The sequence below is a fragment of the Streptomyces sp. Y1 genome (genome assembly GCF_041053115.1).
GTDB lineage: Bacteria > Actinomycetota > Actinomycetes > Streptomycetales > Streptomycetaceae > Kitasatospora > Kitasatospora rubellomurina.
Window position 1 is genome coordinate 1,994,092 of record NZ_CP163445.1, and the last position, 56,151, is coordinate 2,050,242.

At 74.2% G+C, this 56,151-nt stretch carries 50 protein-coding genes and 1 riboswitch (2 of these 51 cut by a window edge); of the genes, 19 read left to right on the forward strand and 31 right to left on the reverse strand.

The window, feature by feature from the left end; all coding sequences use genetic code 11:
• The 4 genes from moaA to AB2U05_RS08265 all read right to left on the reverse strand — a co-directional run.
• Positions 1-587, reverse strand: the 5' portion of a protein-coding gene (gene moaA, locus AB2U05_RS08250) for a GTP 3',8-cyclase MoaA (RefSeq protein ID WP_369182895.1). Its footprint begins 403 nt before the window's first position; 587 of the gene's 990 nt are visible here — the first part of the coding sequence; the start codon lies at positions 585-587; its stop codon lies beyond the left edge, outside the window.
• A gap of 80 nt (positions 588-667) precedes the next feature.
• Positions 668-2,278 carry a cation acetate symporter gene (locus tag AB2U05_RS08255; protein WP_045699433.1) on the reverse strand — a complete coding sequence of 537 codons (1,611 nt, stop codon included), beginning with the start codon at positions 2,276-2,278 and terminating at the stop codon, positions 668-670.
• Entirely contained in the window at positions 2,275-2,631 is a 357-nt protein-coding gene (locus tag AB2U05_RS08260) for a DUF485 domain-containing protein (RefSeq protein ID WP_045699431.1), read from the reverse strand. Before AB2U05_RS08260 ends, AB2U05_RS08255 begins: the two co-directional genes overlap by 4 nt.
• Positions 2,632-2,911: 280 nt before the next feature.
• On the reverse strand, positions 2,912-3,955 hold the full coding sequence (locus AB2U05_RS08265) for a zinc-dependent alcohol dehydrogenase family protein (RefSeq protein WP_045699429.1): 1,044 nt from the start codon (positions 3,953-3,955) through the stop codon (positions 2,912-2,914).
• A gap of 156 nt (positions 3,956-4,111) precedes the next feature.
• On the opposite strand from AB2U05_RS08265, the gene AB2U05_RS08270 reads away from it, so the two are divergent.
• Together AB2U05_RS08270 and AB2U05_RS08275 are read left to right on the forward strand one after the other, a co-directional pair.
• Positions 4,112-5,107, forward strand: coding sequence for a DEDDh family exonuclease (locus tag AB2U05_RS08270; RefSeq protein ID WP_369182896.1), 996 nt, complete (start codon positions 4,112-4,114; stop codon positions 5,105-5,107).
• 31 nt (positions 5,108-5,138) lie between these two features.
• Positions 5,139-5,948, forward strand: coding sequence for an SURF1 family protein (locus AB2U05_RS08275; RefSeq protein ID WP_369182897.1), 810 nt, complete (start codon positions 5,139-5,141; stop codon positions 5,946-5,948).
• Between the two features lie 22 nt (positions 5,949-5,970).
• On the opposite strand, the gene trxA is transcribed toward AB2U05_RS08275, so the two are convergent.
• Both trxA and AB2U05_RS08285 read right to left on the reverse strand, forming a co-directional pair.
• A complete protein-coding gene (trxA, locus tag AB2U05_RS08280; RefSeq protein ID WP_045699421.1) occupies positions 5,971-6,303 on the reverse strand; it encodes a thioredoxin in 333 nt (110 codons plus the stop codon).
• Positions 6,304-6,306: 3 nt separating this feature from the next.
• Positions 6,307-6,723 (reverse strand): MerR family transcriptional regulator, encoded by a 417-nt coding sequence (locus AB2U05_RS08285; protein WP_045699419.1) that lies wholly within the window; start codon positions 6,721-6,723, stop codon positions 6,307-6,309.
• Positions 6,724-6,806: 83 nt separating this feature from the next.
• Between AB2U05_RS08285 and AB2U05_RS08290 the strand changes: the two genes are divergently transcribed.
• Positions 6,807-7,568, forward strand: coding sequence for an SDR family oxidoreductase (locus AB2U05_RS08290; RefSeq protein ID WP_045699417.1), 762 nt, complete (start codon positions 6,807-6,809; stop codon positions 7,566-7,568).
• Between the two features lie 6 nt (positions 7,569-7,574).
• Here the strand turns inward: AB2U05_RS08290 and AB2U05_RS08295 are convergent, their stop codons facing one another.
• From AB2U05_RS08295 to AB2U05_RS08335, 9 genes are all read right to left on the reverse strand, one after another.
• On the reverse strand, positions 7,575-8,222 hold the full coding sequence (locus AB2U05_RS08295; protein ID WP_045708884.1) for a hypothetical protein: 648 nt from the start codon (positions 8,220-8,222) through the stop codon (positions 7,575-7,577).
• Positions 8,219-8,809, reverse strand: coding sequence for a DUF6286 domain-containing protein (locus AB2U05_RS08300; protein WP_369182898.1), 591 nt, complete (start codon positions 8,807-8,809; stop codon positions 8,219-8,221). Before AB2U05_RS08300 ends, AB2U05_RS08295 begins: the two co-directional genes overlap by 4 nt.
• On the reverse strand, positions 8,806-9,153 hold the full coding sequence (locus AB2U05_RS08305; RefSeq protein ID WP_045699412.1) for a hypothetical protein: 348 nt from the start codon (positions 9,151-9,153) through the stop codon (positions 8,806-8,808). Before AB2U05_RS08305 ends, AB2U05_RS08300 begins: the two co-directional genes overlap by 4 nt.
• The gene (locus AB2U05_RS08310; protein ID WP_045699408.1) at positions 9,150-9,341 is read right to left on the reverse strand and encodes a hypothetical protein; all 192 of its coding nucleotides are present in this window, start codon (positions 9,339-9,341) and stop codon (positions 9,150-9,152) included. The genes AB2U05_RS08305 and AB2U05_RS08310 overlap by 4 nt, the downstream gene beginning before the upstream one ends.
• A gap of 45 nt (positions 9,342-9,386) precedes the next feature.
• A complete protein-coding gene (locus tag AB2U05_RS08315) occupies positions 9,387-9,923 on the reverse strand; it encodes an Asp23/Gls24 family envelope stress response protein (RefSeq protein WP_078860316.1) in 537 nt (178 codons plus the stop codon).
• A 163-nt stretch (positions 9,924-10,086) separates the two neighbouring features.
• Positions 10,087-10,893: an enoyl-CoA hydratase/isomerase family protein gene (locus AB2U05_RS08320; RefSeq protein ID WP_369182899.1), complete on the reverse strand. Its 807-nt coding sequence runs from the start codon at positions 10,891-10,893 to the stop codon at positions 10,087-10,089.
• A gap of 237 nt (positions 10,894-11,130) precedes the next feature.
• Positions 11,131-11,364: a helix-turn-helix domain-containing protein gene (locus AB2U05_RS08325; RefSeq protein WP_045708886.1), complete on the reverse strand. Its 234-nt coding sequence runs from the start codon at positions 11,362-11,364 to the stop codon at positions 11,131-11,133.
• 328 nt (positions 11,365-11,692) lie between these two features.
• A complete protein-coding gene (gene abc-f, locus AB2U05_RS08330; RefSeq protein ID WP_045699401.1) occupies positions 11,693-13,291 on the reverse strand; it encodes a ribosomal protection-like ABC-F family protein in 1,599 nt (532 codons plus the stop codon).
• A gap of 208 nt (positions 13,292-13,499) precedes the next feature.
• The gene (locus tag AB2U05_RS08335) at positions 13,500-14,480 is read right to left on the reverse strand and encodes a hypothetical protein (RefSeq protein WP_045699399.1); all 981 of its coding nucleotides are present in this window, start codon (positions 14,478-14,480) and stop codon (positions 13,500-13,502) included.
• A gap of 387 nt (positions 14,481-14,867) precedes the next feature.
• On the opposite strand from AB2U05_RS08335, the gene AB2U05_RS08340 reads away from it, so the two are divergent.
• On the forward strand, positions 14,868-16,067 hold the full coding sequence (locus AB2U05_RS08340) for a glycoside hydrolase family 26 protein (RefSeq protein WP_369182900.1): 1,200 nt from the start codon (positions 14,868-14,870) through the stop codon (positions 16,065-16,067).
• Positions 16,068-16,075: 8 nt separating this feature from the next.
• On the opposite strand, the gene AB2U05_RS08345 is transcribed toward AB2U05_RS08340, so the two are convergent.
• From AB2U05_RS08345 to AB2U05_RS08385, 9 genes are all read right to left on the reverse strand, one after another.
• Positions 16,076-17,248, reverse strand: coding sequence for a GNAT family N-acetyltransferase (locus AB2U05_RS08345; protein ID WP_369182901.1), 1,173 nt, complete (start codon positions 17,246-17,248; stop codon positions 16,076-16,078).
• Complete coding sequence (locus tag AB2U05_RS08350; RefSeq protein WP_369182902.1) at positions 17,245-18,045, reverse strand: Wzz/FepE/Etk N-terminal domain-containing protein; 801 nt, start codon at positions 18,043-18,045, stop codon at positions 17,245-17,247. Before AB2U05_RS08350 ends, AB2U05_RS08345 begins: the two co-directional genes overlap by 4 nt.
• Before the next feature lie 46 nt (positions 18,046-18,091).
• Entirely contained in the window at positions 18,092-19,207 is a 1,116-nt protein-coding gene (locus tag AB2U05_RS08355; protein ID WP_045699397.1) for a glycosyltransferase, read from the reverse strand.
• The gene (locus AB2U05_RS08360) at positions 19,204-20,046 is read right to left on the reverse strand and encodes a polysaccharide deacetylase family protein (protein ID WP_078860310.1); all 843 of its coding nucleotides are present in this window, start codon (positions 20,044-20,046) and stop codon (positions 19,204-19,206) included. The genes AB2U05_RS08355 and AB2U05_RS08360 overlap by 4 nt, the downstream gene beginning before the upstream one ends.
• Complete coding sequence (locus tag AB2U05_RS08365; protein ID WP_369182903.1) at positions 20,036-21,811, reverse strand: lipid II flippase MurJ; 1,776 nt, start codon at positions 21,809-21,811, stop codon at positions 20,036-20,038. Before AB2U05_RS08365 ends, AB2U05_RS08360 begins: the two co-directional genes overlap by 11 nt.
• Complete coding sequence (locus AB2U05_RS08370) at positions 21,808-23,139, reverse strand: O-antigen ligase family protein (protein ID WP_369182904.1); 1,332 nt, start codon at positions 23,137-23,139, stop codon at positions 21,808-21,810. The genes AB2U05_RS08365 and AB2U05_RS08370 overlap by 4 nt, the downstream gene beginning before the upstream one ends.
• Positions 23,140-23,144: 5 nt before the next feature.
• The gene (locus tag AB2U05_RS08375; RefSeq protein WP_045699395.1) at positions 23,145-24,668 is read right to left on the reverse strand and encodes an exopolysaccharide biosynthesis polyprenyl glycosylphosphotransferase; all 1,524 of its coding nucleotides are present in this window, start codon (positions 24,666-24,668) and stop codon (positions 23,145-23,147) included.
• A gap of 380 nt (positions 24,669-25,048) precedes the next feature.
• Positions 25,049-26,203, reverse strand: a complete 1,155-nt coding sequence (locus AB2U05_RS08380) for a glycosyltransferase (RefSeq protein WP_045708889.1) — start codon at positions 26,201-26,203, stop codon at positions 25,049-25,051.
• Between the two features lie 165 nt (positions 26,204-26,368).
• Positions 26,369-26,809 (reverse strand): SRPBCC family protein, encoded by a 441-nt coding sequence (locus AB2U05_RS08385; RefSeq protein WP_369182905.1) that lies wholly within the window; start codon positions 26,807-26,809, stop codon positions 26,369-26,371.
• 100 nt (positions 26,810-26,909) lie between these two features.
• Here AB2U05_RS08385 and AB2U05_RS08390 point away from each other — a divergent pair, with 100 nt between their 5' ends.
• A complete protein-coding gene (locus AB2U05_RS08390; RefSeq protein ID WP_369182906.1) occupies positions 26,910-27,803 on the forward strand; it encodes a HipA family kinase in 894 nt (297 codons plus the stop codon).
• 6 nt (positions 27,804-27,809) lie between these two features.
• Here the strand turns inward: AB2U05_RS08390 and AB2U05_RS08395 are convergent, their stop codons facing one another.
• The 4 genes from AB2U05_RS08395 to AB2U05_RS08410 all read right to left on the reverse strand — a co-directional run bounded on the left by AB2U05_RS08395 (position 27,810) and on the right by AB2U05_RS08410 (position 32,652).
• Positions 27,810-28,130, reverse strand: a complete 321-nt coding sequence (locus AB2U05_RS08395; protein ID WP_045699388.1) for a hypothetical protein — start codon at positions 28,128-28,130, stop codon at positions 27,810-27,812.
• Positions 28,131-28,322: 192 nt separating this feature from the next.
• Positions 28,323-29,819, reverse strand: a complete 1,497-nt coding sequence (locus AB2U05_RS08400) for a S8 family serine peptidase (RefSeq protein ID WP_045699386.1) — start codon at positions 29,817-29,819, stop codon at positions 28,323-28,325.
• Positions 29,820-30,057: 238 nt separating this feature from the next.
• A complete protein-coding gene (locus AB2U05_RS08405; RefSeq protein WP_369182907.1) occupies positions 30,058-31,191 on the reverse strand; it encodes an amidohydrolase family protein in 1,134 nt (377 codons plus the stop codon).
• A gap of 3 nt (positions 31,192-31,194) precedes the next feature.
• Positions 31,195-32,652 (reverse strand): glutamine synthetase, encoded by a 1,458-nt coding sequence (locus AB2U05_RS08410; RefSeq protein ID WP_369182908.1) that lies wholly within the window; start codon positions 32,650-32,652, stop codon positions 31,195-31,197.
• 518 nt (positions 32,653-33,170) lie between these two features.
• Between AB2U05_RS08410 and AB2U05_RS08415 the strand changes: the two genes are divergently transcribed.
• The 9 genes from AB2U05_RS08415 (at position 33,171) to AB2U05_RS08455 (ending at position 44,912) form a co-directional block, all read left to right on the forward strand.
• The gene (locus AB2U05_RS08415) at positions 33,171-34,946 is read left to right on the forward strand and encodes a 3-hydroxyacyl-CoA dehydrogenase family protein (protein ID WP_369182909.1); all 1,776 of its coding nucleotides are present in this window, start codon (positions 33,171-33,173) and stop codon (positions 34,944-34,946) included.
• A 224-nt stretch (positions 34,947-35,170) separates the two neighbouring features.
• On the forward strand, positions 35,171-36,091 hold the full coding sequence (locus AB2U05_RS08420; protein WP_045699380.1) for a TetR family transcriptional regulator: 921 nt from the start codon (positions 35,171-35,173) through the stop codon (positions 36,089-36,091).
• Positions 36,092-36,474: 383 nt separating this feature from the next.
• Positions 36,475-37,812, forward strand: a complete 1,338-nt coding sequence (ccrA, locus tag AB2U05_RS08425; RefSeq protein WP_045708892.1) for a crotonyl-CoA carboxylase/reductase — start codon at positions 36,475-36,477, stop codon at positions 37,810-37,812.
• 10 nt (positions 37,813-37,822) lie between these two features.
• Positions 37,823-39,853, forward strand: a complete 2,031-nt coding sequence (locus tag AB2U05_RS08430; RefSeq protein ID WP_369182910.1) for a protein meaA — start codon at positions 37,823-37,825, stop codon at positions 39,851-39,853.
• A gap of 26 nt (positions 39,854-39,879) precedes the next feature.
• The gene (locus tag AB2U05_RS08435; RefSeq protein WP_045704035.1) at positions 39,880-40,842 is read left to right on the forward strand and encodes a CoA ester lyase; all 963 of its coding nucleotides are present in this window, start codon (positions 39,880-39,882) and stop codon (positions 40,840-40,842) included.
• Positions 40,843-40,844: 2 nt separating this feature from the next.
• Positions 40,845-41,348 (forward strand): MaoC family dehydratase, encoded by a 504-nt coding sequence (locus tag AB2U05_RS08440; RefSeq protein ID WP_045704019.1) that lies wholly within the window; start codon positions 40,845-40,847, stop codon positions 41,346-41,348.
• Positions 41,349-41,511: 163 nt separating this feature from the next.
• Positions 41,512-42,714: an acyl-CoA dehydrogenase family protein gene (locus AB2U05_RS08445; protein ID WP_045704018.1), complete on the forward strand. Its 1,203-nt coding sequence runs from the start codon at positions 41,512-41,514 to the stop codon at positions 42,712-42,714.
• A 637-nt stretch (positions 42,715-43,351) separates the two neighbouring features.
• Positions 43,352-44,044: a phosphatidylserine decarboxylase gene (locus tag AB2U05_RS08450; protein WP_045704017.1), complete on the forward strand. Its 693-nt coding sequence runs from the start codon at positions 43,352-43,354 to the stop codon at positions 44,042-44,044.
• A 40-nt stretch (positions 44,045-44,084) separates the two neighbouring features.
• The gene (locus AB2U05_RS08455) at positions 44,085-44,912 is read left to right on the forward strand and encodes a phosphatidylcholine/phosphatidylserine synthase (protein ID WP_045704033.1); all 828 of its coding nucleotides are present in this window, start codon (positions 44,085-44,087) and stop codon (positions 44,910-44,912) included.
• Positions 44,913-44,994: 82 nt separating this feature from the next.
• On the opposite strand, the gene AB2U05_RS08460 is transcribed toward AB2U05_RS08455, so the two are convergent.
• The 3 genes from AB2U05_RS08460 to AB2U05_RS08470 form a co-directional block, all read right to left on the reverse strand.
• Positions 44,995-46,266, reverse strand: a complete 1,272-nt coding sequence (locus AB2U05_RS08460; protein WP_045704015.1) for a hypothetical protein — start codon at positions 46,264-46,266, stop codon at positions 44,995-44,997.
• A gap of 788 nt (positions 46,267-47,054) precedes the next feature.
• Positions 47,055-48,161 (reverse strand): alpha/beta hydrolase family protein, encoded by a 1,107-nt coding sequence (locus tag AB2U05_RS08465; protein ID WP_369182911.1) that lies wholly within the window; start codon positions 48,159-48,161, stop codon positions 47,055-47,057.
• A 109-nt stretch (positions 48,162-48,270) separates the two neighbouring features.
• The gene (locus AB2U05_RS08470; protein WP_369182912.1) at positions 48,271-48,963 is read right to left on the reverse strand and encodes a helix-turn-helix domain-containing protein; all 693 of its coding nucleotides are present in this window, start codon (positions 48,961-48,963) and stop codon (positions 48,271-48,273) included.
• 191 nt (positions 48,964-49,154) lie between these two features.
• A riboswitch (cobalamin riboswitch) is annotated at positions 49,155-49,296 on the forward strand.
• A 98-nt stretch (positions 49,297-49,394) separates the two neighbouring features.
• Between AB2U05_RS08470 and AB2U05_RS08475 the strand changes: the two genes are divergently transcribed.
• The 5 genes from AB2U05_RS08475 to AB2U05_RS08495 form a co-directional block, all read left to right on the forward strand.
• The gene (locus tag AB2U05_RS08475) at positions 49,395-50,411 is read left to right on the forward strand and encodes a cobalamin biosynthesis protein (protein WP_369182913.1); all 1,017 of its coding nucleotides are present in this window, start codon (positions 49,395-49,397) and stop codon (positions 50,409-50,411) included.
• 100 nt (positions 50,412-50,511) lie between these two features.
• Positions 50,512-52,056, forward strand: a complete 1,545-nt coding sequence (locus AB2U05_RS08480) for a cobyric acid synthase (protein WP_045708895.1) — start codon at positions 50,512-50,514, stop codon at positions 52,054-52,056.
• A complete protein-coding gene (locus AB2U05_RS08485; protein ID WP_369182914.1) occupies positions 52,049-54,241 on the forward strand; it encodes a putative cobaltochelatase in 2,193 nt (730 codons plus the stop codon). Before AB2U05_RS08480 ends, AB2U05_RS08485 begins: the two co-directional genes overlap by 8 nt.
• A gap of 6 nt (positions 54,242-54,247) precedes the next feature.
• Positions 54,248-54,853, forward strand: a complete 606-nt coding sequence (cobO, locus tag AB2U05_RS08490; protein WP_045704009.1) for a cob(I)yrinic acid a,c-diamide adenosyltransferase — start codon at positions 54,248-54,250, stop codon at positions 54,851-54,853.
• Positions 54,854-54,857: 4 nt separating this feature from the next.
• Positions 54,858-56,151 carry the 5' portion of a cobyrinate a,c-diamide synthase gene (locus AB2U05_RS08495; protein WP_045704007.1) on the forward strand. 74 nt of this gene lie beyond the right edge of the window, so the window shows 1,294 of its 1,368 coding nt (coding positions 1-1,294); its start codon is at positions 54,858-54,860; its stop codon lies beyond the right edge, outside the window.

The window sequence follows — 56,151 nt, forward strand, 5'->3', positions numbered from 1 at the left end:
TGGGCGTCCAGCGGCATCTGCTCGATGAAGCGCAGCTCGTAGCCGTGCTCCAGGCACCAGGCCAGCAGGTCGGCCGCCTCGTGGTCGTTGACCCCGCGCATCAGCACCGCGTTCAGCTTGACCGGCGCCAGCTCGGCCGCCTCGGCCGCGGCGAGCCCGTCCAGTACGTCCTGGTGGCGCCGGCGGCGGGTGAGGGTGTGGAAGACGTCCGGGTCGAGGGTGTCCAGCGACACGTTGACCCGGTCGAGCCCGGCCGCGCGCAGCGCCGCGGCCGTCCGGGCCAGGCCTATGCCGTTGGTGGTGAGCGACAGCTCGGGGCGCGGCTCCAGCCGCGCGCAGGCCTCGACGATGCCGACCAGACCGGGCCGCAGCAGCGGCTCGCCGCCGGTGAAGCGCACCTCCCGCACGCCCAGCTCGCGCACCGCGAGGGAGACCAGCCGGACGATCTCCTCGTCGGTCAGCAGCTCGGGCTTGGCCAGCCACTGCAGGCCCTCCTCCGGCATGCAGTAGGTGCACCGCAGGTTGCACCGGTCGGTCAGGGAGACCCGAAGATCGACGGCCTGCCGACCGAACGTGTCCAGCAGCACGTAGACCCCTTCCCGAGAAATGCGACCGGCCCGGCCACCGTCGACGGCGGGGCCGGGCCAGCATAGTCATCGCGGAACGATCAGTGGGCGCCCAGTCCGGTCAGCGAGCGGACCTCCAGTTCAGCGTACTTCGCCGGGTCGGGCTGCTGGCGGGACAGCAGGGTGCCGATCCACCCGGCGAGGAAGCCGACCGGGATGGAGACCAGGCCGGGGTTCTCCAGCGGGAACCAGTGGAAGTCGCTGTCCGGGAAGAGCGAGGTCTTGGCGCCGGAGACGACCGGGGAGAAGACCACCAGCACCACCGAGGTGATCAGGCCGGCGTAGACCGAGCTGACCGCGCCGGCGGTGGTGAACCGCTTCCAGAACAGCGAGTAGAGCAGGGTCGGCAGGTTGGCCGAGGCGGCCACCGCGAAGGCCAGGGCGACCAGCGCGGCGGCGTTGAGCTTGTCGGCGTAGAGGCTGAGCACGATGGCGACGGCGCCGATCACCACGGCGGCCCACTTCGCCGAGCGCACCTCCTCCTTCTCGGTGGCCCGCCCGCGCCGGATCACGTTGGCGTAGATGTCGTGCGCGAAGGAGGCCGAGGAGGCCAGGGTGAGCCCGGCGACCACGGCGAGGATGGTGGCGAAGGCGACGGCCGAGATCACCGCGAGCATGATCGCGCCGCCGGTCGTCCCGGCGCCGCCGCCGAGCACCTCGGCGAGCTGCGGGGCCGCGGTGTTGCCGGAGGCGCTGGCGGCCTTGATCTCCTTGGAGCCGACCAGCGCCGCCGCGCCGAAGCCGAGCGCCAGGGTCATCAGGTAGAAGACGCCGATGATGCCGATCGCCCAGAGCACCGACTTCCGGGCCGCCTTGGCGGTGGGGACGGTGTAGAAGCGGACCAGGATGTGCGGCAGGCCGGCGGTGCCGAGCACCAGCGCGATGCCGAGGCTGATGAAGTCGAGCTTGGAGGTGTTGGTGGCCCCGTACTTCAGTCCGGGTTCCAGGAAGGCCTCGCCCTTGCCGCTCGCGGAGGCGGCCGCGCCGAGCAGCTCCGAGGGGTTGAAGTGGTACTTGGCGAGCACCAGGACGGTCATCAGCCCGGCGCCGGCGATCAGCAGCACGGCCTTGACGATCTGCACCCAGGTGGTGCCCTTCATGCCCCCTATCACCACGTAGACGACCATCAGCGCGCCGACCGCGACGACCGTCCAGCGCCTGGCGGCGTCTCCGCTGACCCCGAGCAGCAGGGTGACCAGCGTCCCGGCGCCGACCATCTGGGCGAGCAGGTAGAAGATCGACACCACGATGGTGGAGACGCCCGCCGCGGTGCGCACCGGGCGCTGGCGCATCCGGAAGGCCAGCACGTCCGCCATGGTGAAGCGGCCGGAGTTGCGCAGCGGCTCGGCGATCAGCAGCAGCGCGACCAGCCAGGCGACCAGGAAGCCGATCGAGTAGAGGAAGCCGTCGTAGCCGGACAGCGCGATGGCCCCGGCGATGCCGAGGAAGGACGCGGCGGACATGTAGTCGCCCGAGATGGCCAGGCCGTTCTGGAAGCCGGTGAAGCCGCGGCCGCCGGCGTAGAAGTCGGCGGCGCTGCGGTTCTGCCGCCCGGCCCAGACGGTGATGACCAGGGTGGCCAGGACGAAGACCCCGAACAGGGCCATGGTCAGGCCGCGGTGCTCCGTGGCGGAGCTGGCGAGCTCGGTCATTCGGCGGACTCCCGGGGGGCGTGGACGACGGCTCCGTGCGCCTCGCGGATCGCGGTGGCGGTCGGGTCGATCCGCCGGTCCGCGTAGCGGGCGTACCAGGCGGCGATGGCGAAGGTGGTGGCGAACTGCAGCAGCCCGAGCACCAGGGCCACGTTGACGTGCCCGACGACCTTGGCGCCCATCAGCCCGGGGGCGTAGCAGGAGAGCAGGACGTACAGCAGGTACCAGAGCACGAATCCGATGGTGACGGGGAAGGCGAAGCTCCGGAACGAGCGCCGCAGTGTGCGGAACTCCTCGCTCCTGTCGATGAGTTGGACGTCCGTGGGGGTCGTGGTGATCGGCGGCGAATCCACTCTTACTCCTCACCTCTTCGGCGTAGCGGTCACACGTGGGGAACGATCGAACGTGAGGGGCGTCACATTTCTCGTGCGCGCCGCGCAATGCTAGGAGCGTCGTGCCCAACCCGGAAGGGGTTGATCGCGATCGGCCAGTCGTTCACCCCCTCGCACCATCCAATTGGCCGAAAACCGCCACGACCTCCACAAGCGGAAGGGCCACACGCCGAAGGGGCGGCACCGCCCAGCGGTGCCGCCCCTTCGGGTCTTTGACGAATCGTCAGCCATCGACCTCCGGTCAGAAGGCGATCCGGACCTTCAGCGCCGAGCGGTCGTCCATCGCCCGGTAGCCGTCCGGGACGCCGTCCAGGTCCACGGTCCGGTCGAAGACCAGGCCCGGCTCGATGGCGCCCGAGAGGACGTCCGGCAGCAGCTCGGGGATGTACGCGCGGGCCGGCGCGACGCCACCGTTCAGCGAAACGTTCCGCCCGAACATCTGGCCGATATCCACCCCGGCGCTGCCACCGTGCGGCACCCCGACGTAGCCGACCGCGCCGCCGTCCCGGGCGATCGAGATCGCCGTGCGCATCGACTCCTCGGTGCCGACCGCCTCCAGCACCGCGTGCGCGCCCTGCCCGCCGGTCAGCTCCTTCACCGCCTCGACCGCGGCCTCGCCGCGCTCGGCCACCACGTCCGTCGCCCCGAAGCGCCGGGCCAGCTCGGTCCGGGCCGGGTGCCGGCCCAGCGCGATGATCCGGCCCGCGCCCAGCCGCCGCGCCGCCAGCACCCCGCACAGGCCCACCGCTCCGTCGCCGACCACCGCGACCGTGGCGCCCTCGCGCACCCCGGCCGAGACCGCCGCGTGGTGCCCGGTGGCCATCACGTCGGACAGCGCCAGCAGCCCGGGCAGCAGCTTCGCGTCGCCCGCCGCCTCCTTCGGCAGCTTCACCAGCGTGCCGTCCGCGAACGGCACCCGGACCGCCTCGCCCTGCCCGCCGTCCGAGCCGACCTGCCCCCAGAACCCGCCGTGCGGGCAGGAGGTGTGCAGGCCCTCGCGACAGAACTCGCACGTCCCGTCCGACCAGACGAACGGCGCGACCACCAGGTCGCCCTTCGCGAAGCCGCGCACCTCGGCGCCGACCTCCTCGACCGTCCCCAGGAACTCGTGGCCGATCCGCTGCCCGGCCACCCGCTGCGCCACCCCGCGGTACGCCCACAGGTCGCTGCCGCAGATGCAGGCGTTCAGCACCCGGACCACCACGTCGGTCGGATGCTGGATCACCGGGTCCGGGACCTCTTCGATCCGGATGTCGTTGGGGCCGTGGATCACGGTGGCGCGCATGGAATCTCGTCCTCACGGGAGCTGAGCAGAAACGGACCGGCTGCCGGAAAGCAGTCGGAACAGCAGTCCGAATTCCCCCGTCGACCACTCTATTCCCGGCGCTCGGCCCGAACACTTCGACCGGGCCCGCCGCCCCGCCCCTTATCCTGTTGGACCATGCAACCGATCCAGCCCGAGACGTACGGCGCGCCGCGGACCGCCCCGGTCCCCGCCCAGCGCTCCGCCGCCCCCGCCGAGGGCTTCGCGGTGGTCGACGTCGAGACCACCGGTCTCGGCCGCTCGGACCGCGTCATCTCCGCGGGCGTCTACCAGCTGGACCACGACGGCGAGGTCATCGACCACTGGTACACCCTGGTCAACCCCGAGCGGGACCCGGGCCCGGTCTGGATCCACGGCCTCACCGCCGAGCTGCTCGCCACCGCCCCGACCTTCCCGCAGGTCGCCGACGAGTTCGCCGAGCGGCTGCGCGGCCGCGTCCTGGTCGCCCACAACGCGCTCTTCGACTGGAACATGATCTCCCGCGAGTTCTCCCGGGCCGGCCTGCGCGCCCCGGTCGAGCAGCGGCTGTGCACCATGGTCCTCTCCCGCGACCTGCGCCTGCCGCTGCCCAACGGCAAGCTCTCCTCGCTCGCCGCCCACTTCGGCGTCCAGCAGCGCCACGCCCACAACGCCCTGGACGACGCCCGGGTGCTCGCCGAGGCCTTCCGCCCCAGCCTGCACCTGGCCCGCTCGGGCGGCGTCCCGCTGCCGCTGCAGAACTGCGTCGCGGTCACCGACCTCGGCGAGGACGAGCCCGCCGCCCCCGGCCGCGCCTCCTGGACCGGGTCCCAGTACCGCCAGTCCAAGAAGCGCCCGCCGTGCCCGTACCCCAACCCGGGCCGCTGGGAGGACGGCAAGCCGCTCGTCCAGGGCATGCGGGTGGCCTTCACCGGCGACACCGCCACCGACCGCGAACTGCTGGAGGACCGCGCCGTCGAGGCCGGCCTGCACATCGCCACCTCGGTGAGCCGGCTCACCAGCCTGCTGGTCACCAACGAGCCGAACAGCTGGAGCGGCAAGGCCCGCAAGGCCCGCGAGCTGAGCACCCCGGTGGTCGGCGAGGACGCCTTCCTGCAGCTGCTGCGCGAGGTCGCCCCGCACCCCGGTGCGTGAGCCGGTTGTGAGGTCGGCGTACCGTTCCGGTGTGTACCGTTTCCTGCTGACCCGCCAGTGGCTGATCACCATCCTGATCGCGCTGCTGCTGATCCCCGCGACGATCGAGCTGGGTTTCTGGCAGCTGCACCGCCACCAGGCGCGGGTGGCCAGGAACGAGCTGATCGGCCAGGCCCTCACCGCCGCACCCGTCCCCTACGACACCCTGTCGTCGGCCCCGGGCAGGGCCGTCCCCAAGGACCTCGTCTGGCGCGCGGTGACGGCCACCGGCCAGTACGACCCGGCGCACGAGTTCGTGGTCCGCAAGCGGACCGACTCCAGCGGCACCATCGGCTACTTCGTCGTGACCCCGCTGAAGCTCTCGGACGGCAAGGGCACCGTCCTGGTCAACCGCGGCTGGGTCGCCTCCGCCGCGACCGCCACCGAGTACCCGGCCGTCCCGGCCGCCCCCACCGGCGAGGTCACCCTCACCGGCCGGCTGCGCCCCGACGAGACCACCGGCGGCAGCGAGGGCTTCGTCAAGGACCGGGCCGGCCTGCCCGACCGCCAGTTCAACCTGATCAACACCGCGCAGCAGACCAAGGAGACCGGCACCGACCTGCTCGGCGGCTACCTCGAACTCACCGGCACCAACCCGGCGCCGGCCGACCAGCCGCAGCTGGTCCCCGAGCCCAACCACTCGGACATCGGCCCGCACATGGCCTACGCCGTCCAGTGGTGGCTGTTCACCGGGATGATCCCGGTCGGCGTCTGGGTCCTCGCCCGCCGCGAGGCCAAGGACCGCGCCAAGCAGGCCGCCGAGGCCGAGCCCGAGACGGACGCCGAGCCCGTCACCGTCTGAGACCGGTCCCCGGGACCCGTCCCTACAGGACGTCCGCCAGCTCCCGCAGCAGCCGCGCCTTCGCCCGGGCGCCCACCACCGACCGCACCGGCTGCCCGTCCCGGAACACCATCAGCGTCGGCATCGACAGCACCCCGTACGCCGCCTGGGTCCGCGGGTTGCGGTCCACGTCCACGCTCACCACCCGCAGCCGGTGCGCCTCCTCCTTCGCGATGTCCGCCAGCACCGGCGCCATCATCCGGCACGGCGGGCACCAGTCCGCCGTGAAGTCCACCAGCACCGGCCCGTCCGCCGAGAGCACCTCCGCCGCGAACGTGTCGTCCGTCACCGCCGGCACTCCTGCGATCTCCACCATCGCCTACTCCTCCTCCGTGGTCAGCTCGCACAGCGGCGCCCGATCGGCCTCCGCCGCCAACGCGTCCCGCGCCCGCACCGCCCGCTCGAACTGCCCGGCGACCTGCTGCCGGACGGCCTCCAGCCGCGCGAGGCACGCGTCCAGCTCGGCCAGCTTGCGTCGGTACACCTCCAGCGACGCCGGGCACGAGTCCCCCTCCGGATGCCCCGCCCGCAGGCACTCCACGAACGGCCGGGTCTCCTCCAGCTCGAAGCCGAAGTCCTGCAGCATCCGGATCTCCCGGAGCAGCCGCAGGTCCGCCTCGTCGTACGCCCGGTACCCGTTGCCCGCCCGCCGGGCCGGGAGCAGACCCAGCTGCTCGTAGTACCGCAGCGCCCGCGGGGTGGTCCCCGCCCGCTCCGCCAGTTCCCCGATCCGCATTGCCGCCTCCCGTGCTTCCGGACACCGACCGTAAACCTTGCCCCGGACGTCAACGCCAGTCGCCGGACGGCAGGATGGTCCCCATGGATCTCGGACTCAAGAACAAGGCCTACATCGTCACCGGCGCGACCCGCGGCCTCGGCCTCGCCACCGCCCGCGAACTCGCCGCCGACGGCGCCCACGTCCTGGTGACCGGCCGCACCCAGGCCGCCGTCGACGCCGCCGTGGCCGAGCTGAACACCCTCGGCACCGCCCACGGCGTGGTCGCCGACAACGCCGACCCGGCCACCGCCGCGCGCCTCGTCACCGAGGCCCGCAACCGCTTCGGCCGCTTCGACGGCATCCTGATCAGCGTCGGCGGCCCGCAGGCCGGCACCGTCCAGGACACCCCCGAGTCCGCCTGGCGCGACGCCTTCGAGTCCGTCTTCCTCGGCGCCCTCCGGCTCGCCCGCACCGCCGCCGCCGAGCTCACCGAGGGCGGCGTGATCGGCTTCGTGCTCTCCAGCTCCGTCCGCCAGCCCGTCCCCGGCCTCGCCGTCTCCAACGGCCTGCGCCCCGGCCTGGCGATGGCCGCCAAGGCGCTCGCCGACGAGCTCGGCCCGCGCGGCATCCGGGTGCTCGGCCTGCTCCCCGCCCGGATCGACACCGACCGGGTCCGCGAGCTCGACGGCCTCGCCCCCGACCCGGCGGCAGCCCGCGCCGCCGCCAGCGCCGGCATCCCGCTGGGCCGCTACGGCACGCCCGAGGAGTTCGGCAAGGTCGCCGCCTTCCTGCTCTCCCCCGCCGCCTCCTACCTGACCGGCCTCATGGTCCCGGTCGACGGCGGCGCCCTGCGCACCCCGTAGCGGACGCTAGATCACGCGCGGATGCCTCCGTCGACGCCGGTGCCGCCGGTGCCGGTGCTCGACGGGCGCCGCCTGCAGCACCCTGATCCGCAGCTCGGCCGGCAGCTCCGCCAGCCCCAGGCTCGCCCGGGCGTCCGCCCGCGGCCCGTCCTCGAAGTGCTCGACCAGGCCGACCGGATCCCCGCCCGGCGTCAGCCGGACGGCCCCGCGCAGCCGCGGGTGCCGGGGCGCCCGCACCAGCCGCACCCCCGCCCGTTCCACCTCCGGCAGCACCGCCGTCCCCCGCTCCAGCGCGTCCTCCAGCGCCCGCGCCGTCACCCGCAGCCGCAGCCCGCCGGCCCCCGGCGTCGGGACGGCGATGCTCGACAGCCCGGTGCGCCGCAGCTGCGCCACCAGCCACCAGGCCATCCCGACCACCAGCACCGACAGCCCGCCGATCACCGCGGGCCACCACCAGTCCCGCGCCACCCACCGCATCCGCGACCGCTCGCTGAGCAGCGGCCGGTCCGGCGAGACGAGCGGCCACCGGCTCGGCGGCTGGACCCCGAGGTGCCGGTACAGGTTCAGCCCGCCCGCCAGCACCAACGCCCCCACCCCGAGCAGCAGCACGCCCACCGCCCCGAGCAGCACCCGGTTCACCACCGCCCGCCTCACCCGGCCACCTCGCTCCGCCCGTCCCCGCCCACCGCACCGCCCGCCCCGCGCGCGGCCCGCACGTCCAGCCGCAGCGGCCGCGCCACCCCCACCCGGGCCAGCTCCTCCCGCAACTGCCGCTGCACCGACGCCGGATCGGCCGCCCCGACCAGCCGCACCCGCACCCGCCGCCGCCCGACCCGGATCCGCAGCTCCTCGATGCCGGTCAGCCCGGCCGCCCGGTCGGCCAGCAGGTGCGCGATCCCGCCCTTGTCGATCGCCGCGGTCGTCTCCCCGTACGGCCGCAGCGGGAGCCAGCGCCGCAGCCCGGGCGCCAGCGCCAGCCACAGCAGGCACCCCCCGAGCACCACGGCCACCCCGGCGCCGGTCAGCACCCACACGTCGTCGAGGCGACGGGTGGCCAGCTCGTCCGCCAGCTGCGCCCGCCACCGCCGGGCCGGCTGCCCGGCCCGCACCGCCACCACGTCGTACAGCAGCGCCCCGGCCGCCACCAGCACGGCGGTGGCGACCAGCGCCGCCGCGGCCGTCCGCGGCGCCCGCAGCCGCGGCACCTTCCCGTGCGGCGCCTCCTCCTCCGCGCCGCTCACGAGGCTCCCCCGCCGATCAACTTCTCGACCACGACGACCACGTCCGACACCCTGGTCCCGGTCAGCCCGAGGACCTGCGCCGCCACCCGCTCACGCACGCCCCGGGCGAGCGCCCCGAGGTCGGCGGGGAACGGCAGCTCCACCTCGACCCGGACGGTCACCGTGCTGCCCGGCACGCTCACCGACACGCGCGGCGGCGCCCCGCGGACCGACCGCCCCGCCCAGACGCCGGCCAGCGCCTCCCGGGCGGCCGCCCGGGCGATCCGGGCGTAGACCCGCTCCGCGATCCGCAGCCGCCCCGGGCCGCCGCCCGTACGCGCGGCGGCCGCGGTGTGCCCCGTCAACGACGCCGGTCCCGCCCGCGCAGCAGGTCACCGAGGTCCCCCAGCTCGATGTCCCCCTCCGCCAGCCGCCCGAGCACGAACCCCACCAGTCCGAGCGCCGCCACCAGCAGGAACGCCGCGAACCCGCCGAAGTACCCGGCGAAACCGAGGGCCATGCCCACCACCAGGCCGACGATGGCCAGGTTCATCCGCTCCTCCTCGTGCTCGACTGCCGAACCGTCCACCGCCGCGCGCTACTTGAGCCTGGGCCGCTGCCCCGGGGCGAGCAGCTGCTCTTCCTCCTCCTCGACCTCCGGCTCGTCGGGGAGGTGGACGTCGTTGACGGCGATGTTCACCTCGACGACCTCCAGGCCGGTCATCCGCTCCACCGCGTCGATGATGTTCTCCCGCACCTGGCGGGCGAGATCGGGGATGACCACGCCGTACTCGACGACCAGCGCGATGTCGATGGCGGTCTGCTTCTCGCCGACCTCCGCCTTGATCCCCCGCCCGACGCTGGACTTCCCGCCGGGCACCCGGTCCCGCATCGCGCCGAAGGTGCGGGCCAGCCCGGAGCCGAGCGCGTGGATGCCGGCGACCTCGCGGGCGGCCATCCCGGCGATCTTCTCGACCACGCCCACGGCCAGCGCCGTCCGCCCCCGCTCGGCGACCGGCCGCCCGCCGTCGCCGGTGCCGCCGGCCGGGCCGGTCCTCCCGGCGGGCGGCGCGCCAGGGGTCGGGGCGTTGCCGGCGTGCTTGTGCAGGGTCGCGGGCGTCGGAGTGTCAGGCATGGGGCGGGTCTCCCGTCGTACGGCTCCAGCTATATCGCAAACCACCCCAACTCTGACATCGCGCCACGTCCCCCGCCCGCCGGGAGCGTCCACCCATGCAACGACGAAGGCCCGGCCCCGGGGAGTGGTCCCCCGGGGCCGGGCCCGAAACGTACGACCTCGGTCAGTCGCCGATGCCGGCGAGCTCCCGCAGCCGGCGCGCCTGCGCCGCCCGTTCGGCGGAGCGCTGCTCGTCGAAGGAGCGCCCGGCGGCGCCCTGGAGCAGCGCCTTGGTCTCGATCACGGCCCCGCGCGGGGCGGCCAGCAGGGCGGCCGCGAGGTCCCGCGCGGCGGCGTCCAGGTCGGCCGCCGGGACGGCCAGGTTGGCCAGCCCGATCGCGGCGGCCTCGTCGGCGCCGACCCAGCGCCCGGTCGCGCAGATCTCCAGCGCCCGGGCGTAGCCGACGAGGTCGACCAGCGGCTTGGTCCCGGCGAGGTCCGGGACGAGCCCGAGCGAGGTCTCCTTCATCGCGAACTGCACGTCCTCGGCGACGACCCGCAGGTCGCACCCCAGGGCGAGCTGGAAGCCCGCGCCCACGGCGTGCCCCTGCACGGCGGCGATGGAGACCAGGTCGGCCCGGCGCCACCAGGTGAAGGCCTCCTGATAGGCGGCGATGGCGGCGTCCAGCTCCTGGTCGCCCTGGGCGGCGAGCTCCAGGAAGGTGGGCTCGCCCGGGATGCCCTCGGGGGTGAACATCGCCCGGTCCAGCCCGGCGGAGAAGGAGACGCCCTCCGCGCGCAGCAGCACCACCCGGACGCTGCCCGGCAGTTCGCGGCCGGCCGCGACGAGGGCGCGCCACAGGGCGGGCGACTGGGCGTTGCGCCGCTTGGGCTGACAGAGGGTGACGACGGCGAGGTCGCCCTCGATCTCCAGGCGGACGCCGTCCCGCTCCCAGCTCGGGGCCTGCGGGTCGGTGGCGGGGGCGGTCATGCGGGAACCTCCGGTGGCGAGGGATACGGCTACCGGAGAGTAACAAACCCGGACGCGCGGCGGCAGGGCCTCGCGCCGGTGAAGTGAGGACGAAGGGACGGACCGATCCCGCCGCCCCGGACATGACGATCGGCGGCCGGTCCACTCGGCCCGGGGGTGGACGCACGGTCGACGACGACCTCGCCGCACCCTCGGCCGGCGCCCTGCCGCCGCGCCATCGCTAGAGCTGACGGACCGTCAGGAACCGGCCGCGGCAGCCGCCTTGCTCTTGCCCCGCGTGGCACCTCCGCGGCCCCGGAGGATCACTCCGGACTCGCTCAGCATCCGGTGCACGAAGCCGTAGGAACGACCGGTCTCGTCCGCGAGAGCGCGAATGCTCGCCCCGGCGTCGTACTTCCTCTTGAGATCGGCCGCGAGCTTCTCACGCGCGGCACCGGTCACCCGGCTGCCCTTTTTCAGAGTCTCGGCCACCCGTGCCTCCTCATTTGCGTTGCTCGGTCAGATTCCCATGATCACCCATACACCGCGTCCTGGCCACCCATTCGACAAGGTCGATGTCGGGATTGCCCCGACCTACGGTGGTGATCCGAGCGCACCAGGGCGCTCACACAGAGTGCACGCCCCCGGGCGGATGCCGCCATCCGCCGGGAAAGGGCTGATCAGCAACGTCGGCCCGACCACGATCGAGTGGCGGGCCGACGGGAAGTCCTCAAACGGAATACCGGGCTACTTCATTCCCGGACACGCCGTGAGTACCAGTTTTTCTGGTCCGAATAGCGGAGAGGGCGTCTACGTCCGGTCAGGCCAGGTTGACCAGATCGGCGTAGGCCGGGCTCCAGAGGTCCTCCACGCCGTCCGGCAGCAGGATGATCCGCTCCGGCTGGAGCGCGTCGACCGCGCCCTCGTCGTGGGTGACGAGCACGACGGCGCCGGTGAACTCGCGCAGCGCGCCCAGGATCTCCTCGCGGCTGGCCGGGTCGAGGTTGTTCGTGGGCTCGTCGAGCAGCAGCACGTTGGCCGAGGAGACCACCAGGGAGGCCAGCGCCAGACGGGTCTTCTCACCGCCGGAGAGCACCCCGGCCGGCTTGTCGACGTCGTCCCCGGAGAACAGGAACGAGCCGAGGATCTTGCGGATCTGCACCAGGTCGGTGTCCGGCGCGGAGGAGCGCATGTTCTCCAGGACGGTGCGCTCCGGGTCCAGCGTCTCGTGCTCCTGGGCGTAGTAGCCGATCTTCAGGCCGTGGCCCGGAGTCACCTCGCCGGTGTCCGGCTTCTCCACCCCGGCCAGCATCCGCAGCAGGGTGGTCTTGCCCGCGCCGTTGAGGCCGAGCACGACGACCCGGGAGCCGCGGTCGATCGCCAGGTCCACGCCGGTGAAGATCTCCAGCGAGCCGTAGGACTTGGACAGGTCCGCGGCGGTCAGCGGGGTCTTGCCGCACGGGGCCGGGTCCGGGAAGCGCAGCTTGGCGACCTTGTCGCTCTGGCGCACCTGCTCCAGCCCGGAGAGCAGCTTCTCGGCGCGGCGGGCCATGTTCTGCGCGGCCACCGTCTTGGTCGCCTTGGCGCGCATCTTGTCGGCCTGCGCGTTCAGCGTCGCGGCCTTCTTCTCGGCGTTGGCCCGCTCGCGCTTGCGGCGCTTCTCGTCGTCCTCGCGCTGCTGCTGGTACTGCTTCCAGCCCATGTTGTAGACGTCGATCGCGGAGCGGTTGGCGTCCAGGTAGAAGACCTTGTTGACGACCGTCTCGACCAGGTCGACGTCGTGCGAGATGACGATGAAGCCGCCCTTGTAGGTCTTCAGGAAGTCCCGCAGCCAGGCGATCGAGTCGGCGTCCAGGTGGTTAGTGGGCTCGTCGAGCAGCAGCACGTCGGAGTCCGAGAACAGGATCCGGGCCAGCTCGACGCGGCGGCGCTGACCGCCCGAGAGGGTGTGCAGCTGCTGGCCGAGGATGCGGTCCGGCAGGCCGAGCGCGGCGGCGATGGTGGCGGCCTCGGCCTCGGCGGCGTAGCCGCCCTTGGTGAGGAACTCGGTCTCCAGCCGGGCGTACTTCTTCATCGCGTTGTCGCGGGTGGCGCCCTTGCCGTTCGCCATCCGGTCCTCGTTCTCGCGCATCTTCTTCAGCACGGTGTCGAGGCCGCGGGCGGAGAGGATGCGGTCCTTGGCGAGGACGTCGAGGTCGCCGGTGCGCGGGTCCTGCGGGAGGTAGCCGACCTCGCCCGAGCGGGTCACCGTGCCGGACGCGGGCAGGCCCTCGCCGGCCAGCACCTTGGTGAGCGTGGTCTTGCCGGCGCCGTTGCGCCCGACCAGGCCGATCCGGTCGCCGGCGGCGACCTTGAAGCTCGCGGACTCGATCAGGATCCGGGCACCGGCGCGCAGTTCGAGGGCGTTGGCGGAAATCATGACGGGGAACTTCTCCTGGGGCGTGGGCGGGCGGCCGGGAAGGTCCCGGGGCCGGGCGAGCGGAACGAGGGGCTTCGACGGCGGTCGGCGCGGCGGCAGGGGGCCGCCGCCCGCTATTGCCCGGAGAAGTTAGGCATGCCGGCAAGTCTACCGGGCCGCGCCGGAAGCCCCCGGGGCGGTACCACCCGGGGGTAACCGGCTGCCGGGGTTACGGCTGCGGCTGCGGCGTGCCCGGGGCGGGGGCGGGGGCGGTCTCCGGAGCGGCGGGAGCGGCCGGGCTCGCGCAGCCGGTCTGCGGGCGGACGGCGGCGAACGGCGCGGCGGCGCTGCCGCAGCCCGTCTCGGGCGCGGCCGCCCTGGTGTCGAACACCCGCGGCGGGACGACCGGGCCGTCCGAGATCTCCACCCGGCTGGCGTCCAGCACCTTGACGGTCGCCGCCGGCCCGGTGCTCATCGCCCAGCCGCTGCTGTCCAGCCGGTAGCCGGTGATCGCGCCGGAGACGGCCAGGCCGGCGCTGTTGGTGCAGGTGCGCGGGACGAGCACGGCGTAGCCGGTGTGCACGGTGCGCAGCGGGTCGTAGACGCAGCCGTTGGCGGGCTTGTCGTTGTAGCGCAGGTCGCCGTCCGCGTCGCGCAGGCCCATGGTCAGGCTCGGCGTCACCACGGCCAGCCAGGGCGAGCCGGCCCGCTGGACGGTGTGCAGCGCGGCCTTCGCCCGCTGCTTGGCGAGCTCCTTGCGCTGGTCGTCGGTCCGCTTGTCGGCGCCGGGCTCGCCGGAGCCGCGCAGCCAGTCCGCGAGGCCGGGCACCGCGCGGTGCCAGCGCACCTCGTGGTCGCCGGGGCGCACCGAGGTGAGCAGGCCGTCGTCCCAGACCACGATCGCGTTGTCGCCGGCCATCGCCAGGTACAGCGCCTCGGCGCCCTCCCGGCGGTAGGACCAGGCCTGCGCACCGGTCTGCAGGTGGAAGGCCTCCAGGCCACCGCCGACCACCCGCAGGTCGAGGTCCGCGGCGGTGAGGGACTGCGAGCTGACGGGCGTGGCCTCCGCGTCGCCCGGCCCGGCCACCTTGTCGCCGAACGGCTCCGGCTTGTTGGCGTGCGCCGCCGCTCCGGCCGCAAGGACCAGCATCACCGCCAGGGCAGGCAGGATCGAGCGGGGGGTCAGTACACGCAGCGGCTTCCGGGACACAGCCGGAGCGTATCCAACGGCGGCCGGGCGAGTCAGCCGGGATTCGGCCGCCGCCCGGGCCGGCCACGGCGCGCGCGGCCGCGTGCGCCCTCCCCGCGCGCCCGCCCGCCCACCTGGGCGGTCGGGCCCCGACCGGTCGGCAGGGCCTCGGGGCCCGGGGCGGGAGCGGGGCACCGGACCGTTACAGAGCTGATACACGACCCCCGTGGCAGGGACACGCCGAGCGACGCGGCCGCCGTTGCGGCAGACGGCGTTCGAATACCGCCCACTTTGGAGTGACATTCGGCTTTTCCGACGCCCGCCGGCCCTACTGTCGGCGAACGGGTCACCACGGTCCGTCCGCACCGTCACCCGTCCGCCCGCCCCGCGCCGTCCGGAGGAGAGACCATGCGAATCGGCCGCCTGACGATGGCCGCCGCCGCCCTGCTGCTGATGGCCACGGCCAGCGTCCCGAGTGGTACGCCACTCAGCCAGTCCGAGCGGCACAGCCTCTCCTCGGACGCCTTCGAGCCGCGCGGCGCCGCCCCCCGGCCACCCGTGCAGCGGCCGAAGCACGAGCCGCCGTTCGGCGCGTTCGTCGGGTCCTGGGACAACTACATCCCGCAGATCGGCCAGTACGCGCGCTGGCTGGGCGACGCCAACCTGCAGGTCGGCCACACCTACCTGGCGGGCAACGGCTGGGCCGACATCGAGGGCGAGCCGGTGGTGCTCGGCATGTGGTCGCAGTGGCGGCTGGCCGACCCGTCCCGGCTGCTCGTGCTCGGCGTGCCGATGCTGGTGCCCAACGAGGCGAACGTGCCGGACGGCGAGGTCGCCAAGCTGCTCGGCCAGGGCGCCCGCGGGGACTTCGACGTGCACTTCCTGCGGCTCGCCCGCCGGCTGGTCGCGCTCGGCGGCGCGGACACGGTGCTCACCCTCGGCTGGGAGATGAACGGCGTCACCTACACCCACCGCTGCAAACCCGACCCGGCCGCCTGGAAGGCGTACTGGCGGCGGATCGTGGGGGTGATGCGCTCGGTGCCCGGGCAGCGGTTCCGCTTCGACTTCGCCCCCAACCGGGGCCTGGACGCGATCCCGTGGACCAAGTGCTACCCCGGGGACGACGTGGTCGACATCATCGGCATGGACAGCTACGACCAGCCCGCCGGGGCCGGCTTCGACGACTACGTGCGCGAGCCGTACGGCCTGCAGGACCAGGTGGAGTTCGCCGCCAGGCGCGGCAAGCCGGTCTCGTACCCGGAGTGGGGGCTGTTCCGCAACGGCGACAACCCCGAGTTCGTGCAGCGGATGGTCGACTGGATGCGCACCCACGACACCGCGTACCAGACCATCACCGACTACTGCCCGCACGGCTTCTTCCAGTGCGACCGCAACCCGCGCTCGGCGGCGCGGTTCCGGCAGCTGATGTCCGGCTCGAAGGGGGCGCCGGCGGCGGTGCCGACGGCGCCCCCGACCGCACCGCCGACCGCACCGGCCACCCCGACCGCACCGGTCACCCCGGCCCCGACCGCGCCGTCACCGTCGCCGTCGTCATCGCCCTCACCGTCACCGTCGCCGTCGAGCACCGCCAAGCCGGCCCGGCGCTGATGGCCGGATCAGCGCAGGCGGCGCGCCAGCAGGGCCTGCTTGAGCCGGGGGAAGCGGGTCCGCAGCAGGTGCGCCGCCGCCTGCCGGCCGCGCACCAGGCCGGCCCGGACGGCGGCCGCCGGCGCCACCCCCGTGGGGCCCAACAGCAGCCACTGGTTGCGCAGTTGGTCCGGCCGCCAGCGCTGCTTGTACGGCTCCTGACCGCGCAGCAGGCCGAACACCGGGATGCCCGCGCCGACCGTCTCGTCCTGCGCCGCGCTGAACAACAGCCCGGCGATGTCCAGCCGCTCGCGCAGCACCGGGTGCGCGCCGTACAGGTAGAGCCCGCTGGTCGCCGGGCAGAGCAGCAGCAGGCTCACCGCGACCAGCTGGCCGTCCAGGTGGAACTGGTGGACGGCGGCCCGGCCGGTGGCGACCAGGCCGGCGGTGGACTCGTTCAGGTGCCGGGCGAAGCGCTCGGTGCGGTGCTCGGGGGTGACACCGCGGTCCTGCCACTGCAGGAAGTGCAGCCGCAGCAGGCCCTCCAGGGCCTCCGGCACCTCCTCGACCGGCGTCGGGCGGACCCTCACCCCGGCCTCGGCGATCTTGCGCAGCTTCACCCGGCTGCGCTGCGCGGACTTGCCGGACAGCCGCTTCAGCAGCCGGTCCATCGGGACGGCCGGGAGGTGCTGGCAGAGTGAGTCCTGGAAGCGGCGGCGACTGCCGCGCCAGTGCTCGTACACCTTCTGCACGGCCGCCTCCGGGTGCACCTCGCGCAGTTCCAGGAACTGCCAGGGGCGGGTGACCGGGAGGGCGGCGGCGAGTTCGGCGGCGGCCCGGTCGGCGCACTCGTCGTCGAGCAGCACGTCGGTGTAGTCGATCAGCCCGGCGCCGAGGCCGGTCAGGCCGCCGAGCCGGCCGCGCCGCCGGAAGGCGCCCGCGCCGACCAGCCGGCCGTCCCGGCGGACCAGCACCACCAGCAGCGCGCCCGGGTGGCCGTAGTGGCGCCACCAGGAGCGCTGCCAGGCCGAGGCCTGGAAGAAGGTGGCGGTGCGGCAGCGGGCGGCCAGGGCGTCCCACTCCTCGGCGAGGGTGTCCAGGGCGTCGTCCTCGCGGCGCAGCTCGGTGGTCCAGACGGCGGGCTCGGCCGAACCGGAGGTCTGCCGGGCGGGCAGGCCCGCGCGGCGGGTCTCGGTGCTCATCGTCCGCTCCCGGCCGTGGTCTTCTCCTTGGCCGGGGTCTTCGGCCCGGCCTTGGGGGCGTCCTTCGCGGCGGGCTCCGCCGCCTGCTTCGCCGTCTGCTCCTCCGCCTGCTTCTTCGCCGGCTGCTCGGCGGGCTCCGCCTCGGCCGCGGCCTTCGCGGGCCGCGCCTCGCCGCGCGGGCGCGGCGTGATCGGTGCCTCGGGCGTCTCGGGCACGTCGACGGCCTCGGCCGCCTCGGTGCCGGCGCGGCGGCGGGTCATCATCACCAGCGCGCCGAGCAGCAGCCCGGCCGCGCCGCCGACCGCGACGTCCAGCTTGCCCGAGGGGGTGGTCGGCTTGTCCGGCTCGGCGGCCGGGGCCAGCGTCACCAGCCGGACGTTGGTGTCCCGGCTGCTGGTGTTGGCGAAGGAGACCAGCGCCCGGGCCACCGCGTCGGCGGTCTGGGCGGCCTCCTGCGGGCGGGTGCCGGTGCCGGTGATCTCGATCATCGGCGCGTCCGGCGAGGTCGTGCCGTGCACCAGGGCTTCGAGGTCGGCGCGGCTGTGGCCGGTCTCGGCGGCCGCCACCGCCAGCACCTGCGGCTGGCCCGCCAGCCGGCCGTACGCCTGCGCGAAGTTGGTCGCCGTGGCGGCCTCCCCCGGGTTCTGCGCCACCACGAGCACGTAGGCGCTGGCGGCGTACGAGGGGTGCGAGACGGCGGCGTACCCGCCGCCGGCCGCGGCGCCCAGCGGCACCGCGAGCACCACCGGCCACCAGCGGCGGACCAGGCGGCGGGCGCTTCGGCGCGGTGTGGTCATGGGTGTTGCTCCTTGGATATGCGAGGGCGGTGCCGGCAGCGGGCGGTCAAGCGCGGGCCAGCCGGTCGTAGAGGGCGCCCAGGTCGGCGGCGACCCGGGCGATGTCGTAGTGGCCGACCGCCGGCGGGTGCGGCAGCGGGTCGGCGGTGTGGTCGTCGAGGTGCCGCAGGTCGCGCAGCGCGGCGGCGTACGCGGCCGGCTCGGAGGGGATCCGGCGGGCCTGCGGGGCGGCGCTGGGCGGCAGTTCGTCGAGGGCCGGGCAGGCGCTGTGCCGCACCGGTAGCCCGGCGGCCAGGCCCTCCAGCGCGCCGAGGCCGAAGGTCTCCGCGGTGGAGGGCGCGGCCAGCACGTCCATGGCGGTCAGCAGCTCGGGCACGTCGTCCCGCTCGCCGGTGAGCACCAGCCGCTCCCGGACGCCGAGTTCGACGGCCCGGCGCTCCAGCGCGGCCCGTTCCGGGCCCGCCCCGACCAGCACCAGCCGGGCGGCCGGGTCGAGCTCGGCCAGCGCCTCGACCAGCACCTCGAAGCGCTTGCCGGGGACCAGCCGGCCCACCCCGCCGACCACCCAGCTCCGTTCCGGCAGGCCGAGTTCGGCCCGCAGCCGGCGGCGGACGGCGGCCCGCTCGGCGGGCGGGCGGCGGAACCGGGCGGCGTCGATGCCGTTCGGGATCAGCTCGACCCGGGCCGGTGGGACGCCCCAGGAGTGCAGCGTCTGGGCGACCTGCCGGGAGACCGCGACGGTGGTGCTGCCGAGCCGCTCGGCCGCCAGGTAGAGGCCCTTGACGCCCCGGGTGACCGGGCGGCCCTCGATCACCCCGGCGTGCAGCGAGTGCTCGGTGGCGACCACCGCGCGCACCCCGGCCAGCCGGGCGGCCAGCCGGCCGTACAGCTGCGCCCGGTAGAGGTGGGTGTGCACCAGGTCGTAGCGGCCGGCCCGGACCAGCCGGACCAGCCGGGGCAGCGCGCCGAGGTCGCGGTTGCCGCGCATGCCGAGGTGGTGGACGGTCACGCCGTCCGCGCGCAGCGCCTCGGCGACCGTGCCGGGGTTGGTCAGGGCCAGCACCTCGCACTGCTGGTGGGCCGGCAAGTGCCGCAGCAGCAGGTGGAGTTGGCGCTCGGCGCCGCCGGAGGCGAGCCCGGTGACGATGTGCAGGACCCTCATCGCCCGGCCTTCCGCCGCAGGTCGGTCACGGTGTCGCGCAGCCGGTGGCGGGCCTGCTTGGCGCGCAGCCGCCAGGCGCCGTCGCGGTCGCCGACGTAGCAGCGGGGCAGCGCGAAGCGGCCGGTGAGCGAGGAGTGCGCGATGGCGCAGGCGTAGTCGTAGCCCGCGTCCCGCACGGCCAGGGTGGCGGCCAGGTCGACGGCGCCGTACGGGTAGCAGAAGCCGGTGACCGGGCCGCCGACGACCTCCTCCAGCAGCCGCCGGCTCTCCCGGGCCTGGACCTCCAGGGCCTCGGCGGGCAGGCCGGGCAGCGCCTGGTGGCCGAGGCCGTGCGAGCCGATCTCCCAGCCGGCGGCGGCGAGTTCGGTGACCTCCTGGACGGTGAGCAGCTTCTTGCGCGGGCCCTCGGCGTCCCAGCCGTTGTCCTGCCCGAGCAGATCGGCGACCACGTACGCGGTGGCGGTGAAGCCGTACGCCTGCAGGATCGGTACGGCGTACCGCGCGAAGTCCGCGTAGCCGTCGTCGAAGGTCAGGCCGACCAGTCCGTCCGCGCGGCCGAGGGTGCGGGCGTGCATCAGCTCGCGGACCGAGACGCCGCGCCGGCCGCGCCGGTGCAGCCAGGCGACCTGTTCGGCGAAGCGTTCCGGGCTGACGGTGAGCCGGTACGGGTCCTCCTTCTCGACCGCGACCGAGTGGTACATCAGGATCCACGGCGAGGCGGAGCCGGGGGCGGTCGGTTCGCCGAGCGGGCTGCGGCTCCTGGGCAGACGCGCCCGGTTCGGTGGGGCGTTGGTGACGCCTGTCCTTGCCGAACGGACGGTTCCCCGTTCACTGTCCATGGGGGGTCTTCCCTTCGTCGGCGACGGTTGGCGGGTTCGGAACGGGCGCCCCGGCGGGCGCGAGGGCCGGCGCCGGCGCGCGCCGGACGGCCCGGACGGCGGCGAGGACGGGGCCGCGCACCTCGCGGGCCCCGAGGCAGGTGCCGAGGACGGCGAAGGCCAGCACCACGGCGAGGCCTCCGAGGAGGGTGTCGAGCAGCGGGTCGTCGACCGGGGCGGCGGCGGCCGCGCCGAGCACGGTGGCCCCGGCGGCGGCGGCCACCAGCCGGGCGTGCCCGCCGAGCACCCGGCGCAGCCGCAGCGGGATGCCGCGCAGCACCAGGCCGCGCAGCAGCAGCGCGGCGGTGGCGGTGATGCCCGCCGCGTTCCCGGCGGCGAGGCCGAGGGCGCCGAAGCGGGGCGTGGCGAGCAGGCCCACGGTGACGGTGACGGCGAGGCCGAGCAGCATCGCGGCGACCGGGTACCAGTCGAGCAGCCGTTTGCCGCCCGCTCCGGCCCCCGGGTCGTCGGCGCGGCGGACCACCGGGCGCAGCGAGAAGTACGGCCGGATTATCACGCCGATCAGCGCCTGGGCGGGCAGGCCGAAGCTGTAGACCCGGATGACCTCGGCGGTGGCCTCGGTGTCCCGCGGGCCGAAGGCGCCGCGCTGGAACAGCAACGAGACCACCGCGGGGGCGCAGGCCATCAGGAAGGAGGTGCCGAGCAGCACGACGGCGGCCGCCTGGCCGAGGTCCTTCTCGACCCGGTCGCGGGCGGCGGTGACGTCCCCGGCGGCGAGCGCCCTGGCCACCAGCGGGAAGGTGACGGTGCAGATCAGGATGCCCGCCGTCATGGCGAGTTGGGAGACCTTGGCGGCGTAGTTGAGGTGCGAGATGGTGCCGGGCGGCAGCGCCGACCCGAGGTAGCGCTCGACGAAGACCTGCGACTGGCGGGTCAGGGTGAAGGAGGCGACCGGCAGCAGCGCGAGCGGCATCAGCACCAGGGCGTTGCGGGAGCGGCGGCTGCGCCCCGTGCCGGTGCCGGCGGCGCCCTCGCGCAGCCGGCGCAGGAACGGGCCGACCAGCAGGCTGGCCATCAGCAGGCTGCCGAACGCGACGCCGAGGGCGGCCGAGCGCACGCCCAGGTACGCGTGGCCGGCCAGCAGGACGCCGAGGATGCCGAGGTTGTAGGCGACGTAGATGCCGGCCGGGGCGGTGAAGCGGTGGTGGGCGCGCAGCGCGGCGGCGAGGTAGCCGGCCACGCCGAAGGGCAGCACGGTGATCGCGGTGATCCGGGTGCAGGTGACGGCCAGGCCCGGGTCGGTCAGGCCGGGGGCGAGCAGGTCGACCAGTTCGGGGGCGCCGAGGGCGGCGGCCAGGGCGAGGCCGCTGAGGGCGATCAGCAGCCAGGGCAGGGTGGCGCGGACCAGCTGGCGGACCGGGTCGGGGGCGTCCGGGTCCTCCTCGCGCAGCACCAGGGCGAGGGCGAAGGCGGGCAGCATGATGAAGGACATGGCGTCCTCGATCAGCAACGGCGCGGCCGTCTCCGGGACGGTCCAGGCGACCAGAAAGGCGTCGGTGCCCTGGTTCGCGCCGAAGTAACGGGCGAGCAGCAGGTCGCGCAGCAGGCCGAGGCCGGAGCCGGCGGCGCTGAGCACGGCGGTGATGCCGAAGGCCTTGGCGAGGAAGCCGCCGCGCGGCGCCCGGCCCGGCCCGGGGGGCGGTTCGGGGGCGCTGCGCGGGGCCGGGAGCGGGGAGGCGAGGACGGTCGGCCGGTCGGCGGTCACGGGGTCACCTCGCGCGTGGCGGCGCGGGTGGCGGCGCAGGCCAGGCCGAAGACGACCGAGGTCAGGACGGTGGTGGTGCCGCCGATGTCGGCGTACAGGAAGTCGACCAGCACCCAGGTGAGCAGGGCGAGCGCGGCCAGGCCGAAGCCCCGGCGGTTGCGCAGGCAGCCGAGCAGCAGGGCGAGGAAGAGCGTCGCGTACGCGGTGACGCCGATCAGGCCCTGCTCGCTGAGCACCAGGAAGTACATGTTGTGCGGGGAGAGCAGCGGCTCGCGCTGGAAGCCCATGGTGGGGTCGGTGGTGTCGCTGCCGGAGGAGAGCCGCAGCGGGGCGTGGCTGTCGCGCAGTTGCGGGAAGGCCTTGGGGCCGGCGCCGTGGACGGGATGGTCCTGCCAGATCCGGCCGGCGGTGGCCCACAGGTCGTAGCGGTCGGAGACGGACTGGTCGGGGGCGGCCGAGACGGAGCCGATCGAGCTGATCCGCGCGGTGACGCCGGAGGCGCCGAGGCCGAGGCCGCCGACCAGGACGACGGCGGCGGCGAGGCCGAGGACGGTGCCGCGCACGAACAGCCGGGCGTCGGCGCGCAGCAGCAGCACGCTGGCGGCGACGCCGGTGGCGATCCAGCTGCCCCGGCTGAAGGAGACGGCGAGCGGGAAGGCCAGGAACGCGGCGGCGCCGAACATCGCCCGGCGCAGCCGGGGATCGCCCCCCGGCCCCCGCTCGCCGAGCGCCAGCGCGAGCGCGGCCAGCAGGCCGTAGCTGACCACGGTCGACATCGCCATGACGTCGAGGGCGCCGAAGGTGCCGATCGCGCGGATCGGCTGGCCGGTGTAGGAGGCGCCGGTGCGGGTGAGGTACTGGTGCGCGCCGACCGCGCCCTCGATCAGCGCGGCGAGCACGAAGGAGCCGAGGACGAGCCGCTGGTCGGTGCGGTCGCGCAGCGAGCACAGCACCGAGGCGGGCACCAGGACGAACACCTGGGTGAGCCGGACGAAGCCGGTGACGCTGGTGGCCGGGTCGATCGAGCCGACGGTGGCGACGGCGGCGGCGGCCACGATCCCGCCGAACAGCACGCAGGTGGTGCGGTCGAGGGCGGGCAGCCGCCCGCGCAGCAGGTTGACCGCGGTGAGCGCGACCAGCGCCAGGGAGGCGAGGTCGGCGGCGGTGATGTGGACGGCGGCCGTGACGTCCTTCTCGCCGGTGGGCACGCAGACCAGCAGTACGGTCGCGGCGGCCAACAGGCTGGGCCGGTCGGCGGCCGCCGCGAGGGTGTTCCGTAACGCTGTTACTCGCCCGCTCGCGGGATCGGCGGGAAGGGTCAGGGCCACGCGGGTCAGCTCCCGTCCGGGTGGAGCATCAACGCCGCGGTGCGGCACAGGATCTTGACGTCCTGCCAGAGGCTCCAGCTCTCGATGTAGCGGTTGTCGAAGCGCGCCCGGTCCTCGATGGAGGTGTCCCCGCGCAGGCCGTTGACCTGGGCGAGGCCGGTGAGGCCGACCGGGACGCGGTGGCGGTCGGCGTACTCGGGGTAGGTCTGGCTGAACCGCATGACGAAGTACGGCCGTTCGGGACGCGGGCCGACCAGGCTCATGTCGCCGCACAGCACGTTCCACAGCTGCGGCAGCTCGTCCAGCGAGCTCTTGCGCAGCAGCCGGCCCACGGTGCCCATCCGGTGGTCCTGGGAGATGTTCCAGCGGGTGGCGGACTCGTGCTCGTTGCTCGGGCGCAGGGTGCGGAACTTGAGGACGGTGAAGACCCGGCCGTCCAGGCCGGTGCGCTGCTGGCGGAAGAGCACGCCGGAGCCGGTGTCGAAGCGGACGGCGAGCGCGCACAGGGCGAGCACGGGGGCGAGCAGCAGCAGGCCGAACGCGGCGGCGGTGATGTCCAGGGCGCGTTTGGCGGCCCAGCCGGGGCGCTGCAGCGCGGGGCTGCCCACCCGCAGGCAGGGGAAGCCCCACAGGTGGTCGGCGCCGGCGATCGGGGCGGTGGGCAGCGAGCCGTACTCGCGCAGCGCGGGGACGAGCCAGACCTGGCAGCCGAGTCGGGCGGCGTCGCGCAGGGCGGCGGCGGTCTCGGCCTCGTCGGCGGCGCCGGCGGTGGCGATCACGTGGTGGATCCGGTGCCGGCGGACCTCGCGCTCCAACACCTCGCGGCCGCCGAGGACGGGCAGGTCGGTGTCGCCGGCCAGCAGCGGCGGGTCGGCGTCGAGGAAGCCGACCGGGCGCATCCCGTACTCGCGGTGCTCGCCGAGGGCGGCGGCGACCTTGCGGCCGAGCCGGCCGGCGCCGAGGACGAGGACGGGGCTGGGCCGGCCGCGGCGGATCCGCCGGACGAGGTGGTAGAGGAAGCCGCGGCCGACGGCGGCGATCAGCAGCTGGGCGCCGAGCAGGACGGTGAGCCGGGCCGGGGTGGCCGGGCCGCAGTCGGGCCAGCGCCCGTCCAGACAGCCGGCCAGGGTGACGGCGAAGGCGGTGGCGACCGCGGCGCGGACGGCGAGGGCGGGCAGCTCGTCGAGGACGGACAGGGTCAGCCGGGTGCGGTAGAGGCCGCCGGTGAGGTTGAGCAGGAGCAGCAGCGGCAGGACGGCGGCGACGCCGAGCAGTGGCGCGAGCGGGGCGGCCGGGTCGACGGCCCGGTTGGCGATGCCGGTGGCGGCGCACAGCGCGATCGCGTCGACCTGGAGCAGGGTGAGCGGCAGGGCGAGTCGGGAGCGGACCGGGCGGCGGTGGCTGCGGGGTGCCGGTACCGCGCGGGTGTGCGCGGACCTCGCCGGACGGTCGAGCAGCCCGGTGCCCGGCCGGTGCGGGCCCGCCAGGGGCCCGCCGGGTCGCGGCACACTGTCGTGGTCAATGGTCATCAGCGCACGAACTCCCCTGCTGTGTGCCCGGGGCGACGGCGCCCCGGCACCGGATGGCGGGGGGCGGCCGTCCCGGCCCGGTGGGCGCGGTCCTGACTGCACCTGCTGCCGCTGGCGGCTTTCGGTTCGCTCGCGAGGGCGGCGGTCGCAGTGGACTCGGTCGCGATTGGATCGATCGCGAATTCCCAGCGTGAAAACGAAATGAAGCAGGCAAAATCAGACAATACCGAACCGAACCTGACGGGCCGGAAGGTGACTTGCCGTTTCATTCCAGCCGCCCATTAATAGGTATTTCTGATTTGCCACCCCGCCCGAGAATCCGGTTGCGGGTGCGAATAGGACCACGCCTCGGCGGCGGGCATTCACGGCATGTGAAACGATCAGATCCGCTCCGGGACACGGGTCCGGCGCCGCCCGGCAGCCGGGCCGGCCCCAAGCAGATGGCGGTAGAGGCCGTCCACCTGTTCGACCACGGTTCGCACGTCGTGCCGCGCCGACACGTGCTCGCGCAGCCGGGAGCCGCGTCGCTCGCACTCGATCGGATCGGACAAGGCCTCGGCCATTCGGGTGGCCAGCGCGTCCGGATCCTCCGCGCGGACGACCGACTGCGCCCGTTCGGCGGGCGGCAGGCACTCCCGCGCCCCCGGCACGTCCGTCAGCAGCACCGGGCGGGCCGCGGCCATCGCCTCCAGCGGGGCGAGCGCCATGCCCTCCCAGCGCGAGGGCAGCACCACCAGGTCGGCCGCCGCCAGCCACGGGCGCGGATCCGCCACGTCCCCGACCAGCCGGACCCGGGCCGGCTCGGCCGTCTCCCGGACCAGCTCCGCGATCCGCTGCTCCTCCGGCCCGCCGCCGACCAGCGCCAGCCGGGCCTGCGGCACCCGGCGCAGCACCTCCGGCCAGGCCGCCAGCAGCACGTCCTGCCCCTTCTGCCGGCACAGCCGGCCCACGCAGACCGCGAGCGGGGCGTCCAGCTCCAGGCCGAGCGCGATCCGGGCGGCCCGGCGGTCGGCGGGTGCGTAGTGGCGCACGTCCACGCCGTTGGGCACCACCGCCCAGTCGGCGTGCACCCCGGCGGCCACGCCGTCCGCCCGCTCCTGGACGCTGACGCACAGCAGGCGCTGCGCCCAGCGGGTCGCGAAGCGCTCCCAGCGCAGGGTGGCGGCGGCCAGCGCGCCGTCCACGGCGGCGAAGGACCAGGCGTGCGGCTGGAAGACGGTCGGCACCGCGCCGCGCACGGCCAGCCGGCCGGCCAGCCCGGCCTTGGCGCTGTGCAGGTGGACCACGTCGGGCCCGGCGGCCCGGACGATCCGGCGCAGCCGCCAGGCCTCGGCGGCGGTGGCCGGGCCCGGGGACCGGTCGGCGGGCCAGTCCCGGACCAGCGCGCCGACCGCGGCGGCCTCCGCGGCCAGGCGGCCGCCGCGCGGACAGGCGACCAGCACCCGGTGGCCGGCCTCCCGCTGCCCCCGGACCAGATCGACGACGACGCGGGCGACTCCGCCGTCCACCGGCTGCGAAACGTGAAGGATCGTCATATGCACGGCGGCGAGCCTAGGGTCGCTCCCCCGTGCCGGGCCGCCCTCGTCACCCGGAGGTGGCGGGCCGTCCACCCGTACGGCTTTCGGCTCGTACGGGTGGGCGGACCATTCGAATCCCCGAGCGAGCGGCGCTCCCCGCCGAACACGCCCGGGGGGAGGACCTCAGCGGACCTCGGCGGCCAGGTTCGCGAGCACCTGGTCGTGGATGCGGTTCAGGCCCTTGGGGGCGAAGGTGCGCTCGAAGAAGCCGCCGATGCCGGTGGCGCCCTGCCAGGTCGCGGTGACGGTGACCTTGGTGCGGCCCTCGCCCTCCGCCGCGACCGTCCAGGTGATCACCATGCTGGAGTTGGCGTCCTTCTCCACCAGCTGGTCGGGCTTCGGCGCCGACACGGTGAACAGGCAGTCGCGCACCCGCTTCTCGGTGGCCTGCAGCCGCCAGTGCACCTGGGTGCCGGCGCCGGTGCCGCCGACCCGGACCTCGTACTCGCTGTACTGCGCGGGCAGCAGCTTCGGGCGGGTCACCTGGTAGTCGGCCAGCGCCTCGTACACCCGCTCCGGAGCGGCGTCGTACGTCCGCTCGGTGGTGGCCTGCACCTGTCCCATGGCCTTGCTCTCCTCATGTGGGGGGTACCGCTGTCCGTACCGCTCTGCGGCAAGCCAATCACAGCGGTCGGCCCGTGACGCGGCGGGTAGGGTGGCCGGTGTGCTCGATCAGGTGACAGCAGTGCGCTACGTCGATCCGCTGCGGGCCGGCGGCTCGGTGCCCGGTGTGGTGGAGACCGACGACCTGGGCACCTACGTGGTCAAGTTCACGGGGGCCGCGCAGGGCCGCAAGGCGCTGGTGGCCGAGGTGATCGTCGGGGAGCTGGCCCGGCGGCTGGGGCTGCGGGTGCCGGAGCTGCGGCTGGTCGACTTCGACCCGGCGGTGGCGGCGGACGAGCCGGACACCGAGATCCAGGACATGCTCCGGGCCAGCGGCGGCCTCAACCTCGGGATGGACCTGCTGCCCGGGGCGCGGGACTACCGGCCGGGGATGGTCCCGGTGGACTCCGCGGAGGCCGGGCGGGTGGTCTGGCTGGACGCGCTCACCGGCAACGTCGACCGCACGGTGCACAACCCCAACCTGGTGGTCTGGCACGGGCGGGTCTGGCTGATCGACAACGGCGCCGCGCTGATCTTCCACCACCGCTGGGCCGGCGCCGAGGCGGCGGTCGGCAAGCGGTACGACCTGAGCGCGCACGCGCTGGGCTCCTCGGCCCCGGACGTCCGGCTGGCCGACGAGGACCTCGGGCCGCTGGTCACCGTCCCGCTGCTGGAGGAGGTGCTGGCCCTCGTCCCGGACGAGTGGCTGGCCGACGAACCCGGCTTCGACTCCGCGGACGCCGTCCGGCACGCGTACGTGACGCACCTGGCGGCCCGCGCGGTGCTCTCCGAGCAGTGGCTGCCGGAGGGCTTCGCCACCCCCGAGCAGCTGCGCGAGGCCGAGCTGCGGCGCGCGGCCAGGACCAGGGCCGGGCGGCCGGCCTGGCTCCAGGAGGTGCCGGACCTGCACGGCAAGCCGGCGGTCGAGACGGTCTGGGAGCACCACTTCGAGTGACGGAGCCTACTGCTGGAAGATGCCGACGTACTCGATCGCGGTGCCGAGCAGCAGGCCGAAGCTGATCACCGGGAACACGACGTGCCGGGGGACGTCGTGCACCCGGGTGACCAGGAGCGCCAGGCCCAGGCCGAGCAGCGGGCCCAGCAGCATCAGCAGGGCGGCGGGCACGGCCACGACCGCCGAGGAGCCGGCGGCCATCCCCATCACCGCGATCACCAGACCGCCGGTCGCGAGCGTCGCCAACATCGGGGCGGCGAGCAGCAGTTGGCCGACGCCGAGGGCGAGACCGAGCGGGTTCCGCTTGCCGGAAAGGGTCCGTGCCATGTCGATCGACTCCTGTGACGACTCCGTTGGTGACGGACTCATCCTGGCCGGCGGCCGCGGCCCGGGCCTGAGTAGCCGTACTCAAAACCGAGCGGGGAGCGGGACCCAGTGGGCCCCGCTCCCCGCCTCAGTGTTCAGGTGTCGCCGCGGTCAGTGCGTCCGCACGTCGGCGACGTCAGTGCGTCGGCGACGTCAGCGCCACCACTGGACGGCCTTCTCGGCGTTGATGAGGCCGGCGCCGTAGAAGCCGTTGTCGTCCGCGCCGCCCTCGCAGGTGGCCTTCCACTCGCCGGCGCCGCCGGGGTTGAAGTCGCCGGTCGGGCACGGCTTGGACTCGGCCTGGCTGGTCAGCATCTCGGTCAGCTCCTCCGGGCTCGCCCACGGGAAGGTGCTGGCCAGCAGCGCGAGGACGCCGGTGGCGTGCGGGGACGCCATCGAAGTGCCCTGCATGTAGCCGTACTTGCCACCGGGGAGGGTGGACAGGGTGCGGCCGTTCTTGTCCGGGGTGTCCGGGATCTGGTAGCGGCGGTCGCCGCCCGGCGCGGTGACGGTGACGACACCCTTGCCGTAGCTGGAGTAGTAGGCCTTGTCGCCGTTGGCGCCCACCGAGGAGACGGCGATGACGCCGGGCAGCTCGGTCGGCAGCGACAGGCAGTCGTTGGTGACCGGGCGGGTGGTCTTGGTGGTGTCGTCCGGGCTGGAGACGTCAACGGTCTTGTGCGCCAGGTCGATGTTCTCGTTGCCCGCCGCGGCGACGTTGAGGACGCCCTTGCGCTGCGAGAAGGCGACGGCCTTGCGGACGGCGTCCGAGATGGCCGACTGGTCCTTGTCGTTCGGGCAGTTGAACATCCACGGGTCGACGTAGTAGCTGTTGTTCGTCACCTTGAAGTGGTGCTCACCGGCCCACACGAAGCCGCAGATGGCGTACTCGGGGTAGATGAACCCGCCGTCGTCGACGACCTTGACCGCGGCCAGCTTGACGTTCGGCGCGATGCCGACGATGCCCTTGCCGTTCTTGGCGGCGGCGATGGTGCCGGCCACGTGGGTGCCGTGGTCGCCGTCCGGGCCCGGCTGCCAGGCCTTCCAGTCGGTGTTCGGCTTGCCGCCGTCGATGCAGGAGACCGACTGCGCGGCGTCGATGTTGGCGGCCAGGTCCTCGTGGGTGCCGTCGATGCCGGAGTCCAGCACGCCGACCGTGACGTCACGGCTGCCGAGCGAGATCTTGTGCGCCTTGTCGACGCCGATCTGGCGCATGTCCCACTGGTTGGGCTCGTACGGCTCCTGGCCGGGGGCGGCGGCGTTGGTGCCGGTCGGCGCCTCGGCGACCTCGGCCTTGCCCTGGTCGGCGGCGGTGATGCCCTTGGTGCGGCTGGCACCGACCGAGTCGACGCCCTTGGCGAGGCGGAGCTTCTCGGCGAACTTGGTGTCGTTCGAGCGGGCGATGACGACGCCGATCTGCTCGTACGAGTAGACAACGGTGCCGCCGAGGCTCTTGACGGCCTGCTCGACCTTCTGCACCTGGCCGTGGTTGGCCTTGGTGTTGACGACGTAGCTGAGCAGCGGACCGGTCGTCGGGTCGCCCGCGGGGGCCGCGACGGCATTGCCGGCCGGCAGCGCGAGGGCGCCGGCGGTGGCGAGCACGAGGCCCACCGCCGCGTACCGGGTCCGGCTGATCCGAGAAACTCTCATAGGGGTAGGCCCTCCCGAGTCGTCATGCGGCAGCTGCGGTGGCAGGTGCACAGGGAATGACCGGGACGCTAATGAAGATTGGCTTATAAGCGCAAGAGGTAGTCATCTAATCGTCACATCTTGACCATGAGCACCCCAGGGAAGTTCGCAGGTCAACATGCGCAACAGAAAAGAAGATTGTTAAAAAGTGATGGTTCGCCGACGAGCCGACGCGGGATCCGGCACCGGCCGGGACGCGCTAGAGGGCGTACAGCCGGCGTGCGTTGTCGGCCGCGATCCGCTCGGCGATCCGGCGGGCGTCCGCGGCCGAACAGGCGCCGTCCGCCTGCCAGTCGGCCAGCACCGCGCCCAGGCCGTGGCGGAACTGTTCGGCCCCGACCAGGAACAACTCGGGCAGCCCGTAGGCGTCGGTGGAGAACAACAGCTTCCCGAACGGCGCGAGTTCCAGCATCTCCCCCAGCACCGCCGCGACCCGGGGGCCGGTGTAGGAGGCGGTCAGCCCGAGGTCGGTGTAGACGGTCGGGAAGGCCTGGGCCAGCCAGCCGGCCTGCCGGTGGTAGGGGTAGCCGTGCAGCAGCACCAGCGGGACGCCGCCGGGCTCGGCGGCCCGTACGAAATCGGCCAACAGCGACGGGTCGGCGCGGTGCAGGTCGAGATCGGGGTCGCCGAAGCCGGTGTGGAGCTGCAGCGGCAGGCGCAGCTCGGCGCAGACGTCCACGGCCGTCCAGAGCAGGTGGTGCAGCAGCACCGGGTCGGTGAGCCGGGTGCGCCCGGCGCGCAGGCGGGCGCCGGCCGCGGCCACCACGGCCGCGCGGGCGGGCCGTTCGGCGGGCACGGCCAGGCCGTGCCGGTAGGCGAGCACCGACTTCACCGCGACGGCGCCGGTGGCGGCGGCCGCCAGCGCCTCGGCGACGGCCCGGGGCCAGTCCCCGGCGCCGGCCGGCACCGCCTCGGCGACCGTTTCGAGCCGGACCACCTCGCGCACCAGCGCGCCGGCGGCCTCGGCGAGTTCGCTCGGCGGCAGCAGGGCGTGGCCGGCCGCGGCGGTGAGGCCGGTGTCGACCAGGCAGGTGTCCAGCCGGGCGGCCGCGAGCAGCCGGCGGGTGGCCTCGGCGGCCCCCAACTCCCGGCGCCGCGCCAGGTACACGGCCGCCGGGGCGTGCGCGGGCAGGCCGAGCGCGGGCGGGCACCAGCGCCGGACGGCCAGGCCGAGCGCGCTGTCGAAGGGCGAACAGCCGGGCGCCGGCGGGCGGTCGGACTCGGTGAGCAGCCCGGCCAGGGCGTCGTCGGCGAGCTCGGCCGCGACCACGCCGTGGCAGTGGTGGTCGACCAGCGCCGGTACCGCGAGCCCGGCCGCCGGATCGGGGCCCACCGCTCAGTACCGCCAGCGGGTGGCCGCGGCCACCTCCTCGGGCGCGGCCGCCGCGTACTGCTCGGCCTCGGCCCGGCGCACGGCGCGCACCGCCTCGTACAGCGGCTCGCCCAGCGCCTCGCGGAGCACCGCCGAGCGCTCGTACGCGGCCAGCGCCTCGAGCGCGCTCCCCGGCAGCCGGGGGACGGTGCCGGGCGGCGCCTCGGCCGGGTCCCCGGTCAGCTCGGGCGGCAGGGCGCGGGGGCGGTCCAGCCCGGCGAGGCCGGCGGCGAGCACCCCGCCGACCGCCAGGTACGGATTGGCGCTGGCGTCGAAGCACTTGACCTCGGCGTTGGCCGCCGCGGCCCGCTCCCCGGTGGAGCCGGTGACCAGGCGCAGCGCGGCCTCGCGGTTCTCCAGCCCCCAGCACCGGTAGGCGCCGGCCCAGTGCTGGGGCACCAGCCGCAGGTACCCGGCGGGGCTGGAGCAGCCCAGCACCAGCAGTTCGGGCAGGGCGTCGAGCACCCCGGCGAGGAAGGCCTCGGCCTCGGCGGTGAGGCCGTGCGGGCCGGGGCCGCCGTGGCCGAGGTTGCGGCCGTCGCGCCAGAGGCTGAGGTGCAGGTGCCCACCGTTGCCGACCGCGCCGGCCTCGACCACGGGGGCGAAGGAGGTCCGCAGGCCGTGCGCGGCGGAGACGGCCCGCACGGTGTGCCGGACCAGGACGGAGGTGTCGGCGGCGGCGACCGGGCCCTCGGGGGCGACCGAGACCTCGAACTGGCCCGGGGCGTACTCGGGGTGGACCTGCAGGACGGTCAGCCCCTGCTTGCCGAGGGCGCGCAGGACGTCGCGCAGGTAGTCGGAGAGGTCGGTGAGCCGGTGCATCCCGTACGCGGGGCCGTCCGTCGGGTACACCGGCGGCTCCGCCGGGCTCCCGGTGAGGGCGACCACCCACTCGACCTCGATGCCGGCCTTGAGGCTCAGGCCGCGCGCGGCCGCGGCGGCCTCCGTCCGGCGGGCGAACAGCCGCTGGCAGCCGGGGTGCGGCTCGCCGGCCTGGGTGTAGCGGTCGGCGGGGGCCCAGGCCCAGCCGGGCTGGGCGGCCAGCGGGACGGCCCGGTCGAGGTCGGGGTAGAGCCGCAGGTCCCCGGTGGGGCCGCCGATGTGGGTGCTGGTGGTGGTCGCGTCGTCGGCGAGGAAGACGTCGAAGCAGGGCGCGGCGCCGACGCCCCATTCGGCGGCGTGCCGCAGGCCGGCGAGCGGGACGGCCTTGACCCGGGCGATGCCCGCGTTGTCGATCCAGGTGAGGGCCACCGCCTCGACGGCGGAGGTGCGCAGCCGGTCGGCGGCGTCCTCGGCCCTGGCCGCGCGCTCGGCCCGCGGGGGCAGCGCGACGGCGGTCGCGGCTGCGGCCACGGCGGCGGCGGTCGCGGGTGCGGGGTCGGCGGCCCGGGCGGCCGACCCGGTGCTCGTTCCGGTGGTCATGTCACCCATGCTGCCCCGCTCCCCCGGGTTCGGTAACTCCCCTATCGAGTGGTCCAAACGGACGACCGTCCACCCGTTCACCCGTTCGGGGAGCGGACCATGATTTTCCAGGTCGGACCCCTTCCTACCGGTGAGTAGCTTCGCTACAGTGGCCGCACGCACCACCGCCGGGCTTCGGGAGCCGCACCGGCGGGATCCGCGTCGCCGTGCGTCCACGGCGCTCGCGCGGTGCGTCTTCACCGGCCGGTGCCGCGCACGGCGGCCGACCGGATCCCCGTCTCGTACCAGCGTCGCTTCCTTCACACCTGAGCGCCTGTACAGCACGGCACACCCCCTGTACGGCCGGAGCGGACCGGCCGCCGCCCGGGTGCGCCGGAACCGTCATCTCCCCAGCCCCCGCGCGTGGACCCTCCTCCGGCGGCGGCCGCGTGCCCGTTCGTCGACGGCGTTTCCGTCGACGGGGTGCGCCGGCCGCCCGCCGGAGCACGCGCGGGCCCTTCATGACTAGGAGTCAGGACATGGAGCGTCCCTTCCCCACGGTCGCGGTCGTCGGCCTCGGCACGATGGGTGCCGGTGTCGCGGTGGCCGTCGCCAAGAGCGGCCGCCGGGTGATCGGCATCGAGGCCGGCGAGGACTCCGCCGCCCGGGCCCTGGCCCGGATCGAGGAGGCGACCGCGCACGCCGTCGAGCGGGAGCGGATCACCGCCGAGGAGCGCACCGCGCTGCTGGCCCGGATCACCGTCGGGCACGAGCTGGCGGCCGCCGCCGAGGCGGACCTGGTGATCGAGGAGGTGCCCGAGCAGCTGGAGCTGAAGCGGGAGGTCTTCGCCGAGCTGGACCGGATCTGCCCGCCGTCCACCGTGCTGGCCACCGGCACCACCGCGCTCCCGGTGACCCGGATCGCCGCCGCCACCGCCCGTCCGGAGCGGGTGCTGGGCCTGCACTTCTTCAACCCGGTGCACAGCATGAAGCTGGTCGAGGTGGTCCGCACGGTGCTGACCTCCCCGCAGACCGCCGAGGACGCCGCCGCCTTCGCCCGCGACCTGGGCAAGGAGCCGGTGGCGGCGGGCGACCGGGCCGGCTTCGTGGTGAACGGCCTGCTCTTCGCGTACCTGAACCAGGCCGCCGCGATGTACGAGTCCAAGTACGCTTCCCGGGAGGACATCGACGCCGCGATGCGGCTCGGCTGCGGCCTGCCGATGGGCCCGCTGGCGCTGCTCGACCTGATCGGCATCGACACCGCGCGCACCGTGCTGGAGGCGATGTACGAGCAGTCCCGGGACCGCCTGCACGCGCCCGCGCCGATCCTCGGCCAGCTGGTCGCGGCCGGGCTGCTGGGCCGCAAGACGGGGCGCGGCTTCTACGCGTACGAGGCGCCGGGCTCGTCCAAGCCGGTGGACGCGGCGACCGGGCCGGCGCGGCCGAAGGGGCCGGGCCGCGAGGTGCGCACGGTCGGCGTCTGCGGCTCGGGCACCATGGCCACCGGCATCGTCGAGGTGTTCGCCAAGGCCGGGCACCCGGTGCTGCTGGCCGCCCGCAGCCAGGAGAAGGCGGACCGGGCGAAGGAGCAGCTGGCCAGGTCGCTGGAGCGCTCGGTCGCCAAGGGCCGGATGACCGCCGAGCAGCGGGACGCCGCGCTGGCGCTGGTCACCCCGGTCGGGCAGTACTCCGAGCTGGCGGACGTCGACCTGGTGGTCGAGGCGGTCGCCGAGGACCTGGCGGTCAAGCGGGAGCTGTTCGCCACCCTGGACAAGGTCGTCCGCCCGGGCGCGGTGCTCGCCACCACCACCTCCTCGCTGCCGGTGATCAGCTGCGCGACCGCCACCTCGCGGCCGCAGGACGTGATCGGCATGCACTTCTTCAACCCGGCGCCGGCGATGAAGCTGGTCGAGGTGGTCTCCACCGTGCTGACCGCGCCGGAGGTCACGGCGACGGTGCTGGAGCTGACCGCGAAGGTGCGCAAGCACCCCGTGGAGTGCGGCGACCGGGCCGGCTTCATCGTCAACGCGCTGCTGTTCCCCTACCTGAACGACGCGGTGCGGATGCTGCAGGAGCACTACGCGACGGTCGACGACATCGACACCGCGATGAAGCTCGGCTGCGGCTACCCGATGGGCCCGTTCGAGCTGCTGGACGTGGTCGGCCTGGACGTCTCGCTGGCCATCGAGCGGGTGCTGCACCAGGAGTTCCGCGAGCCCGGCCTGGCCGCGGCGCCGCTGCTGGAGCACCTGGTCGCGGCGGGCTGCCTGGGCCGCAAGACCGGCCGCGGCTTCCGCGACCACGCGCGCCGGTGACCACGCCTCAGAGCGGCGCCTCGCCGTCGCCCGGCCCGGCCGGGCCGCAGAGCAGTGGCGCCGCCCACGGCAACGGCGCGGCGCCGCTGGGCGCCGCCCGGCCCGGCTGGGCCCCGGGCACGGTCTCCGCGCGCTGGCCGCGCCCGGCCGTGACCGGCCCGGTCGCGCCGGTACGGCGGGGAAGGGCCGCGGCCCCTGCGCCCGGGCCGTGTAGCGTTCCGGGCATGGATCGGGTTCAGTCAGCCACCCCGCAGCACCCCGCCGGCCCCCGCGGCGGCGACCGGACGGCCTCCGCGACCGGGGGCAGTGGACCGGACGGCGGGCCCGGCAGCCGCCGGGCGGCGGCCCAGCGCCAGCAGATGCGCCAGGACCTGGCCACGGCCGCGATGGACCTGTTCGCCTCGCAGGGCTACGAGGAGACCACGGTCGACCAGATCGCGGCCGCCGCCGGAGTCGCCCGGCGCACCTTCTTCCGGTACTTCCGGTCGAAGGAGGAGGCGATCTTCCCGGACCACGACGACACCCTGATCCGGGTGGCCGACCTGCTGGCCAGCGCCGAGCCGGAGGAGCACCCGCTGGACGTGGTCTGCCGCGGCATCAAGGAGGTGCTGCGGATGTACGCCTCCACGCCGGGGGTGTCGGTGGCGCGGTACCAGCTGATCCGGCAGGTCCCGGCGCTGCGCGAGCGGGAGATCGCCGTGGTGGCCCGCTACGAGCGGCTGTTCACCCGCTACCTGCTGGGCCGCTTCGACACCGGCGAGCCGATCCCGACCGGTTGGCAGATCGGCGGCGAGGACGACTCGATGCTGGCCGAGGTGTCGGCGGCGGCGGTCGTCGCGGCGCACAACCACGTGCTGCGGCGCTGGCTGCGGGCCGGCGGCCGGGGGGACGTGGAGGCGCAGCTGGACCACTCCTTCGAGGTGATCCGGCGGACCTTCTGGGCTGCCAGCGCGCCGGGTGCGAGGCGCCGCGGCTCCCTGGTGGCACCGGGTGCCAGTGGGACCTTCGGGGAGGCGGTGGCGGAAAGCGCACTGAGTGCCAGCCCTGGAGGTGAGGTGCTCATCACAGTCGCCCGGACGGACGCTCCGCTGGACGTGGTGGTCGACAGCATCCGGGCCGCACTGAGCGGCGCCCGGGACTCCTGAACCCCACATAAGAGCAGGTCAGAGCGATATCGAGGGCCCGCGTCGAGCAGTCGACGCGGGCCTTTCGCATGCCCGTGCGACGCGCGTCGCGTGCCCTTCCAGGCCTCTCCGGGGGGTCGAAATTCGTGACACCCGGTGTCTTTACGCCTGGCACAGGGTGCCACTACCTTGTTACTCACCAGTCGCGGCGCCGCGGCTCCCCACCTCGGCGCGCCGTCGTCCGGCGTTCCCACACCCCGGGAGCAGTGCCAGTACCCGCCCGATCCACCCCGGGCACCCGAACTGACCAGCCCACCACCCGTCGTCCCAGCGAAGCCGGTGTCCGCTCCCGGCTCCCCCAGACGCCCTGTGTCCCTCACACAGGTACGCCTTCGGAGGCAGCCATGCAGGAAATCCTCGACGCGATCCTCAGCGCCGACGCCACGTCGGCGGACTTCGCGGCCATCAAGCTCCCCGAGTCCTACCGGGCCGTGACGCTCCACAAGGACGAGGAGCAGATGTTCGCCGGCCTCGAGAGCCGCGACAAGGACCCGCGCAAGTCCCTCCACCTCGACGAGGTGGCCCTGCCCGAACTCGGCCCCGGCGAGGCCCTGGTGGCCGTCATGGCCAGCGCGGTGAACTACAACACCGTCTGGAGCTCGATCTTCGAGCCGGTCTCCACCTTCGGCTTCCTGGAGCGGTACGGCCGGCTGTCGCCGCTCACCAAGCGCCACGACCTGCCGTACCACGTCGTCGGCTCCGACCTCGCGGGCGTGGTGCTGCGCACCGGCGCCGGGGTCAACGCCTGGAAGCCCGGCGACGAGGTCGTCGCGCACTGCCTCTCGGTCGAACTGGAGTCCCCGGACGGCCACAACGACACGATGATGGACCCGGAGCAGCGCATCTGGGGCTTCGAGACCAACTTCGGCGGCCTGGCCCAGCTCGCGCTGGTGAAGACCAACCAGCTGCTGCCCAAGCCCAAGCACCTCACCTGGGAGGAGGCCGCCTCCCCGGGCCTGGTCAACTCCACCGCGTACCGCCAGCTGGTCTCGCGCAACGGTGCCGGCATGAAGCAAGGCGACAACGTGCTGATCTGGGGCGCCAGCGGCGGCCTCGGCTCGTACGCCACCCAGTACGCGCTGGCCGGCGGCGCCACCCCGATCTGCGTGGTCTCCAGCGACCAGAAGGCCGAGATCTGCCGGGCCATGGGCGCCGAGGCGATCATCGACCGCTCCGCCGAGGGCTACAAGTTCTGGAAGGACGAGAACAACCAGGACCCGCGCGAGTGGAAGCGCCTCGGCGCCAAGATCCGCGAGTTCACCGGCGGCGAGGACGTCGACATCGTCTTCGAGCACCCGGGCCGGGAGACCTTCGGCGCCTCGGTGTACGTCACCCGCAAGGGCGGCACCATCGTCACCTGCGCCTCCACCTCCGGCTACATGCACCAGTACGACAACCGCTACCTGTGGATGTCGCTCAAGCGCATCGTCGGCTCGCACTTCGCCAACTACCGCGAGGCGTTCGAGGCCAACCGCCTGATCGCCAAGGGCAAGATCCACCCCACCGTGTCCAAGGTCTACTCGCTGGAGGAGACCGGCCAGGCCGCCCTGGACGTGCACCACAACAAGCACCAGGGCAAGGTCGGCGTGCTCTGCCTGGCCCCCGAGGAGGGCCTGGGCGTGCGCGACGCCGAGTTCCGCGCCCAGCACATCGACGCCATCAACCGCTTCCGGAACGTGTGAGACGGACCAGATGACTGAGCCTCAGAAGCGCGACCGCCCCTGGCTGATGCGGACCTACGCCGGGCACTCCACCGCGAGCGACTCCAACGCGCTCTACCGGCGGAACCTGGCGAAGGGCCAGACCGGCCTGTCCGTCGCCTTCGACCTGCCGACCCAGACCGGCTACGACTCCGACCACATCCTCGCCCGCGGCGAGGTGGGCCGGGTCGGCGTCCCGGTCGGGCACGTCGGCGACATGCGCACCCTGTTCGACGGCATCCCGCTCGAACAGACCAACACCTCCATGACGATCAACGCCACCGCGATGTGGCTGCTGGCGCTCTACCAGGTGGTCGCCGAGGAGCAGGGCGCGGACATCGCCAGGCTCACCGGCACCACCCAGAACGACATCGTCAAGGAGTACCTGTCGCGCGGGACGCACGTCTTCCCGCCCGGCCCCTCGGTGCGCCTGATCACCGACATGATCGCCTACACGGTCGGCAACATCCCCAAGTGGAACCCGATCAACATCTGCAGCTACCACCTGCAGGAGGCCGGGGCGACGCCCGTCCAGGAGATCGCCTACTCGATGTGCACCGCGATCTCGGTGCTCGACGCCGTCCGCGACTCCGGCCAGGTGCCGGCCGAGCGGATGGGCGAGGTGGTCGCCCGGATCTCCTTCTTCGTGAACGCCGGCGTGCGCTTCGTCGAGGAGATGTGCAAGATGCGCGCCTTCGGCCGGCTCTGGGAGAAGGTGACCCGGGAGCGCTACGGCGTCACCGACCCGAAGCAGCGGCGGTTCCGCTACGGCGTGCAGGTCAACTCGCTCGGCCTGACCGAGGCCCAGCCGGAGAACAACGTCCAGCGGATCGTGCTGGAGATGCTGGCCGTCACGCTGTCCAAGGACGCCCGCGCCCGCGCCGTCCAACTCCCCGCCTGGAACGAGGCGTTGGGCCTGCCCCGGCCGTGGGACCAGCAGTGGTCGCTGCGCATCCAGCAGGTGCTGGCGTACGAGTCGGACCTGCTGGAGTACGGCGACATCTTCAACGGCTCCGAGGTGATCGAGGCCAAGACCGCCGAACTGCTGGCCGGTGCCGAGGCGGAGATCGCCAAGGTGCTGGAGATGGGCGGCGTCATCCCGGCCGTCGAGTCCGGCTACCTGAAGTCCAACCTGGTCTCCTCGCACGCCGCCCGCCGGGCCCGGATCGAGGCCGGCGAGGACAAGATCGTCGGCGTCAACTGCTTCGACACCACCGAGGAGAGCCCGCTCACGGCCGACCTCGACACCGCGATCATGGTGGTCGACCCGGCCTCCGAGCAGTCCGTGCTCGCCAACCTGGAGGCCTGGCGCGGCAGCCGCGACGAGGCCGCCGCCCAGCAGGCGCTCGCCGAGCTCAAGGCCGTCGCCGCCACCGACGCCAACCTGATGCCGGCCACCCTCGCCTGCGCCCGGGCCGGCGTCACCACCGGCGAGTGGTCCTTCGCCCTGCGCGAGGTCTTCGGCGAGTACCGGGCGCCCACCGGCGTCGGCGGCGCCCCGGTGGCCGTGGCCGCCGAGCCCGGCGGCGAACTCGCCCAGGTCCGCGACGCGGTGGCCGCCACCGCCGAGGAGCTGGGCGCCGGGAAGCTGCGCCTGCTGGTCGGCAAGCCCGGCCTGGACGGGCACTCGAACGGTGCCGAGCAGATCGCCGTACGGGCCCGCGACGCCGGGTTCGAGGTGGTCTACCAGGGCATCCGGCTCACCCCGGAGCAGATCGTCTCCGCCGCCGTCGCGGAGGACGTGCACTGCGTGGGCCTGTCCATCCTCTCCGGCGCGCACTCCGAGCTCGTCCCCGACGTGCTGAAGCGGCTGCGCCGGGCCGGGGTGGAGGATGTTCCGGTGATCGTGGGTGGCATCATCCCGGCAGCGGACGGCGAGGCCCTCAAGGCCGCCGGCGTCGCCGCCGTGTTCACCCCGAAGGACTTCGGCATCACCACCATCATCGGCCGGATCGTGGACGAGATCCGGCTGGCCAACAAGCTCCAGCCGTGGACGCCCGCACCGACCGCGGCAACCAGCTGACCACTGGGAAGGAACCCTCGATTTCCATGACTGCTGTCAACCGACTGCGCCCGCGCCGCTCCTGCCTCGCCGTACCGGGCAGCAACCCGCGCTTCCTGGAGAAGGCCCAGGGCCTGCCGGCCGACCAGGTCTTCCTCGACCTGGAGGACGCCTGCGCCCCGCTGGTCAAGGAGAGCGCCCGGCACAACATCGTCGACGCCCTCAACAACGGCGACTGGGGCAACAAGACCCGCGTCGTGCGCGTCAACGACTGGACCACGCACTGGACCTACCGCGACGTGATCACCGTCGTCGAGGGCGCCGGCCAGAACCTCGACTGCATCATGCTGCCCAAGGTGCAGACCGCCGAGCAGGTCAAGGCGCTCGACCTCCTGCTCACCCAGATCGAGAAGACCATGGGCTTCGAGGTCGGCAAGATCGGCATCGAGGCGCAGATCGAGAACGCCAAGGGCCTGATCAACGTCGACGCGATCGCCGAGGCCTCGCCGCGCGTGGAGACCATCATCTTCGGCCCGGCCGACTTCATGGCCTCGATCAACATGAAGTCCCTGGTGGTCGGCGAGCAGCCCCCCGGCTACCACGCCGACGCCTACCACTACATCCTGATGCGCATCCTGATGGCCGCCCGCGCCAACGACCTGCAGGCCATCGACGGCCCGTACCTGCAGATCCGCAACGCGGAGGGCTACCGCGAGGTGGCCGGCCGCTCCGCCGCGCTCGGCTTCGACGGCAAGTGGGTGCTGCACCCGGACCAGGTCGCCATCGCCAACGAGGTCTACTCGCCCTCGCAGGAGGACTACGACCACGCCGAGCTGATCCTCGACGCCTACGACTGGTGCACCTCCGAGGCCGGCGGCTTCAAGGGCTCCGCGATGCTCGGCGACGAGATGATCGACGAGGCCAGCCGCAAGATGGCCCTGGTCATCTCCGGCAAGGGCCGGGCCGCCGGCATGCAGCGCACCTCGAAGTTCGAAGCCCCGGAGGCCTGATCATGCAGTTCGGACGCACCTACGAGGAGTTCGAGGTCGGCGCGGTCTACAAGCACTGGCCCGGCAAGACGGTCACCGAGTACGACGACCACCTCTTCTGCCTGCTCACCATGAACCACCACCCGCTCCACATGGACACCAACTATGCGGAGAAGACGACGGACTTCGGCAAGAACGTCGTGGTGGGCAACTACATCTACTCTCTGCTGCTCGGCATGTCCGTCCCGGACGTCTCCGGCAAGGCGATCGCCAACCTGGAGATCGAGTCGCTGCGGCACGTCGCGCCGACCTTCCACGGCGACACCATCTACGGCGAGACCACCGTGCTCGACAAGTGGCCCTCCAAGTCCAAGGACGACCGGGGCATCGTCTACGTCGAGACCAAGGGGTACAAGCAGGACGGCACGGTCGTCTGCATCTTCCGCCGCAAGGTGATGGTGCCGACCGAGACGTACATCAAGGAGCGCGGCGGCGAGCAGCCCGGGCGCCCCACCCCGCTCTCCTGACTCCTCCCGAAGAGCTCCTCCCGAAAAGAAAGACCCCGGACGGGGAGGCCGCCGTCATCGGCCGACCCCCACCCGGAACGGGGGCCCTGCTGCCGCAGCCACGCCGGCAGGGCCCCCGGCAATCCCCCCCCCCCGGACCCTCAGAACAAATCGGAGCCGCACGATGGGACGCCTGGCACAGACCGACGGCCTCACCGAGATCCAGCGGGACATCCTCGCCACCGTGCGGGATTTCGTCGACAAGGAGATCATTCCGGTCGCGACCGAGCTGGAGCACAAGGACGAGTACCCGACCGCCATCGTCGAGGGCATGAAGCAGCTCGGGCTGTTCGGCCTCACCATCCCCGAGGAGTACGGCGGCCTCGGCGAGTCCCTGCTCACCTACGCCCTGGTGGTCGAGGAGATCGCCCGCGGCTGGATGTCCGTCTCCGGGATCGTGAACACCCACTTCATCGTGGCGCACATGATCAACGCCCACGGCACCCAGGAGCAGAAGGACTACTTCCTGCCGAAGATGGCCGCCGGCGAGCTCCGCGGCGCCTTCTCGATGTCCGAGCCCGGTCTCGGCTCGGACGTTTCCGCCATTTCCACCAAGGGCGTCAAGGACGGCGACTTCTACGTCCTCAACGGCCAGAAGATGTGGCTCACCAACGGCGGCACCTCCACCCTGGTCGCGGTCCTGTGCAAGACCGACGAGGGCGGCAGCACCCCGTACAAGAACATGACCACCTTCCTGATCGAGAAGACGGCCGGCTTCGGCCCGAACCCGACCGTGCCCGGCCTCACCGTGCCCGGGAAGATCGAGAAGATGGGCTACAAGGGCGTCGACACCACCGAGCTGGTGCTGGAGGACGTCCGGATCCCCGCCGACCGCGTCCTCGGCGGCGTCCCCGGCAAGGGCTTCTACCAGATGATGGACGGCGTCGAGGTCGGCCGCGTCAACGTCGCCGCCCGCGGCTGCGGCGTCGCCCGCCGCGCCTTCGAGCTGGGCATCTCCTACGCCCAGCAGCGTTCCACCTTCGGCAAGAAGATCGCCGAGCACCAGGCCATCCAGTTCAAGCTGGCCGAGATGGCCACCAAGGTCGAGGCCGCGCACCAGATGATGGTCATGGCCGCCCGCAAGAAGGACAGCGGCCAGCGCAACGACCTGGAAGCCGGCATGGCCAAGTACCTGGCCTCCGAGTACTGCAAGGAGGTCGTCGAGGACGCCTTCCGCATCCACGGCGGCTTCGGCTTCTCCAAGGAGTACGAGATCGAGCGCCTCTACCGCGAGGCCCCGATGCTGCTCATCGGTGAAGGAACTGCGGAGATCCAGAAGATGATCGTCGGGCGCCGGCTCCTCGAGGAGTACAAGATCGCCGAGTGATCGGCCTCCGATCACCGGATGATCACCGGTCGATCAGCGGGCGATCACCGCGCGGTCGCGGTTCGATCGCTGGTTGATCGCTGATCGATCGCCGATTGATCGCTGATCGGTCGCCGATCGGTCGCCTTCCGATCACCGGGCCGCGGGCGGGGAACGCCCGCGGCCCCCGCGAACAGCCGGGAGACGGGCGTGCGGGCCCGCCCCGGCAGAGCGCCGTGCCCCGTCACGGGCCCGGCCTGGTCCGCCTGGGTCCGGCACGGCCCTCCGGAAGCGGCCGCAGGGCGTACAGCTGCAGCAACGCGCCCTGCGGCCGCTTCCGTACACCCGTTTCCGGGCGTCCCGGCCGTTTCCCCCGGCCCCTCGACCCCCCGCTGCCCCGGCGGGTTCAGCCCGCTCCGCCGCTGAGACAAGAGTCACCAGCCGCGTCCGGTCCCTTGGGAACCGGAGCGGGCCGAGCTACGGTCATAGAGGTGGGTGCCTGTACGCGCTCCCGCCGGACACATGAACGAGCAGGCGGGTTGCCCACCCACCGTGTGCTCCCGATAGCATCCACCGGGACAGCAAGCCGTCCCTCTATTACCGATCCCGCGGTGGCCCCCCGTCCAGCGGCCATGATCCCCCGCGACAAAGGTCTTCGATGCCCATCAGCCCGTCCCCTCACACCTCCGTCACGGACCGCGACGTCCTCGCAGCCCGGACGGCCGGTCGGCGACCCCGCGTGACCATCGCGCGCGGAGCCACCCCCTGGTTCGTCCCCACCCTCGCCACGGCCGCCGTGACCACCGCCCTCACCCGGCGCAGCGGCAAGTGGGCCCTGGCGGCGGTCCCCGCCTGCGCGCTGAGCGCGGGCATGCTGTGGTTCTTCCGCGACCCCGAGCGTGAGATCGGCACGGGCAGAGTGATCTCCCCCGCGGACGGCGTGGTGCAGAGCATCGACGCCTGGCCGGACGGCCGCACCCGCGTCGCGATCTTCATGAGCCCGCTCAACGTCCACGTCAACCGCGCGCCCCTTCCGGGCACGGTGACGTCGGTCGAGCACGTCGCGGGCGGCTTCGTGCCCGCGTTCAACAAGGACAGCGACCAGAACGAGCGGGTCGTCTGGCACTTCGACACCGAACTCGGCGACATCGAGATGGTCCAGATCGCGGGGGCCGTGGCCCGCCGCATCGTGCCGTACGTGGCCGCCGGTACCAAGGTCGAGCAGGGAGACCGGATCGGCCTGATCCGGTTCGGGTCCCGGGTCGACACCTACCTGCCGGCCGGCGTCGAGGTCGGCGTCGAGGTCGGCCAGAAGACCACAGCCGGGGTGACGCGCCTTGACCGTGACTGATCCTGAGACAATCGTCGGCCTGGACGACGAGGAGACGTCCCTGCGCCGCCGCCGCTGGGCGCGCGACCGCGAGCTGCGCGCCCCGCGCTCTCCGCAGCACCTGTCCACCGCCGACTTCCTGACCCTGGGGAACGCCGTCTGCGGCTTCCTGGCGATCTACTCGATCACCACCGGGGTCCTCGTCCCGCACATCACCAACCCGGACGCCGCTCCGGACCGGCACAGCGCCGCCACCGCGGTCACGCTGCTGCTGATCGGCTCGATGTGCGACCTCTTCGACGGCCTGGTGGCGCGCAAGCTGCGCTCCTCGGCCCTCGGGGCGGAACTGGACAACCTGGCCGACCTGATCAGCTTCGGCATCGCGCCGGCCTACTTCGTCGCGGTCTGGGGCATGGTCTCGTCGACCGGCTCCAGCAGCAAGCTCTCGGCGCTCATCGCGCTGACCGTGCTGCTCGCGGTCGTGCTGCGGCTGGCCCGCTTCTCGGCCGTCAAGATGCGGCCCGGGGTGTTCCAGGGCATGCCCTGCCCGATGGGCGCGATGACGGTGATCGCCATCGTGCTGCTCGACCCGCCGTTCCAGCTCGGTCTGCTCGCCATCTTCGGCGCCGCGTACCTGATGGTCAGCCGGATCGAGTACCCGAAGCCGCAGGGGCTGCTGGCCACCGCGACGCTCTGCTGGATCGTCGTCTCCATCGGCTGCCTGGCCGCCTGGGCGACCGGCCTGCCGGGCGGCGACGCGCTGCTGCACGTCGGCGCGTTCGCCCAGATCACGCTGGCCGCGATGGCGCCGCTGCTGGTCATCCGGCGCAAGGTCGGGCAGAAGGTCGGCGACGTCCGCGCCCGGCGGGCGGAGTCGCGGCTCGGCTGAGACCGATCGCCTGCACGCGGAAGGGCCCGGAACCTGGTGGTTCCGGGCCCTTCTTCCGTTTGCCTTCCGTCTGCGCCGACCGCTACGCGCCGCCGTTGTGGACGCTGAACGCGGAACGGCGGGCGGCCCGCGCCACGCCCGGGTCCGGGTGCACGCCCGAGACCGCCGTCAGCACCGAGGCCGCGCGCGGGTGACCCGACTGCCGGGCCCGGGCGAACAGCCGCACCGGGTCGCCGGCCGAGGCGCCCTCGACGTGCCCGACCAGCAGCTCCGTCTCACCGTGGTCCAGCACCGCCGCCGCGGTGTCCACCCACAGCCAGGCCGCGTCCTCCGCGCCCAGCACGTCCGCCGGGGAGACCCCCTCGTCCGCGCGCTCGGCCAGCCACAGCAGCGCGTACGGGCGCAGCACCGGCTCGTCCACCGCCGCCCGCACCGCCTGCTCCGCCGGGCCGCCGGCCACCCGCAGCGCCTCGAAGGCCAGGCCGCGCACCAGCGCGTCGTCGCCCTGGGCCGCGTCCAGCAGCTCGGCCACCGCGCGGTCCGCGGGACGGGCCGCCACCCAGGCCCGGTACTCCGCCCGGGCCGGGCCCGGGGAGTAGTCGGCGCAGGCGTTCAGCAGCTCGAAGGCGCTCTGCTCGATGTGCCCGGCCGCGGTCTGCGCGACGGTGCAGATCTCCTCCAGCTTCGCCCGCACCGCCCAGTGGCCCAGCGGGGACAGCTCGGCGGCGTCGTCCGCGCGGACCACCGCGCCGACCGCCGCCAGGCCGTCCAGCATCCAGTCCAGTACGGCGGCCACGTCGGACGGCGCGGCCGGGGTGTCGATCTGCGGCTCCCGGCAGGTGCCGCGCACGGCCGACACGGCGGAGGCCGCGTGCGGCACCGGCGAGATGCCCGGGCCGACTGCGCCGCCCACGCGGCGCTCGTCCAGGCCGCGGCGCAGCAGCTCCAGCAGCTCGACGTCGGCGACCGGGCCGTCCACCAGGTGCAGGAAGGACAGCAGCTGCGGGGCCTGGTCGACGGCCTGGCCGGCCAGGACGGCGAACACGCCGCGCAGGGCGGCGGGCGGGACGGGCGCGAGCAGCGTCCAGGCGTCGAACAGCGCGGACCAGCCGCGCACCACGGCCTCGTCGTCGTGCTCCCAGGCGTGCAGGCGCCAGCCGGGGCCGGCTCCGCCGTCCCGGGCCTCCACCAGGCCGACCAGCAGGGCCTGGCCCCAGGCCTTCGCGGCGGCGCCGACCGTCATCGCCAGCGCGCGGCCCGCGGCGCGGGCGTCCTCGGGCAGCAGCTCGCCGCGCTTGTCGACCTCTTCCAGATCGCCGGCCCAGCGGGCGATCCGCACGGCGTCCACCAGCATCCGGCGGGCCAGCGGCGCCAGCTCGGCGGGGGCGGGGAAGCCCTCCGGGACCGGAACCCGGCCCCGCCCGGGCGCCGGGGCCGGGCCCCGTCGGCGGGGTACGCCGGGCCTGGGTACACCGGCCCCGCCCGGCCTGCCACCGGCTGGCCGGTGGGCCGTACCGGGGAGACGGGTCACCGTCGCACCGGTACCGATCGTCGGTTGGAGCGGGGCATCACGGTCGCGCGGGTTCCGAGACGTCACGTCGAGCAGTCTTCCCCTTGCACGGGCCTTCTGTCACATCCGGTTGTCCGTACGACCGGACGCGCCCGGACGGCACCTCCGCAAGATCGGGCAACAGTGGCAAACCGGCTGGCCGGAAACGTGTGGCGGGTCCATGCCAGGGTGCGGGGGTCGGTCGCGGTGCCCGACCGGGCGGTCACGCTCCGTGTACGGGCGCCCGCCGGAGCCGCCCGGGCCGTCGGACGGGACGTCGGACGGGCAGTCGGACGGGCGGGGCGGAAATCGGACCCATCGGTTTCGGGTTCCGCGTTTCGTGTTCCGTGTTCCGCGTTCCGCGTTCCGCACGGAAAGTCGACAGGGCCGACTTCTCGCGCACAACGGGGCGGCGGGAAAGCGAATGAAGAAGCGGGCATCGACTTCCCGTGCGGTGCGAACCGCCGGGCGAGCGCCGAAGATCGGCCACGGACGAACCGGGTTCGGGAGCGGCGAAAGCGCGGGAAGTCGGCCGGTCCGACTTCCCGCGCTTTCGCATTCGTTCCTGGGAGCTCACAGGAGATCACAGGAGATCACAGGAGGGGGGTGAGCCAGCGGCGGAGGAGTTCGGTGTAGCGCTCGGGGGCGGAGTTCCACAGCGCGGCGTGGTCGGCGCCGGGGAAGGCCTGGAGGCTGACCACGTCGTGCCGGGCGTGGGCGAGGTGCTCGGCGGCCCGCAGCGGGGCGATCGGGTCGTCCGGGCTCTGCAGCAGCAGGGTGGGCACGTGCAGGTCGGCGCCCTCGGCGATGCGGGCGAAGTCGGCGAGGTCGACGCCGGTGCGGCCCTGGGCGGCGAGCGCGCCGAGCTCGGCGACGGCGCCGGACCAGCCGGCCCGGCGGGCGTCGCGCCGGGCACTGGCCTGGAGGTCCAGCACCGGCGAGTCCAGGATCAGGCCGCGGACGGCGTGCGACCAGGCGGAGCGGGCGGCGGCCTGCAGGACCATGGTCGCGCCGACCGACCAGCCGTACAGGATGACCTTGCCCGCGCCGTTGTCGAGCGCCAGCCGGATCGCCGACTCGACGTCCCGCCACTCGGTCTCGCCGAAGTGGCTGAGCCCGTCCGGGGAGGCGGGGGCACCTTCGTCGCCGCGGTAGGTGACGGCCAGCGCGGGCATGCTGAGCCGGTCCAGGACGGGGAGCACCGGGAGCGTCTGCTGCCGGTCGGCGCCGGGGCCGTGCACCAGGATCACCCAGGTGCCGCGTTTGCCGTCGACGTACCAGGCGGGGAGGTCGCCGAGTTCGCCCTCGGCGGTGGTCCCGGTGAAGGGGAGGCCGAGCGCCGTGGTCGGGTCGCCGAGCAGGACGCGCGGGGTGAAGCGGACCTCGGTGCCGGGAGCCAGGGTGCCCCGGTCGGCCCGGACGAGCCGCCGGGTGACGCCCTGCGCGTCGCTGTGCAGCACCTCCTCGACGACGGCGTGGCCGCCGCCCTCCCACTCGACCGCCCAGCGGCCGGGGCGCAGGCTCTCCGGGCGGCGGGTGAAGGTGACCCGGCCGGCGGCGAGGCGCTGGACGACGAGCGGCCCGGACTCCGGCGCGGCGGTCTCCGGCCGCACCATCCGCTCCGAGGCCTTGCGACCGACCACCAGGACGGCGGCCCCTACGGCGGCGGCCGCCACGACGGCTGCGGTTCCCCAACGCATTTCGTTCCCCGCTCTGCTGGTCGGTCCGGGCGGTGTTCGTGCACCAGTTCACCGGCGGGCGGCGCGCCGGGCCACCGGGCTGGGCCGTCCGGGGCACGGGGACGGGGGATCAGGCGGGATTTCGGTGGTCCGGTGGCCGAGAAGTCGCCAGGAGTTCCAGGAAGCGGTCGGTGAGGCGCCCGGCGACGGGTCTGACGCCCGGGGCGCCCCAGTGGCCGGGGACGGCGTGCTCCTGATGGAGGGTGGCAAGGGCGGCGGCCAGGTCGTCGCGGTCGGCCGGGACGATCCGGGCGACGGCCGCCAGGTGCGCCTGCCAGCGACCGTCCACGCAGCGCCGCAGCAGCCGGTCGAGGGCGTCCCGGCGGCCGGTGGCCTCGACGAGGGCGGCGGGGGCCAGCCCGAGCGTCTCCGCCAGGGCGCGGGTCGCGGCCGCGTCGCCCTCCCAACGGCCGGTCCGTTCGGCCTCCCGGTAGACGGGCAGGGCGACGCCGATCCGGCCGGCGGCCGCCTGCTGGGTCAGTTCGCGGGTCAGCCGGTGGTCGCGCAGCCCCACCGGGCGGGTGCCCATCAGCTGGGCGGCGGTGCACCACAGGACCCGGGCGAGCGCGACCAGCTCCGTCTCGTCCGGGTGCAGCTCACCGCTCTCCCAGGCGCGCACGTGGGCGGGCAGCAACCTGACGCCGTGTGCGGCCAGTCCCTCCGCGACCTGCTCGGGCGTCAGGCCGAGGCCGGTGCGGTGGGAGCGGGCGGCGGCGGGCGAGAACGGCACCGGGAGCGGGGCCGGGGGCTGTCTGCGGCGCATGGCCGAACGGTAGGGGCGAGCGGCGGGCCGGGCCCAGGTGCCGAAGCCACGAAGCGGCCGGGGCGGGGCCGGCGCACGGCTGGGCGATCGCACAGCTCGGCGCGGTGCGCGCTGTGACCAACCCCTCCGTGACCTCGGTTGACTGCCGGTTCGGCAGCGTGATGGGATTCCGGGGCCAAACGGAGGCATGGAGAGGAAGCCGGTGCGAGTCCGGCGCGGTCCCGCCACTGTCACCGGGGAGCACGCTCGGACAACGCCACGGCGGGCCGTCAGTTATCGCTGGGGGCTGCTGGAAGGCCCGGGAGTGCGTCCGACCCGGAAGCCAGGAGACTCTCGCCCCCGGTACGTCGAGCCAGGGCGCGGACCCTGAGTGAGGACACGCACGCGATGCAGGCTGCCCCACCCCGCCGGACTTCGAGCTGCCTTCCGCCGTGCGCCCGGTAGCCGCGCGGGCCGTCGACGCGCGGGCGCTCGCCGCGCGCCCCGTACGCCCGGCGGCCCGGGCCGCCGCGTTCGCGCTGGGCGCCGTCGCCGGGTACGCCGTCGACGCCCGTTTCGCCGATCCCCGCCGCGGCCACCCGGTGGCCGCCTTCGGCACCGCTGCGACCGGGCTGGAGCGGCGGCTGTGGCGGGACGGCCGGGCGGCCGGCGCGGCGTACACGGCGCTGTGCGTGGGCACCGTCGCGGCCGGCGCGCTCGCCCTGGACCGCACAGTCGGCCGGCGCCCGCTGGGCCGGGCGGCGCTCGCGGCGGCCGCGACCTGGACGGTGCTCGGCGGCACCTCGCTGACCCGGGAGGCGCGCGCCATCGGCCGCTCGCTGGCCGCCGGCGACCTGGCGGCCGCCCGGGAGCGGCTGCCGCACCTGTGCGGGCGGGACCCGAGCGCCCTGGACGAGCAGCAGATCGCCCGCGCCGTCGTCGAGTCGGTGGCCGAGAACACCGCCGACGCCGTGGTCAACGCGCTGGCCTGGGGCGCCCTGGCGGGCACGCCGGGCCTGCTGGCGTTCCGTGCGGTCAACACCCTGGACGCGATGGTCGGCCACCGCTCGCCCCGCTACGCCCGGTTCGGCTGGGCCTCCGCCCGGCTGGACGACGTCGCGGGCTGGCCGGGCGCCCGGCTGACGGCGCTGCTGACGGTGGCCGCCGCCCCCGAGCCGCGGACCGCCTGGCGGGTCTGGCGGCGGGACGGCTCCGCGCACCCGAGCCCGAACGCGGGCCAGGCCGAGTCGGCCTTCGCCGGCGCGGTCGGCGTCCGGCTGGGCGGGACCTTGCAGTACGGCGAGCGGGTCGAGCACCGGCCCGTACTGGGCGAGGAGTTGCGGCCGGTGACGGTGGACGACATCGAGCGGGCCTGCACGCTGTCGCGGCGGGTCGGCGCGCTGGCGCTGGGTACGACGGTCGCGGGGCACGTGCTGCTGCGCGCGTTCCGCAAGAGGGGTGGGGCATGAGCGAGCGATGGGGGTACCCCCGGCCGGAGGCTGGGGGAGAGCGAGCCATCGGAAGGTGCGCACGGTGCGAAGCGCCCGCCGGGCGAAGCGAGGCGGTCGCATGAGCAACGCGCTGCTGGTCGCCGGGACGACCTCGGACGCGGGCAAGAGCGTGGTCACGGCCGGGATCTGCCGCTGGCTGGTCCGTCAGGGCGTGCGGGTCGCGCCGTTCAAGGCGCAGAACATGTCGCTGAACTCCTTCGTCACCGCGGACGGCGCCGAGATCGGCCGCGCCCAGGCGATGCAGGCGCAGGCGGCCCGGGTCGAGCCGGAGGCGGCGATGAACCCGGTGCTGCTGAAGCCGGGGGCGGACGGCCGCAGCCAGGTGGTGCTGCTCGGCAAGCCGGTCGCCGAGGTCGGCGCGCTGGACTACCGCGAGCGCAAGCCCGTCCTGCTGGAGCGCGCCCTGGAGTGCCTGGCCGACCTGCGCCGCCGCTACGACGTGGTGGTGTGCGAGGGCGCCGGCTCGCCGGCCGAGATCAACCTGCGCGACCGCGACATCGCCAACATGGGCCTGGCCACCGCCGCCGCCCTGCCCGTCGTGGTGGTCGGCGACATCGACCGCGGCGGGGTGTTCGCCGCGATGTACGGCACGCTGGCGCTGCTGTCGGCGGAGGACCAGCGGCACGTCGCCGGCTGGTTCGTCAACAAGTTCCGCGGCGACGGGCGGCTGCTCGCGCCCGGGCTGGAGATGCTGCGCGAGCTGACCGGCCGCCCGGTCCTGGGCACGCTGCCGATGCTGCCCGGGCTGTGGCTGGACGCCGAGGACTCGCTGGACCTGTCCACCGTGGTGGACCGGGTGGACGGGCGCGGGCCGCTCGGGGCGGACGTGCTGCGGGTCGCCGTGGTGCGCTTCCCCCGGCTGTCCAACTTCACCGACCTGGACGCGCTGGCGCAGGAGCCGGGCGTGCTGGTGCGCTGGGCGACCCGGCCGGAGGAACTGGCCGACGCCGACCTGGTGGTGCTGCCCGGCACCCGGGCCACCGTGGCCGACCTCGCCTGGCTGCGCGAGCGCGGCCTGGAGCCGGCGCTGAAGGCACGGGCGGCGGCCGGGCTGCCGATCCTCGGCGTCTGCGGCGGCTACCAGATGCTGGCGCGCTCGATCGACGACGCGGTGGAGTCCGGGGCGGGCCTCGTCCCGGGGCTCGGCCTGCTGCCGGCCGACATCCGGTTCGGCGTCGAGAAGGTGCTGGCCCGGCCGGTGGGCGAGGCGTACGGGCAGCGGGTCGAGGGGTACGAGATCCACCACGGGGTGGCCACGGTGGACGGCGGGGAGCCGTTCGTCTCCGATGGCCGTGGGCAGGGACTGGACGGCTGCCGGGTCGGCTCGGTGTGGGGCACCACCTGGCACGGCGCGCTGGAGAACGACGGGTTCCGTCGCGAACTCCTGCGCGAGGTCGCCGAGTTGGCCGGTCGGGCGTTCGTGCCGGCACCGGACACCTGCTTCGCCGAGGCGCGCGAGGCCCGGCTCGACCGGCTGGGAGACCTGATCGAGGAGCACGCGGACACCGACGCGCTGTGGAAGCTGATCGAGGGCGGGGTGCCGGCGGCCGGATCGCTGCCCTTCCTCCCGCCCGGGGCACCTGTGGGAGTGACGCATGACTGACGTCCGCTATCCGTTCACCGCGATCGTCGGCATGGCCGACCTGCGGCTCGGGCTGCTGCTCAACGCCGTCTCCCCGGCCGTGGGCGGCGTGCTGGTGCGCGGCGAGAAGGGCACCGCGAAGTCCACCATGGTGCGCGCGCTGGCCGGGCTGCTGCCCTCCATCGCCGCCGTGGACGGCTGCCGCTTCGCCTGCGACCCGGCCGCGCCGGACCCGCAGTGCCCGGACGGGCCGCACACCTCCGTCGCCGGTCACGAACGGCCGTCCCAGCTGGTCGAGTTGCCGGTCGGCGTGGCCGAGGACCGGATCGTCGGCTCGCTCGACCTGGAGCGGGCGCTCGCCGAGGGCGTCAAGGCGTACGAGCCCGGACTGCTCGCCAAGGCGCACCGGGGCGTGCTCTACATCGACGAGGTGAACCTGCTCCAGGACCACGTCGTCGACCTGCTGCTGGACGCCGCCGCGATGGGCCGCTCGTACGTCGAGCGCGAGGGCGTGTCGGTGCGGCACGCGGCGCGGTTCCTGCTGGTCGGCACGATGAACCCGGAGGAGGGCGAGCTGCGGCCGCAGCTGCTCGACCGGTTCGGCCTGACCGTCGAGATCGCCGCCACCCGGGACCCGGCCGAGCGGGCCGAGGTCGTCCGGCGGCGGCTCGGGTACGACGCCGACCCGGCCGGCTTCGCGGCGCGGTTCGCCGAGGAGGAGCGGGAGCTCGCCGAACGCATCACCGCCGCCCGGGAGTTGCTGCCCAAGGTCGAGCTGACCGATGTGGCGCTGCGTCAGATCACCGCCGTGTGCGCCGCGTTCGAGGTGGACGGGCTGCGCGCGGACATCGTGATGGCGCGCACCGCCGTCGCGCTGGCCGCCTGGGCCGGGCGCACCGAGGTGCTGGAGGAGGACGTCCGCAAGGCCGCCCAGCTGGCTCTGCCGCACCGGCGGCGGCGCAACCCGTTCGACGCGCCCGGGCTGGACGAGGAGCAGCTGGACCGGACGCTGGAGGAGCACGCGCAGCCGGAGGAGCCGGCGGAGCCGGTGGAGCCGGAACCCGAGGGGGACGGTCCGGACGGTGACGGGCCGGACGGCGGGCCCGACGGCGACGGCCCCGGCGACGGCGGCCCGGAGGACGGCGGACCGGACGGCGGCCCGGACGGCGGCGGCCCCGAGGGCGGTGGCGCCCCCGAGCCGTTCGACGGCGCCGCGCCGGAGCCGGGACCGGCCACCTCGGCCGAGGACGAGCCCGCGCAACCGCCCGTACCGGCCCAACACCCCGCGCCCGCGCGGGAGTCGGCGCCCGTCGCGGCCGGCGACCCGTACCGGACCCGGCTGTTCACCGTGAAGGGCACCGGGCACGGCGCGCAGGGCCGCCGCTCCCCCGCCGAGACCACCGGCGGGCACACCGTCCGCGCCCGGCGGCCGCAGGGCACGCTGAGCCGGCTGCACCTGACCGCGACCCTGCAGGCCGCCGCGCCGCACCAGGTGGCGCGCGGGCGGGACGGCCGGGCGCTGGTGCTGCACCGGGACGACTTCCGCGAACAGGTGCGCCAGGGGCGGGAGTCCAACCTGGTGCTGTTCGTCGTCGACGCCTCCGGCTCGATGGCCGCCCGGCAGCGGATGACCGCCGTCAAGGGCGCCGTGCTGTCCCTGCTGATGGACGCCTACCAGCGGCGCGACAAGATCGGCATGGTCACCTTCCGGGGCGCCGACGCCGAGCTGGCGCTGCCGCCCACCTCCTCCGTCGAGGTCGGCGCCGCGCGGCTGGAGTCGCTGCCCACCGGCGGGCGGACCCCGCTGGCCGCCGGCCTGCTGCGCGCCCACGAGGTGCTGCGGGTCGAGCGGCTGCGCGACCCGAGCCGGCGCCCGCTGCTGGTCGTGGTGACCGACGGGCGGGCCACCGGCGGGCGGGACGCCGTCGCCCGGTCCCACCGCGCGGCCGCGCTGTTCGCCGCGCAGGGCACCGCCAGCGTGGTGCTGGACTGCGAGTCCGGCCCGGTCCGGCTGGGCCTGGCCCGCACCCTGGCCGGGCTGCTGGGCGGCTCCGCCGTCAGCCTGGACGAGCTGCGCGCCGAGGGCGTGGCCTCGCTCGTCCGCGAGAGCCGTTCCGTGCACTCCGCGAGGCCCGCGAACACCGCGCGGCCCGCGAACCCCGCGAACTCCGCGAAGCCCATCCGTTCGATGCGAAAGGCGGCCTGAGCCGACATGCCCAAGGGAGTCCCCGAGAGCGTCCCCGACGACGGCCTGACGACCCGTCAGCGCCGTACGCAGCCGATCACCGCCGTGCACACCGGCCCTGGCAAGGGCAAGTCCACGGCCGCGTTCGGCATGGCGCTGCGGGCCTGGAACCAGGGCTGGTCGGTCGGGGTGTTCCAGTTCGTGAAGTCCGCGAAGTGGAAGGTCGGCGAGGAGAACGCGCTGCGCGTGCTCGGCGCCTCCGGCGAGGGCGGCACCGTCGACTGGCACAAGATGGGCTCCGGCTGGTCCTGGATCCAGCGCTCCGCCGAGCAGGAGATGACCAGCGAGGAGGCGGCCAAGGAGGGCTGGGAGCAGGTCAAGCGCGACCTCGCGGCCGAGACCTACCGCTTCTACGTGCTGGACGAGTTCACCTACCCGATGCACTGGGGGTGGATCGACCCGGACGAGGTGGTCGCCGTGCTCAAGGACCGCCCCGGCAGCCAGCACGTCGTCATCACCGGCCGGTACGCGCCCGAGGCGCTGACCGAAGTCGCCGACCTGGTCACCGAGATGACCAAGGTCAAGCACCCCATGGACGCCGGCCGCAAGGGCCAGCGCGGTATCGAGTGGTGACCTCTTGAGCAACATCCCCCGCCTCGTCGTCGCCGCGCCCTCCTCCGGCGCCGGCAAGACCACGGTCGCCACCGGCCTGATCGCGGCGCTCGCCGCGCGCGGGCTGGCGGTGTCCCCGCACAAGGTCGGCCCGGACTACATCGACCCGGGCTACCACGCGCTCGCCGCCGGGCGCCCGGGCCGCAACCTGGACGCCTTCATGTGCGGGCCGGAGCGGATCGCGCCGCTGTTCCTGCACGGCGCGGCGGGCGCCGACGTCGCGGTGGTCGAAGGCGTCATGGGGCTGTTCGACGGGGCCTCCGGGCGCGGGGAGCTGGCGTCCACCGCGCACGTCGCCAAGCTGCTGCGGGCGCCCGTGGTGCTGGTGGTCGACGGCTCCTCGCAGTCCCGGTCGGTCGCCGCGCTGGTGCACGGCTTCGCCTCCTGGGACCCGCAGGTGCGCCTGGCCGGGGTGATCCTCAACCGGGTCGCCTCCGACCGGCACGAGCAACTCCTGCGCGAGGCGCTGGAAGAGGGCTCCGGCGTGCCGGTGCTCGGCGCGCTGCGCCGCTCGGCCGCCGTCGCCACGCCGTCCCGGCACCTCGGGCTGATCCCGGCCGTGGAGCGCTCGGCGGAGGCGCTGAAGGCCGTCGCGGACATGGGGGACCTGGTCGCCTCCTCGGTCGACCTCGACGCCCTGCTGGAACTCGCGCGCACCGCACCGGAGTTGGACGCCGAGCCGTGGGACCCGTACGCCGAGGTGGCGCCGGTCGCCGGCCGGCCGCGGATCGCCGTGGCCGGCGGCGCGGCGTTCTCCTTCTCGTACGCCGAGAACGCCGAACTGCTCGGCGCGGCGGGCGCGGAGGTCGTCCCGTTCGACCCGCTGCACGCCTCCGCCCTACCCGAGGGCACGGCCGGCCTGGTCATCGGCGGCGGCTTCCCGGAGCTGTACGTCCGGGAGTTGAGCGGCAACGCCGAACTGCGCTCGGCCATCGCCGCGTTCGCCGCCTCCGGCGGGCCGGTCGCCGCCGAGTGCGCCGGACTGCTCTACCTCGGGCGGGAGTTGGACGGCCTGCCGATGTGCGGCGTGCTCGACACCGACGCCCGGATGACCGAACGGCTCACCCTCGGCTACCGGGAGGCCGTCGCCCTGCACGACTCCCCGCTCGCCCCGGCCGGCACCCGGCTGCGCGGGCACGAGTTCCACCGGACGGTCTGCGAGCCGGGCGCCGGCGAACTCCCCGCCTGGGGCTGGCAGTTGCCCGGCGGCCCGCGCCGGGAGGGCTTCGCGGCCGGCAACGTGCACGCCTCCTACCTGC

Bases quoted from the DNA above. Each gene is read 5' to 3' on its own strand.
- AB2U05_RS08255 (WP_045699433.1), bottom strand. From the start codon at position 2,278: ATGACCGAGCTCGCCAGCTCCGCCACGGAGCACCGCGGCCTGACCATG.
- AB2U05_RS08265 (WP_045699429.1), bottom strand. From the start codon at position 3,955: ATGCGCGCCACCGTGATCCACGGCCCCAACGACATCCGGATCGAAGAG.
- AB2U05_RS08270 (WP_369182896.1), top strand. From the start codon at position 4,112: ATGCAACCGATCCAGCCCGAGACGTACGGCGCGCCGCGGACCGCCCCG.
- trxA (WP_045699421.1), bottom strand. From the start codon at position 6,303: ATGGTGGAGATCGCAGGAGTGCCGGCGGTGACGGACGACACGTTCGCG.
- AB2U05_RS08285 (WP_045699419.1), bottom strand. From the start codon at position 6,723: ATGCGGATCGGGGAACTGGCGGAGCGGGCGGGGACCACCCCGCGGGCG.
- AB2U05_RS08290 (WP_045699417.1), top strand. From the start codon at position 6,807: ATGGATCTCGGACTCAAGAACAAGGCCTACATCGTCACCGGCGCGACC.
- AB2U05_RS08310 (WP_045699408.1), bottom strand. From the start codon at position 9,341: ATGAACCTGGCCATCGTCGGCCTGGTGGTGGGCATGGCCCTCGGTTTC.
- AB2U05_RS08315 (WP_078860316.1), bottom strand. From the start codon at position 9,923: ATGCCTGACACTCCGACGCCCGCGACCCTGCACAAGCACGCCGGCAAC.
- AB2U05_RS08320 (WP_369182899.1), bottom strand. From the start codon at position 10,893: ATGACCGCCCCCGCCACCGACCCGCAGGCCCCGAGCTGGGAGCGGGAC.
- abc-f (WP_045699401.1), bottom strand. From the start codon at position 13,291: ATGATTTCCGCCAACGCCCTCGAACTGCGCGCCGGTGCCCGGATCCTG.
- AB2U05_RS08340 (WP_369182900.1), top strand. From the start codon at position 14,868: ATGCGAATCGGCCGCCTGACGATGGCCGCCGCCGCCCTGCTGCTGATG.
- AB2U05_RS08345 (WP_369182901.1), bottom strand. From the start codon at position 17,248: ATGAGCACCGAGACCCGCCGCGCGGGCCTGCCCGCCCGGCAGACCTCC.
- AB2U05_RS08350 (WP_369182902.1), bottom strand. From the start codon at position 18,045: ATGACCACACCGCGCCGAAGCGCCCGCCGCCTGGTCCGCCGCTGGTGG.
- AB2U05_RS08355 (WP_045699397.1), bottom strand. From the start codon at position 19,207: ATGAGGGTCCTGCACATCGTCACCGGGCTCGCCTCCGGCGGCGCCGAG.
- AB2U05_RS08360 (WP_078860310.1), bottom strand. From the start codon at position 20,046: ATGGACAGTGAACGGGGAACCGTCCGTTCGGCAAGGACAGGCGTCACC.
- AB2U05_RS08375 (WP_045699395.1), bottom strand. From the start codon at position 24,668: ATGACCATTGACCACGACAGTGTGCCGCGACCCGGCGGGCCCCTGGCG.
- AB2U05_RS08380 (WP_045708889.1), bottom strand. From the start codon at position 26,203: ATGACGATCCTTCACGTTTCGCAGCCGGTGGACGGCGGAGTCGCCCGC.
- AB2U05_RS08385 (WP_369182905.1), bottom strand. From the start codon at position 26,809: ATGGGACAGGTGCAGGCCACCACCGAGCGGACGTACGACGCCGCTCCG.
- AB2U05_RS08395 (WP_045699388.1), bottom strand. From the start codon at position 28,130: ATGGCACGGACCCTTTCCGGCAAGCGGAACCCGCTCGGTCTCGCCCTC.
- AB2U05_RS08400 (WP_045699386.1), bottom strand. From the start codon at position 29,819: ATGAGAGTTTCTCGGATCAGCCGGACCCGGTACGCGGCGGTGGGCCTC.
- AB2U05_RS08410 (WP_369182908.1), bottom strand. From the start codon at position 32,652: ATGACCACCGGAACGAGCACCGGGTCGGCCGCCCGGGCCGCCGACCCC.
- AB2U05_RS08415 (WP_369182909.1), top strand. From the start codon at position 33,171: ATGGAGCGTCCCTTCCCCACGGTCGCGGTCGTCGGCCTCGGCACGATG.
- AB2U05_RS08420 (WP_045699380.1), top strand. From the start codon at position 35,171: ATGGATCGGGTTCAGTCAGCCACCCCGCAGCACCCCGCCGGCCCCCGC.
- ccrA (WP_045708892.1), top strand. From the start codon at position 36,475: ATGCAGGAAATCCTCGACGCGATCCTCAGCGCCGACGCCACGTCGGCG.
- AB2U05_RS08430 (WP_369182910.1), top strand. From the start codon at position 37,823: ATGACTGAGCCTCAGAAGCGCGACCGCCCCTGGCTGATGCGGACCTAC.
- AB2U05_RS08435 (WP_045704035.1), top strand. From the start codon at position 39,880: ATGACTGCTGTCAACCGACTGCGCCCGCGCCGCTCCTGCCTCGCCGTA.
- AB2U05_RS08440 (WP_045704019.1), top strand. From the start codon at position 40,845: ATGCAGTTCGGACGCACCTACGAGGAGTTCGAGGTCGGCGCGGTCTAC.
- AB2U05_RS08445 (WP_045704018.1), top strand. From the start codon at position 41,512: ATGGGACGCCTGGCACAGACCGACGGCCTCACCGAGATCCAGCGGGAC.
- AB2U05_RS08450 (WP_045704017.1), top strand. From the start codon at position 43,352: ATGCCCATCAGCCCGTCCCCTCACACCTCCGTCACGGACCGCGACGTC.
- AB2U05_RS08460 (WP_045704015.1), bottom strand. From the start codon at position 46,266: ATGCTGGTGGACGCCGTGCGGATCGCCCGCTGGGCCGGCGATCTGGAA.
- AB2U05_RS08465 (WP_369182911.1), bottom strand. From the start codon at position 48,161: ATGCGTTGGGGAACCGCAGCCGTCGTGGCGGCCGCCGCCGTAGGGGCC.
- AB2U05_RS08470 (WP_369182912.1), bottom strand. From the start codon at position 48,963: ATGCGCCGCAGACAGCCCCCGGCCCCGCTCCCGGTGCCGTTCTCGCCC.
- AB2U05_RS08480 (WP_045708895.1), top strand. From the start codon at position 50,512: ATGAGCAACGCGCTGCTGGTCGCCGGGACGACCTCGGACGCGGGCAAG.
- AB2U05_RS08485 (WP_369182914.1), top strand. From the start codon at position 52,049: ATGACTGACGTCCGCTATCCGTTCACCGCGATCGTCGGCATGGCCGAC.
- cobO (WP_045704009.1), top strand. From the start codon at position 54,248: ATGCCCAAGGGAGTCCCCGAGAGCGTCCCCGACGACGGCCTGACGACC.